At 65.3% G+C, this 57671-nt stretch carries 46 protein-coding genes (2 of these 46 cut by a window edge); 28 read left to right on the top strand and 18 right to left on the bottom strand.

Annotation, left to right across the window (positions count from 1 at the left end):
* Together edd and EAH75_RS14980 are read left to right on the top strand one after the other, a co-directional pair.
* Positions 1-1306 carry the 3' portion of a phosphogluconate dehydratase gene (gene edd, locus EAH75_RS14985; protein WP_140651768.1) on the top strand. It extends 512 nt beyond the left edge of the window, so only the last 1306 of its 1818 coding nucleotides appear in the window; its start codon lies beyond the left edge, outside the window; its stop codon occupies positions 1304-1306.
* Between the two features lie 27 nt (positions 1307-1333).
* Entirely contained in the window at positions 1334-1990 is a 657-nt protein-coding gene (locus EAH75_RS14980) for a bifunctional 4-hydroxy-2-oxoglutarate aldolase/2-dehydro-3-deoxy-phosphogluconate aldolase (protein ID WP_140651766.1), read from the top strand.
* A 20-nt stretch (positions 1991-2010) separates the two neighbouring features.
* On the opposite strand, the gene EAH75_RS14975 is transcribed toward EAH75_RS14980, so the two are convergent.
* Together EAH75_RS14975 and folE are read right to left on the bottom strand one after the other, a co-directional pair.
* Positions 2011-2712 (bottom strand): RNA polymerase sigma factor, encoded by a 702-nt coding sequence (locus tag EAH75_RS14975; protein WP_140806007.1) that lies wholly within the window; start codon positions 2710-2712, stop codon positions 2011-2013.
* A gap of 55 nt (positions 2713-2767) precedes the next feature.
* Positions 2768-3400, bottom strand: coding sequence for a GTP cyclohydrolase I (folE, locus tag EAH75_RS14970; RefSeq protein WP_140806005.1), 633 nt, complete (start codon positions 3398-3400; stop codon positions 2768-2770).
* A 173-nt stretch (positions 3401-3573) separates the two neighbouring features.
* Here folE and EAH75_RS14965 point away from each other — a divergent pair, with 173 nt between their 5' ends.
* Positions 3574-4107, top strand: a complete 534-nt coding sequence (locus tag EAH75_RS14965) for a DUF4142 domain-containing protein (RefSeq protein ID WP_140806003.1) — start codon at positions 3574-3576, stop codon at positions 4105-4107.
* A 19-nt stretch (positions 4108-4126) separates the two neighbouring features.
* Complete coding sequence (locus EAH75_RS14960; protein WP_241668958.1) at positions 4127-4468, top strand: cupredoxin domain-containing protein; 342 nt, start codon at positions 4127-4129, stop codon at positions 4466-4468.
* Between the two features lie 19 nt (positions 4469-4487).
* On the opposite strand, the gene EAH75_RS14955 is transcribed toward EAH75_RS14960, so the two are convergent.
* The 3 genes from EAH75_RS14955 to EAH75_RS14945 all read right to left on the bottom strand — a co-directional run bounded on the left by EAH75_RS14955 (position 4488) and on the right by EAH75_RS14945 (position 8558).
* Positions 4488-5441 (bottom strand): MBL fold metallo-hydrolase, encoded by a 954-nt coding sequence (locus EAH75_RS14955; RefSeq protein WP_140805999.1) that lies wholly within the window; start codon positions 5439-5441, stop codon positions 4488-4490.
* A gap of 240 nt (positions 5442-5681) precedes the next feature.
* Positions 5682-5993 carry an antibiotic biosynthesis monooxygenase family protein gene (locus tag EAH75_RS14950; protein ID WP_205043202.1) on the bottom strand — a complete coding sequence of 104 codons (312 nt, stop codon included), beginning with the start codon at positions 5991-5993 and terminating at the stop codon, positions 5682-5684.
* 120 nt (positions 5994-6113) lie between these two features.
* Complete coding sequence (locus tag EAH75_RS14945; RefSeq protein ID WP_140805997.1) at positions 6114-8558, bottom strand: S9 family peptidase; 2445 nt, start codon at positions 8556-8558, stop codon at positions 6114-6116.
* A 158-nt stretch (positions 8559-8716) separates the two neighbouring features.
* Between EAH75_RS14945 and EAH75_RS14940 the strand changes: the two genes are divergently transcribed.
* The 7 genes from EAH75_RS14940 to EAH75_RS14910 all read left to right on the top strand — a co-directional run bounded on the left by EAH75_RS14940 (position 8717) and on the right by EAH75_RS14910 (position 15154).
* Positions 8717-10876, top strand: coding sequence for a prolyl oligopeptidase family serine peptidase (locus EAH75_RS14940; protein ID WP_140805995.1), 2160 nt, complete (start codon positions 8717-8719; stop codon positions 10874-10876).
* 107 nt (positions 10877-10983) lie between these two features.
* Entirely contained in the window at positions 10984-11754 is a 771-nt protein-coding gene (locus EAH75_RS14935) for an energy transducer TonB (RefSeq protein WP_241668957.1), read from the top strand.
* A 16-nt stretch (positions 11755-11770) separates the two neighbouring features.
* Entirely contained in the window at positions 11771-12433 is a 663-nt protein-coding gene (locus EAH75_RS14930; RefSeq protein ID WP_140651749.1) for an alpha/beta hydrolase, read from the top strand.
* A 31-nt stretch (positions 12434-12464) separates the two neighbouring features.
* Entirely contained in the window at positions 12465-13517 is a 1053-nt protein-coding gene (locus EAH75_RS14925; protein WP_140805993.1) for a sensor histidine kinase, read from the top strand.
* On the top strand, positions 13517-14221 hold the full coding sequence (locus EAH75_RS14920; RefSeq protein ID WP_140806133.1) for a LytR/AlgR family response regulator transcription factor: 705 nt from the start codon (positions 13517-13519) through the stop codon (positions 14219-14221). The genes EAH75_RS14925 and EAH75_RS14920 overlap by 1 nt, the downstream gene beginning before the upstream one ends.
* A gap of 156 nt (positions 14222-14377) precedes the next feature.
* The gene (locus EAH75_RS14915) at positions 14378-14590 is read left to right on the top strand and encodes a DUF2945 domain-containing protein (protein ID WP_140651745.1); all 213 of its coding nucleotides are present in this window, start codon (positions 14378-14380) and stop codon (positions 14588-14590) included.
* Positions 14591-14593: 3 nt separating this feature from the next.
* The gene (locus EAH75_RS14910; RefSeq protein WP_140805991.1) at positions 14594-15154 is read left to right on the top strand and encodes a DUF488 family protein; all 561 of its coding nucleotides are present in this window, start codon (positions 14594-14596) and stop codon (positions 15152-15154) included.
* 240 nt (positions 15155-15394) lie between these two features.
* On the opposite strand, the gene gnd is transcribed toward EAH75_RS14910, so the two are convergent.
* The 3 genes from gnd to EAH75_RS14895 form a co-directional block, all read right to left on the bottom strand.
* Entirely contained in the window at positions 15395-16300 is a 906-nt protein-coding gene (gnd, locus tag EAH75_RS14905; RefSeq protein ID WP_140805989.1) for a phosphogluconate dehydrogenase (NAD(+)-dependent, decarboxylating), read from the bottom strand.
* Between the two features lie 112 nt (positions 16301-16412).
* The gene (locus tag EAH75_RS14900; RefSeq protein ID WP_140805987.1) at positions 16413-17945 is read right to left on the bottom strand and encodes a mercuric reductase; all 1533 of its coding nucleotides are present in this window, start codon (positions 17943-17945) and stop codon (positions 16413-16415) included.
* Entirely contained in the window at positions 17945-19264 is a 1320-nt protein-coding gene (locus EAH75_RS14895) for a glucoamylase family protein (RefSeq protein ID WP_140805985.1), read from the bottom strand. The genes EAH75_RS14900 and EAH75_RS14895 overlap by 1 nt, the downstream gene beginning before the upstream one ends.
* 217 nt (positions 19265-19481) lie before the next feature.
* On the opposite strand from EAH75_RS14895, the gene EAH75_RS14890 reads away from it, so the two are divergent.
* Positions 19482-23351, top strand: a complete 3870-nt coding sequence (locus EAH75_RS14890) for a GH36-type glycosyl hydrolase domain-containing protein (protein ID WP_140805983.1) — start codon at positions 19482-19484, stop codon at positions 23349-23351.
* Positions 23352-23420: 69 nt separating this feature from the next.
* Here the strand turns inward: EAH75_RS14890 and ntrC are convergent, their stop codons facing one another.
* On the bottom strand, positions 23421-24800 hold the full coding sequence (gene ntrC / locus EAH75_RS14885; RefSeq protein WP_140805981.1) for a nitrogen regulation protein NR(I): 1380 nt from the start codon (positions 24798-24800) through the stop codon (positions 23421-23423).
* 125 nt (positions 24801-24925) lie between these two features.
* On the bottom strand, positions 24926-25933 hold the full coding sequence (locus EAH75_RS14880) for a two-component system sensor histidine kinase NtrB (protein ID WP_140651728.1): 1008 nt from the start codon (positions 25931-25933) through the stop codon (positions 24926-24928).
* A 458-nt stretch (positions 25934-26391) separates the two neighbouring features.
* Here EAH75_RS14880 and EAH75_RS14875 point away from each other — a divergent pair, with 458 nt between their 5' ends.
* Together EAH75_RS14875 and EAH75_RS14870 are read left to right on the top strand one after the other, a co-directional pair.
* Entirely contained in the window at positions 26392-28599 is a 2208-nt protein-coding gene (locus tag EAH75_RS14875; protein WP_140805980.1) for a sensor domain-containing diguanylate cyclase, read from the top strand.
* Positions 28600-28736: 137 nt separating this feature from the next.
* Positions 28737-31586 carry a bifunctional diguanylate cyclase/phosphodiesterase gene (locus tag EAH75_RS14870; protein ID WP_241668956.1) on the top strand — a complete coding sequence of 950 codons (2850 nt, stop codon included), beginning with the start codon at positions 28737-28739 and terminating at the stop codon, positions 31584-31586.
* A 53-nt stretch (positions 31587-31639) separates the two neighbouring features.
* Here EAH75_RS14870 and EAH75_RS14865 read toward each other — a convergent pair whose 3' ends face one another.
* The gene (locus EAH75_RS14865; protein WP_140651723.1) at positions 31640-31861 is read right to left on the bottom strand and encodes a hypothetical protein; all 222 of its coding nucleotides are present in this window, start codon (positions 31859-31861) and stop codon (positions 31640-31642) included.
* Between the two features lie 339 nt (positions 31862-32200).
* Between EAH75_RS14865 and EAH75_RS14860 the strand changes: the two genes are divergently transcribed.
* Together EAH75_RS14860 and EAH75_RS14855 are read left to right on the top strand one after the other, a co-directional pair.
* Positions 32201-34405: a DUF1631 family protein gene (locus EAH75_RS14860; RefSeq protein ID WP_140805978.1), complete on the top strand. Its 2205-nt coding sequence runs from the start codon at positions 32201-32203 to the stop codon at positions 34403-34405.
* Positions 34402-34761, top strand: coding sequence for a PilZ domain-containing protein (locus tag EAH75_RS14855; protein WP_140805977.1), 360 nt, complete (start codon positions 34402-34404; stop codon positions 34759-34761). The genes EAH75_RS14860 and EAH75_RS14855 overlap by 4 nt, the downstream gene beginning before the upstream one ends.
* Before the next feature lie 85 nt (positions 34762-34846).
* On the opposite strand, the gene glnA is transcribed toward EAH75_RS14855, so the two are convergent.
* The 4 genes from glnA to EAH75_RS14835 form a co-directional block, all read right to left on the bottom strand.
* Positions 34847-36256 carry a type I glutamate--ammonia ligase gene (glnA, locus tag EAH75_RS14850; RefSeq protein WP_140651717.1) on the bottom strand — a complete coding sequence of 470 codons (1410 nt, stop codon included), beginning with the start codon at positions 36254-36256 and terminating at the stop codon, positions 34847-34849.
* Positions 36257-36461: 205 nt separating this feature from the next.
* Positions 36462-37826, bottom strand: a complete 1365-nt coding sequence (locus EAH75_RS14845) for an ammonium transporter (protein WP_140651714.1) — start codon at positions 37824-37826, stop codon at positions 36462-36464.
* A gap of 20 nt (positions 37827-37846) precedes the next feature.
* Complete coding sequence (locus EAH75_RS14840; protein ID WP_140651712.1) at positions 37847-38185, bottom strand: P-II family nitrogen regulator; 339 nt, start codon at positions 38183-38185, stop codon at positions 37847-37849.
* 55 nt (positions 38186-38240) lie between these two features.
* Positions 38241-38996, bottom strand: coding sequence for a TorF family putative porin (locus EAH75_RS14835; RefSeq protein WP_140651710.1), 756 nt, complete (start codon positions 38994-38996; stop codon positions 38241-38243).
* A gap of 714 nt (positions 38997-39710) precedes the next feature.
* Here EAH75_RS14835 and EAH75_RS14830 point away from each other — a divergent pair.
* Both EAH75_RS14830 and EAH75_RS14825 read left to right on the top strand, forming a co-directional pair.
* Positions 39711-40508 carry an undecaprenyl-diphosphate phosphatase gene (locus tag EAH75_RS14830; RefSeq protein ID WP_140651707.1) on the top strand — a complete coding sequence of 266 codons (798 nt, stop codon included), beginning with the start codon at positions 39711-39713 and terminating at the stop codon, positions 40506-40508.
* 61 nt (positions 40509-40569) lie between these two features.
* A complete protein-coding gene (locus tag EAH75_RS14825; protein ID WP_140805976.1) occupies positions 40570-42174 on the top strand; it encodes a winged helix-turn-helix transcriptional regulator in 1605 nt (534 codons plus the stop codon).
* 21 nt (positions 42175-42195) lie between these two features.
* Here the strand turns inward: EAH75_RS14825 and EAH75_RS14820 are convergent, their stop codons facing one another.
* Both EAH75_RS14820 and EAH75_RS14815 read right to left on the bottom strand, forming a co-directional pair.
* Positions 42196-43320, bottom strand: coding sequence for a serine hydrolase domain-containing protein (locus tag EAH75_RS14820; protein ID WP_140651703.1), 1125 nt, complete (start codon positions 43318-43320; stop codon positions 42196-42198).
* 164 nt (positions 43321-43484) lie between these two features.
* Complete coding sequence (locus EAH75_RS14815; RefSeq protein WP_140651701.1) at positions 43485-44456, bottom strand: LysR family transcriptional regulator; 972 nt, start codon at positions 44454-44456, stop codon at positions 43485-43487.
* A gap of 144 nt (positions 44457-44600) precedes the next feature.
* Here EAH75_RS14815 and EAH75_RS14810 point away from each other — a divergent pair, with 144 nt between their 5' ends.
* From EAH75_RS14810 to EAH75_RS14790, 5 genes are read left to right on the top strand one after another with little or no spacing between them, the layout of a single operon-like run.
* Positions 44601-45851: an efflux RND transporter periplasmic adaptor subunit gene (locus EAH75_RS14810; protein ID WP_240046208.1), complete on the top strand. Its 1251-nt coding sequence runs from the start codon at positions 44601-44603 to the stop codon at positions 45849-45851.
* A 9-nt stretch (positions 45852-45860) separates the two neighbouring features.
* Complete coding sequence (locus EAH75_RS14805; protein ID WP_140651699.1) at positions 45861-49052, top strand: efflux RND transporter permease subunit; 3192 nt, start codon at positions 45861-45863, stop codon at positions 49050-49052.
* Positions 49052-50500, top strand: a complete 1449-nt coding sequence (locus EAH75_RS14800) for an efflux transporter outer membrane subunit (RefSeq protein WP_140651696.1) — start codon at positions 49052-49054, stop codon at positions 50498-50500. The genes EAH75_RS14805 and EAH75_RS14800 overlap by 1 nt, the downstream gene beginning before the upstream one ends.
* Entirely contained in the window at positions 50497-51252 is a 756-nt protein-coding gene (locus EAH75_RS14795; protein WP_140651693.1) for an SDR family oxidoreductase, read from the top strand. The genes EAH75_RS14800 and EAH75_RS14795 overlap by 4 nt, the downstream gene beginning before the upstream one ends.
* Positions 51253-51280: 28 nt before the next feature.
* Positions 51281-51769, top strand: coding sequence for a nuclear transport factor 2 family protein (locus EAH75_RS14790; RefSeq protein ID WP_206666216.1), 489 nt, complete (start codon positions 51281-51283; stop codon positions 51767-51769).
* Between the two features lie 14 nt (positions 51770-51783).
* On the opposite strand, the gene EAH75_RS14785 is transcribed toward EAH75_RS14790, so the two are convergent.
* Positions 51784-52287, bottom strand: a complete 504-nt coding sequence (locus EAH75_RS14785; protein ID WP_240046207.1) for a nuclear transport factor 2 family protein — start codon at positions 52285-52287, stop codon at positions 51784-51786.
* A gap of 351 nt (positions 52288-52638) precedes the next feature.
* On the opposite strand from EAH75_RS14785, the gene EAH75_RS14780 reads away from it, so the two are divergent.
* The 5 genes from EAH75_RS14780 to EAH75_RS14760 form a co-directional block, all read left to right on the top strand.
* Entirely contained in the window at positions 52639-54402 is a 1764-nt protein-coding gene (locus EAH75_RS14780) for a PD40 domain-containing protein (protein WP_161596202.1), read from the top strand.
* Between the two features lie 117 nt (positions 54403-54519).
* Positions 54520-55650 carry a sensor histidine kinase gene (locus tag EAH75_RS14775; RefSeq protein ID WP_140651686.1) on the top strand — a complete coding sequence of 377 codons (1131 nt, stop codon included), beginning with the start codon at positions 54520-54522 and terminating at the stop codon, positions 55648-55650.
* On the top strand, positions 55647-56402 hold the full coding sequence (locus tag EAH75_RS14770; protein ID WP_140651684.1) for a LytR/AlgR family response regulator transcription factor: 756 nt from the start codon (positions 55647-55649) through the stop codon (positions 56400-56402). Before EAH75_RS14775 ends, EAH75_RS14770 begins: the two co-directional genes overlap by 4 nt.
* A gap of 151 nt (positions 56403-56553) precedes the next feature.
* Positions 56554-57378 (top strand): AraC family transcriptional regulator, encoded by an 825-nt coding sequence (locus tag EAH75_RS14765; RefSeq protein WP_140651682.1) that lies wholly within the window; start codon positions 56554-56556, stop codon positions 57376-57378.
* Between the two features lie 46 nt (positions 57379-57424).
* A protein-coding gene (locus tag EAH75_RS14760) for a DMT family transporter (RefSeq protein WP_140651680.1) crosses the window boundary here: on the top strand, positions 57425-57671 show its 5' end (the start). Its footprint extends 725 nt past the window's final position; the window shows 247 of its 972 coding nt (coding positions 1-247); the start codon lies at positions 57425-57427; its stop codon lies off the right edge, out of view.

Below are 57671 nucleotides of genomic sequence, written 5' to 3'. Positions count from 1 at the left end.
CGGCCACCTGCCCGGCGCGTTCGTGCCGAGCGGACCGATGCCCAGCGGCATTCCGAACGAACAGAAGTCAAAGGTGCGCCAGGCGTTTGCCGACGGCAAGGCAAGCAAGGCCGAGTTGCTGGAAGCGGAGGCCGCGTCGTACCACGCCGCCGGCACCTGCACCTTCTACGGCACCGCCAACTCCAACCAGATGTTGATGGAGATCATGGGCCTGCACCTGCCCGGCGCCAGCTTCGAGGCACCGGATACGCCGCTGCGCGACGCGCTGACCGCCGAGGTGGTACGCCGCGTCGCGAAGCACAGCGCACTGGGCGACACCTTCCTGCCGCTCGGCCACATCATCGACGAACGCGCGATCATCAACGGCGTGATCGGCCTGCACGCCACCGGCGGCTCGACCAATCACCTGCTGCATCTGGTGGCGATCGCGCACGCCGCCGGCATCCAGCTGCGCTGGGACGATTTCGACGCGCTCTCCGGCGTGGTCCCGCTGCTGGCGCGCGTGTACCCCAACGGCTACGCCGACGTGAACCAGTTCCACCAGGCCGGCGGCATGGCGTTCCTGATCGACCAGCTGCTCGGCGCCGGCCTGCTGCATGGCGATGTGCAGACCATCTTCGGTACTGGCCTGGACGGCTATGCGCAGATACCGCAGCTGGATGCTGCCGGCGCGCTGCACTGGAAGCCAGTCGACAAGCAGAGCGGCAACCGCGGCGTGCTTCGCGGCATCGACGAACCGTTCCGCGCCGACGGCGGCCTGCGCATGCTCGACGGCAACCTCGGCCGCGCGGTGATCAAGGTGTCGTCGGTACCGGACGACCGCCTGCTGATCGAGGCGCCGGCAATCGTGTTCGACGACCAGGACGAAGTGGCTGGCGCATTCAAGCGCGGCGAGCTCAATCGTGACTTCGTCGCGGTGGTGCGCTTCCAGGGCCCACGCGCGAACGGCATGCCCGAACTGCACAAGCTCACCCCTACCCTGGCGCTGCTGCAGGATCGCGGCCACTGTATCGCGCTGCTCACCGACGGCCGCATGTCCGGCGCATCCGGGCGCGTACCGGCGGCGATCCACGTCACCCCCGAGGCGGTCGCCGGCGGCAACATCGCGAAGATCCGCAATGGCGACATGATCCGCCTCGACGCGGTGAATGGACGTCTGGACGTCCTGATGGAAGTACACGAACTGGACGCCCGCCTGCCGCACACCGCCGACCTGTCCGCCCAGCACAGCGGCATGGGTCGCGAACTGTTCGGCCTGTTCCGGCAGGCCGCTGCCACCGCCGATCTCGGCGCGGGCGTGCTGTGAATCCTTCAACTTTTTCCGGAGCCTGACGTGACCAGCCCCATCGAGCACAAGCAGCAACAGATCGAAACCACGATGCGGCTGGCGCCGGTGATCCCGGTGGTGGTGATCGACGACGCCCGGCATGCGGTGCCGATGGCGCGCGCGCTGGTCGCCGGCGGCATTCCGGCGATCGAGGTGACCTTGCGTACGCCGGCCGCGCTGGAGGCGATCCGTGCGATCGCCGCCGAGGTGGAAGGCGCCATGATCGGCGTCGGCACCGTGCTGACCGCGCGCGACCTTCAGGCCGCACTGCAGGCCGGTGCGCGTTTCGCGGTGTCGCCTGGTATCTCGCCACGCCTGCTCGACGCCGCCGATGATTGCGAACTGCCGCTGTTGCCCGGCGCCGCCACCGCCAGCGAAGCGATGCACCTGCTCGAACGCGGCTATCGTCATCTGAAGTTTTTCCCGGCCGTGCCGGCCGGCGGCCCCAAGTTGCTCGGCGCCTGGGCCAGCCCGCTACCGCAGATCCGCTTCTGCCCCACTGGCGGTATCAGCCTCGCCAGCGCGTCGGACTTCCTCGCGCTGCCGAACGTGCTCTGCGTGGGCGGCTCGTGGCTTACGCCAGCCAACCTGCTCGCCAGCGGCGACTGGGCCGCCATCGAGTTGCTGGCACGCGAAGCGGCTGAATTGCGCCGGCCTGTCTGAGCGGGATTCTCGCAGCGGGCTTACAGCGATTCGACTTGCAGCCGCGCCATCACGGCATCGGTGACGCGCGCGCAGCGCTGACCCATGAACGGAAACGCCTCGCTCATGGTGGCGGCAAGCGTGCCCTGCAATGACGTGCGCAACAGGCGGCGCGCGCGGTGCAGGCGGGTCTTCACCGTCTCCGGCTTGATCGCCAGCAGCTGGGCGGTTTCCTCCACCGTGCATTCCTCGACCTCGCGCATCATGTAGACCGTGCGGAACGCCTCGGGCAGTTCGTCGATGGCGTGTTCGAGCAGGTGGCGGATCTGTGCGCGGGCGGCTGACACGGCCGGGTCCTCGTTACCGAACTTCGACGGAAACTGGATGATCTGATGGGTATCGTCGGGCGCCGCGTCGATCTGCTCCAGCCCGACCATGGCGTGACGCTTGCGCAGCCGCCCGCGCGCCTCGTTCAGCACGATGCTGGTCAGCCAGGTCAGCAGGGTCGAGTCGCCACGGAACGAATCCAGCTTGTGATAGGCGCGCATATACGATTCCTGCAACACGTCTTCCGCTTCCGAATCCTCACCGATCACGCTGCGTGCGATGCGGAACAGCCGCTGGTTGCAGCGCTGCATGATGTGCCGGAACGCTTCGCGCTGGCCGCCACGGACCAGCGCCACCAGCGCGTTGTCGTCCAGCGCGGCGTAATCGACGGATGCAACATGGGCATGGGCAGACATGGTTTTCTCCTTGTACACCTGATCGGATGCCACAGCAGCCTCCGAGGTTCCCGGATCAGCCGGCCAGCATCGCCAGGATCTCCTGCCGCCGCGGCTCCTGCGCAAATTCGCCGAGCAGGCGCCGGGTCAGCATGGGCACGCCGTGCAGGCGCACGCCACGCGAGGACAGACACTCGTGGCTGGCCTGCACGATCACCGCCACGCCGCGCGGCTGCAGCACGTTGGCCAGCGTATCGGCGATTTCCGTCGTCAGCCGCTCCTGGATCTGCAGGCGTCGGCCCAGCGCCTCGACCAGCCGGGCCAGCTTGGAAATACCCACCACGCGCCGGCTGGGCAGGTAGGCGATGTGCACCACGCCGCGGATCGCCGCCATGTGGTGCTCACAGGTCGACTGCAGCGGGATATCGCGCAGCAAGACCAGATCGTCGTAGCCACCAACCTCGCCGAAGGTGCGGCTGAGCACGCGGACCGGATCCTGCCGGTAACCGGCAAACCACTCCTCGTAAGCGCGCACCACCCGCGCCGGCGTGGCCAGCAGGCCTTCGCGCGTGGGCTCGTCGCCGGCCCAGCGGATCAGCGTGCGCACGGCCGCTTCGGCCTTGGCACGGGACGGCCGCGCGGCTGCGCTGGCCGGATCCTGCGCGGCGTTGGCGGTGGATGATGATGGGAGCGGGTCGATGTCGAGCATGCGGGCGGGTTCGTTGGGATACCGGGTGATTCGATGCGCGTGTGCCGATCGAGGTTCCTGGCGCCGGTCCGCCGGCTGGCCGGAACCTGCGCGCCGCTGCTGCATCACATGGTCACCGGCAGGCATCGCGGAGTGCCGCCTGCCCTTCATCCATTCCAAGGAGACCTCGCACCATGAATAAATCCCTGTTGACCCTCGTGCTCGCCCTCGGCGTCGGCGCGGCTGCCAGCGTGCAGGCGCAGACACCTGCCGCGCCCGCCATCAACGACGCGCAGATCGCGCATATCGCCTACACCGCCGGCGTGATCGACATCACCGCCGCCAAGCAGGCGCTGGCGAAATCCCACAACAAAGCCGTGCGTGCATTTGCCGAGGAGATGGCGCGCGACCACGCCGCGGTCAACGACCAGGCGCTGGCGCTGGTCAAGAAGCTCGGCGTGACACCGCAGGACAACGCCACCAGTCAGTCGCTGTCGACCGGTGCCGCCGCCGAGCAGAAGAAGCTCGCGGCACTCAGCGGCAGCGCCTACGACAAGGCCTATGTCGCCAACGAAGTGGCGTACCACAAGACCGTCAACGGCGCGCTGAGCGGCACGCTGATCCCGTCGGCGCAGAACGCCGAACTGAAGTCGCTGCTGGAAACCGGGCTGAAGCTGTTCCAGTCGCACCAGATGCATGCCGAGCATCTCGCGCAGAGCCTGAAGTAAGGCGCCGTCGATGCTCCGCATGATGACTTTGCTGGCCATCGTGCTGGCGCTGGCCGGCGGATTCGCGCCGGCCAGCGCCGCCAGCACGGCGACGCAGCCGGCGACGGCGCAGGCCCATCGCGTGCACGTGATCGTGATCGACAAGATGCAGTACGGGCCGATGCCGACCGGCGTGCGCGCCGGCGACATCATCGAATGGACCAATCACGACATTCTCGAACACAGTGCCACCGCACGCGACGGCCACTTCGACGTCGACCTGAAACCCGGCGCCAGTGGACGCATCACAGCCACCGCCGGCTCACTCGAATTTTTCTGCAAATTCCACCCGACCATGACCGGTACGCTGGTAGTCATGTGACCCATGGAGGGCGGAGGCGTCAGTCGCTTCCGTCCTTCCGGGTTGTGGCCGAGGTACGACCGAAGCGGTGAATCCCGATCTTCTCTCCCACATAGATCACCATCAGGTCCTCGCCCACCACGAGCGGGCCAGGGTAGGACTTCCGTGTCGGTGGAATGAGATCCTGTTTGGCGGCGGTCGGCGGCACGATATGCGAGTACACCGCCAGCCTTGGTTTGGTCCTGGCAAACACCTCGCCCGCCTGCGCTGGCGTCGTGTGGTGTTCGATCACCGATGCAGGCCCGTGGAAGATGGACGGGGCCACGACTTCATGCACGAGCACATCGACGCCTTGGGCATGACGGATGAGATTCGGTGACAGACGCGTGTCGCCCGAGAGCACCACCGAACGCCCGGCGTAATCCACGCGATAGCCGAAGGCGGGCTTGACCGGTCCGTGATCCACCGCGAAGGCCGTGACTTTCACGCCGTCCTGCTCGAACACCACGCCCTCGGCGATATCCGCCACCAGCAGCACGACACCTGCAGGCGTGGCGCGGTCGTCGGACTGTCGTATCCGGATATCGAACGCGTACGCCTGCTCGAGGTGCGCCATCATCTGCCTGGTTCCCGCCGGACCCCATACATGCAATGGACGCTGGCGCCCTGGCCGCACCAGCCAGCCCGTCAACCAGAGATCCGGGAACCCCACCACGTGATCCGAGTGCAGGTGCGTCAGGAACACTCCATCCACATCCCGCCAATGGATGTTGAGCTGGGCAAGACGCTGCAGCGCGCCGCGACCCGCATCGAAGAGCAGCTTGTGCTTGCCCGCCTCGACCAGCGTACTGGGCCCGAACCGCTGCATGCCGGGCGAAGGCGCGCCGGTACCCAGCAGGCTCACCCTGATCTCCTGCGCCGTGGCGGTGGCGCAGAAAAACGCGACGAGAAGGAATGCGATTGCAATCGCCCGGCGGCAGTTCGCGACATGCATGCCTGGCTCCTTTCTTCGCCCCGGCAGGGTGCCCGGATCATGCTACGCGTGATTTTGTCCGCGGGCACCGCCGCCGGTGCCACCTCGCAGGAAAGAACAGGGAGCAGACGACCACAGCTGGCAATGCACGGCCGGTCCGAACGCCCGCTGCATATCGTCACTGGGCACGAACCATGGTCCTTTCCGATGGGTGCCGTTCACCCTGGCGGGACACCACGGTGAACTCCACTCCGTCGACCATCATCTTCCACGTGCGCTGGTCTCGTTGGCCGTGACGGTGTAGTGCTGAACCAGGGGTTCGAACTCCAGGAGATAGTCCTGGTCTTCCGGGTAGTACTTGGCGCGCAACAGCTCGTCGCCCGCGAAGACGCGGATGCAGTCCTCGGATTCCCAATGCGTCACGGTCAGGAAGTGGGTCACGTCGTCCTCGTCCCGACGCAACACGGTGACACTCAGGTTGCCAGGAACCGACCGGTAGTCTGGAATGGCCCGCTGCTCGAGAAAACGTGCATACGCGTCGGCTTTCGAGCGCAAGGTACGTCCGTGCCACATGCGGCAAATCATGATTCCTCCTGATGCTGTCCATGACGCGATTCGGTTTGGGCGGTACAAAAAGCGCCGTGGGCATTGAGAATGCCCACGACTTCCATCGGCAACTTATGCATGACTCGGTCAGTGCGCGGCAGGCGCCGCCTTCACCGGCTTCACGTACGTATTGAACAACTCATCAATCCGCCGATACTCGTCGTGCCACGAATCGGCATGCACGAAGCCGTGGCGCTCCAGCGGGTACAGAGAAATCCAGAAGTCTTTCTTGTGCAGTTCGATGAAGCGTTGGTACAGGCGGATCGAATCCTGGGCCAGCACGTTGTCATCGATCAGGCCGTGCTGGATCAGCAGCGGATCGCGCAGCTGGTCGGCGTACTCGATCGGCGAGCTGGCCGTATAGGCATCCGGATCGAGCTGCGGGTCGTTGAGGATGTTGGCGGTGTACTCGTGGTTGTACAGCGTCCAGTCGCTGACCGGGCGCAGCGCGGCGCCCGCGGCGAACTCGCCTGGCGCACGCAGCAATGCCATCTCGGTCATGAAGCCGCCATAGCTGCCGCCGTAGATACCCACGCGCCGCGGGTCTACATGATGGTTTTTCACCAGCCACGCCTTGCCATCGAGCAGGTCTTCCAGCTCGGGGTGGCCCATCTGACGGTAGATCGCGGTACGCCACGCGCGGCCGTAGCCTTCGGAGGCGCGATAGTCCATGTCCAGCACCACGTAACCCTGCTGCACCAATAAATTGTGGAACATCTGTTCGCGGAAATAGTTCGACCACGACAGCGTGACGTCCTGCAGGTAGCCGGCGCCGTGCACGAAGATCACCGCCGGCTTTGACGCCGTGTCTTCATTCGCCGGACCGTAGTACTTCGCGTAGATGCTGCCGGCGCCGTGGCTGGATTTCACCTCGACGATCTTCGGCGCGATCCAGTCGTGCGCGGTGAACGCCGGTTTCATCGTGCTGGTCAGTTCGCGCGGCGTCCCGCCGGCAGACGGCTGGACGGCCAATCTCGCAAGCACATAGGGCGCGGAATGCAACACCGCGAGCTGCGTGCCGTCGGGCGACAGCTTGAAGTCGTCCATGCCCTGATAATTCGTGATGCGGCTCAGCGTGCCACCATCGACCGGCAGCCGGTAGACGTCATAGCTGTATGGCGTGACCTTGTTCGTGCGCACGTAGAACCACTTGCCGTCGTCGCTGAGTAGCGGGTGGCTGACCTCGAACTTACCGGAGGTCAGTGCCTTCGCCTTGCCCTCCAGTGGCTTGGTATAGAGCTGCGAATAGCCGGTTTCCTCGCTCATGTACCACAGCGTTCGGTTGCCGTTGAGCCAGCCGAAATCGTTGAAGTTCCAGTTGATCCAGGCGTTGTCACTCAGCCGCTGCTGGGGCACCAGCGCGTGTCTGCTGAAATCGACGCTGGCGAGCCAGCGATCCTTGTTGTCGATCGCACGCAGCTGGATCGCCAGCTGGCCGCCGTCGTCGCTCCACACGATGCCGCCGCCACCGCCATCATCGGTGCTGGCGATGATGCGCACGGCACGCAAGTCCGGCGCCTTCAGCGCCTTGGCCTGATCCATCTTGCCGGCTTTCTGCAGGGCCGCGACGGCGCGGGCGCGCAGGTCCTTCAGCGGATCGTCCTTGATGCCGGGCAGCGCGTCCGTGTTCAGCGGGTAGCTGGCGTGATTGACCAGGTCGAGCAGCAGCAGCGACTGTGGCGCCGGTTCCTTGCGCCCTACATAGACGCGCGTCTCCTGCTGCTCGGCATAGCCGGAGTCGGTGACGTAGTGGGTGAGTTCGGGGGCCTTGCCCGATGTATCGCCCTTGGCGGTGGTGACCAGCAGCATCCAGCGGCCGTCCGGCGACAGCTCGGTGTCGATCGGTTCGATCTTGTCGCCGAGCCAGAACGGCGGCGGTGCGCGATCGGCATCGGCCGCCGCCAGTGCCTTGTCCTGCTCGCGCTGCGCCTGCTTGTCGTCCCTGATTTCGCGCAGCGTCTTGAACTGTTCCAGTTGCTGTGCACCCAGCGCATCGGGCTGCTTCGCCTGCGGATCGTCGGCAAACTTCAAGACCGCCGCCGGCGCGGTGACGCCGCTGGCCAGGTCATGGCTGTACCAGTTGTTGCCATCGCGAAACTGCAGCGCGCTGCCATCGGCGGAGAACTGCGGCGAGGATTCGTCCTGCGGCGTGCGGGTGACCTGGCTGCGCCGGCCACTGGCGACATCCACCACGAACACGTCGCCATGCAGGATGAAGGCCGCATGCCGATGTGATCGATCGAACACGGCCGGGCCTTCGGCCTGCGCCATCGCCGCCGCATCCAGCTTCACCCCATGGGCACTGACCGGATCGACCCGGTACAGGTCGCGCACCGGGCTGCCGTCGCGCTTCAGCGAGTAGTACAGGCTGCGTCCGTCCACGCTCCAGTACGGCGACTCCACCGCCTGCCCGATCCAGTCCGGATTGGCCATGACGGCTTCCAGCTCGAGCGCGGCCGAGGTCGGCAACCTGGCGGCCGCCACTGGCAACACGGTGAAGGCCACGAGGGTGGCAAGCAGCAGTCGACGCATGGATTTTCCCCAGGCAAAAAAATCAGCATAGCCGAGCAACGTGGCATGGCGCGGGTCACTGTGCCAAAAGTAAGGTCTGCGTGCGTGATCTGCATGGCTGCACTCGCCGCGCCAGAGCGCTACCCTGCCAGGTCTGTTCTGCTCGTGGAGTTTCCAGCATGCGCATCGCCTTCGTTGTTGCCGCCACGCTGCTCGCCGCCGGTACGCTCGGCGCCACCCAACTGCCGCCGGCGGAACCGCAGGGGCCGCCGCGCGAGGTCGCCCTGATCGGCCAGCCGCGGCCGCTGCCGCCGCCGACACCGCAGCACGCCGATGCCAGCGTGATCCATGGCGTGACCGTAAGAGACCCGTACCGCTGGCTGGAAAACCCCGGCGATCCGACCGTGCAGCGCTGGATCAAGGCGCAGAACGCGTATACCGAAGCCGAGCTGGCTGCGATGCCGCAGGGCAAGTCGCTCACCGCGCGGGTGCAACAGCTGGCAGTCACCTCGACCACGCGTTCCGGTCCGATACTGGCCGGCGGCACGCTGTTCTACATGCAGCAGACGCCGCCGCAGCCGCAGCCGGTACTGATCGCGCAGGCATGGCCGGATGGCGCAGCGAAGACCCTGGTCGATCCGAATGCCGATCACGGCAGCACCGCCATCACCGGCTACTGGCCGTCGCCACGCGGGCGTTATCTCGCCTACGGCACGGCCGAGGGTGGCAGTGAGCTGACCACGATCCACGTGCTCGACGTCGCCACCGGCAAGACGCTGGGCGACACCCTGCCTTGGGCCGGCGGCGGCACCACGCCGCAGGGCGTGGCCTGGGACGCCGATGAAAACGGTGTCAGTTACGTGCGCTTCGCGCCGCCGGTGGCGGGCCAGCCGGTGGAGCAGTTCAACGCCACGCTGGTGCGTCACACGCTGGGTCAGCCCGCTACGGCGGACACCGTGGTGTTCGGCAAGAGCTACTCGAAGGTCGCCGAATACGTGCTGGTGAATGCGCCGGGCACGGCGCAGGCGGCTGTGCTTGCGTACGACGGCGACGGCGGCCCGGCCGAGGTGTTCCTGCGTCACGGCAACACGTTCCAGCGCGTGCTCGGTCGCGCCGCGAACGTGCGCACGGCCGCGTGGGTGTCTGGACGTCTATATGCCGCGTCGTTCCAGGATGCACCGCGCGGCCAGATCGTGGCGATCGGCACGGATGGCAAGCCTGTACCAGTGCTCGCCCAGCGCGACGGCGCGATCCAGCAGATCGCTCCGCTCGGCAACGGCTTTCTGGTGGTGCGCAGCTGGGGCCCGGACTGGTGGGTCGAGCAGTACGACGCCAAGGCGCGGTTCGTGCGCAAATTGCCGCTGCCGGCGCAAGACATCGGCGTGGGCGAGATCGCCTCCGAGTCCGGCCAGGACAAGGCGCTGATCAGCTACAGCGGCTGGACCACCCCGGAACGCTGGGTGGAATACGACGGCAAGCATGGCACGCTGAAAACCGTGTTCGAGGTGAGGCCGGCCGGCGATTATTCCAAGGTCACCGTGCAACGCATCGACGGTACGTCGAAGGACGGCACGAAGATTCCGGTGACGGTGCTGTCGATGGCAGGCACCACGCCGAACGGCACGCGGCCGACCATTCTGTACAGCTACGGCGGTTTCGATATCCCGATCAAGCCCGGCTTCATCGGCGCGAATCTCGCGTGGCTGGAACGCGGCGGCGTACTCGCCTACGCGAACATCCGCGGCGGCAACGAGAATGGTCAGATGTGGCACGCGCAGGGGCAACAGCTGCATAAGCAGAACGTGTTCGACGATTTCCACGCCGCCGCGCTGGCGCTGTTCGACACGCACTGGACCGACCGCACCCACCTGGGCATCCTCGGCGGCAGCAACGGCGGGCTGCTGATGGGTACGCAGATCGTGCAGCATCCGGCCGACTACCGCGCGGTGATGGCCAAGGTCGGCATCCACGACATGCTGCGCCACGAGACTGCGTTCGCCAACGGCCCGTACAACGTCAGTGAATACGGCACGATCAGCGACCCGGCACAGTTCAAGGCCACCCTGGCGTATTCGCCACTGCAGAACGTGCAGCCGCAGACGGCGTATCCGGCTGTGCTGATGACCACCGGCGCGAACGATCCGCGGGTGGCGCCGTGGCAGTCGCGCAAGTTCACCGCCGCGTTGCAGAACGCCACCTCGTTGACGCAGCCGATCCTGCTGCTGACCCGCATGAACGCCGGTCACGGCATCGGCGCGCCGTTCAGCCAGCGCGTCGGCGATACCGCGATCGGGCTGACGTTCTTCGCGCAGGAGCTGGGGCTGGGTACCACGCCGTGAGCGCGACCGCGGCATGCTGGCTACCCCGCATGCCATCGCTGCGGCATGATGGTCGCCCGCGCGGCGCGGGGGCGCCGCCACCTGGTCACTTGATTGAGGGGATCGCCATGAGAAACGTCATGCTTAATGCGACCATGCTTCTGCTGATCTGCTCTTTGACAGCGCAGGCCGCCGAGACGCGCGAACAGATTTACAGAATTGGCGCCGACGTGGATGCACAAGGGCATATCACTGCCACCCAGGTCGACCCAGGCGTACCCATATCGATCGCCCCAGTGCTGGCTTCCGCGGTGAAGCAGTGGCAATTCGTACCAGCTAAACTCAACGGTCGGTCAGTACCGGCGCATACGTTCATCAGTGCCAAGTTGCAGGCGTTGCCGAACGCGAGCGGACAGTACAACCTGCGCATCAGCTTCGCGGGCAACGGTCCCAAATTCGACAGAGCCGGCAGGCAGCCGCCATATCCACGGGATGCAGTGCACAGACGCCAGGCTGCGTTCGTCTTTATCAACGCCACCGTGCAACCGGACGGCCGCCTGGCCGACATGACGGTGAACAGCCAGTTTGCGGAATGGCCGGTGTCGGCGTCATTCAAGGATGCCGCACTGAAGATCGCCAGGACCTGGCATTTCATCCCGGAACAGGTCGACGGTCAGCCTGTTGCGACGCAAGTGCGCATACCGATGAACTTCACTTTGCGCGATCAGATACTCGCTCCTGAGCAAGTCAAAATCCTGCGCGAAGCTGCACGCAAGGAAAGCGCGATGGCGAACGCCGAGGTTGCCCTGCCCACTGTCCCGTTGCCCTCGGAACAGGAAGTTGCCTTGGACAGTCCGCTGCAACCCAACGCCGTCGCCACCATCATCACCGCCCCCTGACCTTGCCGAGCACCGCATGACCCTCCCCGCCGTCGAACACGAAACCGCCGCCAACCCACGCTACAGCATCATCTGGCTGCATGGCCTGGGTGCCGACGGCAATGACTTTGCGCCGATCGTGCCGGAGCTGGTGGACCCGGCGTGGCCGCCGATACGTTTCGTGTTTCCGCATGCGCCGGTACGGCCGGTGACGATCAACAACGGCATGTCGATGCGTGCGTGGTACGACATCGCCGCATTCGATCTCGATGCGCGGCAGGACGAGGCCGGCATGCGCGCGTCGATCGGCGAGGTGGAAACCCTGATCGCCCGCGAGCACAGCCGTGGCGTGCCCAGCGAGCGCATCGTGCTGGCCGGCTTCTCGCAAGGTGGCGCGATCGCGCTGGCCGCCGGTCTGCGCCATCCGGAAAAGCTGGCCGGCATCATCGCGCTGTCGACCTATCTGCCGTTGCACGCTGCGTTCGCCGGCGAACGCAGTGCAGCGAATGCGACCACGCCGATCTTCTGGGGCCACGGCACCGCCGACCCGGTGGTGATCCTGCAGCGCGGTGTCGACTCGCGCGACCTGCTGCTGTCGCAGGGCTATGCGCTGGAATGGCATACCTATCCGATGGCCCATGCGGTCTGCGCCGAGGAGATCGGCGACCTGCGCCACTGGTTGACCCAACGCCTGAGCTAGCCATGCCCGCGCATGCGGCATACTTGTCCGCATGCGCGCATCCACGCCCAGCAGCCGCCCCCGCGGCCACATCGAACGCAGCCCGCTGCCGGATTTCTGCCGGCTGCCGGCGTTGTTCGCCCTGTTCGTGGTCGGCGCATTGACGGTGACGGTGATGTGGCTGGCTCGCGACAACCAGCGCGATTGGCCCGCCTATAGCGTCAGCATGCTGTTCGTGACGTGGCTGGCGCTGGTGATCGCGGTAACCGTGTGCAAGCTGCGCCCGCTGTTGCAACGCCTGCCGGGGCGCACGCCGTATGCGGGCGTGTGGCTGCTGATCGTGCTGATCGTGAGCGTCGCCAGCGCGGTGGCGCGCTGGCTCGATGGCTCGCTGCAGATGAACCTGATCAGCAGCAGCATGCAAGTGTTCGTGCGCGACAACGTGCTGATCGCCGCGCTGCTCGGCGCGGCGATGCTGCGCTACTTCTATGTGCTGGCGCAGTGGCAGGCGCGGCTGGCCGCAGTGACGCGTGCGCAGGTCGAGGCGCTGCAGGCGCGCATCCGTCCGCACTTCCTGTTCAACAGCATGAACACGGTGGCGGCGCTGATCCGGGTCGACCCCGCCGCGGCCGAACGCACGGTGGAGGACTTGTCCGAACTGTTCCGCGCCGCACTGGGCCAGCACGACACCGGCGACGGCACGCTGGGCGAGGAGCTGGCGCTGGTCGAGCGCTACCTGGCGATCGAGCAGTTGCGCCTGGGTGCACGGCTGCATGTGCGGCGCGAACTGGATGATCTGCCGGCCGACTTCCCGCTGCCGCGCCTGCTGCTGCAGCCGCTGGTGGAGAACGCGGTACGCCACGGCATCCAGCCGCTGCGCGAAGGCGGCGAGGTGATCCTGCGCGGCCAGCGTGAGGGCGATGGCGTGCGCATCGAGATCATCAACCCGCTGCCGACCACGCCGCCCGAACGCGGCAACGGCCACGGCCTGGACAGCGTGCGCCAGCGCATCGCGTATCGCTACGGACCGCTGGCGAAAGTTCAGGCCGGGCCACATGACGACCGCTTCGTGGTGCTGCTGCAGCTGCCGGGAACCTTCGCGTGATGCGCGCCCTGATCGTCGACGACGAGCCGCTGGCGCGCGCGCGCCTGGCTGCGCTGCTGGGCGACTGCGACGGCGTGGAAATCGTCGGCAGCGTCGCCGACGGCGAAGCCGCGCTGGGCGCACTCCGTGAACTGCAGCCGGACGTGCTGCTGCTGGACATCAACATGCCCGGCCTCAGCGGCACCGCCGTGGCCCAGCGACTGGCCGGGCGCACGCGACCGCAAGTGATCTTCTGCACCGCCTACGAAGCGCACGCGCTGCAGGCGTTTGAGCTTGGCGCGGTCGACTACCTGCTCAAGCCGGTGCGGCTGGAACGCCTGCGCGATGCGCTGCAACGCGCGCAACGCCGCCTCGCCGACGCACCGCGCGAGCCGACCGCATACCTGCACGGCCGGATGCGCGGCGAACAGGTGCGCATCGCGCTGGACGAAGTGATCTGCCTGCTCGCCGACGAGAAATACGTCGTCGTGCAACACCGCCGCGGCGAGCTGCTGATCGAGGAATCGCTGCGCCAGCTGGAAGATGCCCACCCCGACCAGCTGATCCGCCTGCACCGCAACTGCCTGGCGCCACCGGCGCGACTGCTCGGCATCAAGACCCTCGCCGACGGCCGCGTGCTGGCACGGCTCGACGGCACCGAGCTCAGCCCGGAAATCAGCCGGCGCAATTTGCCGGCGGTTAGGAAGCTGTTGCGGCTGGGATGACGCGGCCACGTGCACCGACCAGCTCTCGGGGTCGAAGACGCAGCGCAATCCGGTCCGACAGATCCCACTTGAGATCAAGCGAACACGCCCTTTCCACGCGCACCCAACATGCAGGCTGTTTCAATGGTCGTTGGATCTGCCATTGCTGGAGCAGTCATGAGCCATCCCTTCAAAGTCGGCGATCACGTGCGCTGGAATTCCGAAGCCGGTCACGTGAGCGGCAAGATCATCAAGGTGCATACGCGCGACACCGACTACAAGGGCCACACGCACCGCTGCAGCGAGGCCGATCCGCAGTACGAGATCCAAAGCGACAAGACCGATCACGTCGCGATGCACAAGGGCGCGGCGCTGCACAAGATCGACTGAGCGATGCCATCCGGGAACACTGCTGCCGGTGCGCAGACGATCTGGACGATCGGCCACTCGACCCGCACGCTGGAAGAGTTTCTCGGCCTGCTGGACGAATGCCGCATCGAGTCCATCGCCGACGTGCGACGCTTTCCCGGCTCGCGTCGCTATCCGCATTTCGCCAGCGAGGCGCTGGCCGATACCCTGCCCGCGTACGGCGTTGCGTATCAGTGGCTGCCCGAGCTGGGCGGGCGGCGCAAGGTGCAGCCCGATTCGCCAAACACGGCGTGGCGCAATGCCTCATTCCAGGGTTATGCCGACCACCTGGCCAGCCCGGAATTTGCCGCCGGACTGGAAAGGCTGCTGCGGCTCGCCTCGGCTCGACGCACTGCGCTGATGTGCGCCGAGGCCGTATGGTGGCGCTGCCACCGCTCACTGATTGCCGATGTGCTGAAGCTGCGTGGGATCGAGGTGATCCACATCGTCGATGCGACTCATACGACCGTTCACCCGTATACGTCGCCGGCACGCATCGTGGATGGACGGTTGAGCTATGCGCTACCGCAAGGCGATCTGCTGTAGATCAGGTGAGCGCATGCAAACCCCGGCCGATGCGATGGGTCTTTGCTCCAGTTCCTGCTTCGGTTTTTCTGAATAGTGCGGGCCAGGATGGTGCGCTGCTCTACCCGGCCCCTGTGCGGCGGTGAGTTGGGAATGGCAGGCCGCGCAGAATGCGATTCCGGCCTTCGCCGGAATGACGCCGTTGTGTGTTTCCGAGGCCCCCGGAAATCAATCTTGCAAAAGTCAAAGCGCAGCGCCTTCCTACTCCTTCTTGATCGCGTGCCCGCCAAACTCGTTGCGCAGCGACGACAGCAGCTTGTCGGCAAACGAATCGTCGTCGCGCGAGCGGAAGCGCTCCATCAGCGACAGGGTGATCACCGGCGCGGATACATTGAGCTCCATCGCCGCGTCGACGGTCCAGCGGCCTTCGCCGGAATCGACCACGTACGGTGCGACGCCTTCCATGTTCGGATTCTTGCCCAGCGCATCGGTGGCCAGGTCGAGCAGCCACGAGCGCACCACGCTGCCGTAGCGCCAGATCTCGCCGACCTGGTGCAGGTCGAGGCCGAAATCCACTTTGTGCTTGAGGATCGAGAAGCCTTCGGCGTAGGCCTGCATCATTCCGTATTCGATGCCGTTGTGGACCATCTTGGTGAAGTGACCCGAACCGACCGGGCCGACACGGCCCCAGCCCTGATCCTTCGCCGGCGCCAGCGTTTCGAAGATCGGCCGCAACGCCTCGACGACCTGCCCGTCGCCGCCGATCATCATGCTGTAGCCCTCTTTCAGACCCCACACGCCGCCGCTGGTGCCGCAGTCGACGTAACCCAGGCCGTGTTCGGCGTAAAGCTTCGCGCGGCGCAAGGTGTCCTTGTAGTTGGAGTTGCCGCCGTCGATCACGATGTCGCCCTTGGCCAGCAGCGGCAGCAGTGCGTCGACGGTGTCGTCGGTGATCTTGCCGGACGGCACCATCATCCACAGCACGCGCGGCGTGGGCAGCGCCCCGACCAGCGCGGCCAGCGAATCGACTGCACCGGCACCAGCGACCTGTACCGCCTTGCGCGCCTCCGCGCTGGGGTCGAAGCCGGTGATCTTGTGGCCGCCCTGCTGCAGGCGTTCCACCATGTTGGCGCCCATCTTGCCGAGGCCGATCATGCCGAGTTCCATAAGGTTTCCTTGCGTGAGGTGGGGAGGAAAATCGTGGTTGCCGATCCCACTCATTGTAGGTGGGTGGCGATAAGTCGACGTGAGGCGGCGTGTGTGCGGCCACGCGGCCTGCTCAGCGGGCCAGCCAGCGCCGCAACCGCGCGCGCAACCGCGGGGTCAGCCGCGTGCGGTTGTACGCATCGGCGGCGCGGCGGATCGCCTCGGCCTGCGTGGGGTAGGCATGGATCACCCGCGCCAGCGTGCGCAGACCCACGCCCGCCACCATCGCCAGGGTGATCTCGTTGATCATGTCGCCGGCGTGACGGGTGACGATGGTGGCGCCCAGGATGCAGTCGCTGCGCTCGCGCACGTGGATCTTCACGAAGCCGCCCTGCTCGCTGTCGGTCACCGCGCGATCGATCTCGTGCATCGGCACGGTGAAGGTTTTCACCGGAATGTCCTGCCGGTTCGCCTCGCGCACGTACAGGCCGACGTGGGCGATTTCCGGGTCGGTATAGGTGCACCACGGAACCACCAGCTTGCTCAGCCGGTCGCGCCCGCCGAACAGCGCGTTCTGCAGCGCGTTCTGCAGCGCGATGTGCGCCGAGGCGGTGGCCGTATCGGTGTATTGCTGTTCGAGGCAGACGTCGCCGGCGGCGTAAATGCGTGGGTTGCTGGTACACAGGAAATCGTCGACGCGGATGCCGGTGCCAGGCGCGTAGTCGACGCCGGCCGCTTCCAGCAGTAACCCTTCCACATTCGGCACGCGACCCACGCCGGCGAGGATCGCGTCGACCGCGATGGTGCTGTGATAGTCGTCGCTGACCAGATCGACCAGCTTGTGTCCGTTCTCCATCCGCACGTTGATGACCTGGGTGTTGAGCCGCACCTCGATGCCGTCGCGGGCGAACGCGTCGGACAGGATCTGCGCCGCGTCGCGTTCCTCGCGCGGCAGAAACAGCGGCACATCCTGCACGATGGTGGTTTGCGCACCGAGCCGGCAGAACGCCTGTGCCAGCTCGCAGCCGAGCGGGCCGCCGCCGATCACCAGCAGGCGGCGCGGCAGTTCGGTCAGGTTGAACACGTTGGCATTGGTCAGGTAGCCCGCTTCGCGCAAGCCGGGAGTCGGCGGCACCTGTGGCCGCGCACCAGTAGCGATGATGGCCTTGCCGAAGCACAGCCGGACGCCGTTGACGGTGAGGCTGTCGGCACCGGTGAACTGCGCGTTGCCGAAGAACACGTCCACGCCGTCGGCGGCCAGCCTGCGCACCGAGTCGCCGCCGCTGAGGTGGCTGCGGACGTGCCGCACCCGCTCCATCGCGGCGGCAAAGTCGACCTGGATATCCCCGGGCACGCGCGCGCCGTAGCGTGCGGCATCGCGCATGTCGGCATACGCCCGGGCGGTGCGGATGAGGGTCTTGGACGGCACGCAGCCAGTGTTGAGGCAGGTACCACCGATCAGATGTCGCTCCACCAGCGCCACCCGCACGCCGAGCGCGGCGGCCGCCTCGGCCGCCACCAGGCCAGCCGACCCGGCGCCGACGATCAGCAATTGATAGCGCGCGGCCGGGGTAGGGTTGTTCCACGCCTGCGGATGCACATGAGCCAGCCGCTCGTGCTCGTAGGCGTCTTGCGGGGTGGTGATGGATGCGTCGAAGTTCGGCATCAGCGTGCTCCGTGATGGGTCGGCTGCAGCAGCCAGCCGCCGCGGAATCCGGCGCGGCGCAGGCCGTCGACGAGATAGGGACAGCCACGCATCAGCTGCCAGATCAAGCCGCTGCGGTGGTTCTCGATCATCATCAGCACGATGCCCTGATCCAGGCCATAGTGGCCGGCGGAGACCCACGCCGCGCCGTCGGCCATCGCCAGCGACGGGTTGAACGCGCTGGCGAGTCGGCCGTCGGTGAGGATCTGCGGATAGCGCAACAGCATGCTGTGAATGCCTTCCAGCGCAATCTCCGGCGCGAACGGCAGCGACGCCAGCACCGCCGGCGCCGACAAGGTGCCGTCGTCCGGCCCGTACGGTACGCCACGTGCCGCATAGCCGAACAGGCGGCGCGTTTCGTTGGCCACGTCCTGCTGCTCGTCGCTGGGTCCGTCGCAGGCCGACAGCCCCCAGCCGTTCTCGTCGTAACCGGCGAAGCCGTACGGGTTGAGCCGCGCATACTCGCGCTGGATCAGCACCGCGCGCCGGCTGTTCTCGAAATAGTCCGAGCACTTCTCACGCATGAAAGCATCGCGGATGCCGCGAAAGTCGATCCACGCATGCGAGAAGTGATGCACGAACAGCGGCCCGGCATACAGGAAATCGCCGTCATAGAGGTTTTCCCATTGGTACGTGGCCGTCCATGCGTGGTAGCCGTGGCCGCTGATCGGATGGGTCGGCGAACCCATCGCCAGCGCGTACAGCACGATCGCCTCGCTGTAGCCTTCCCAGCCGTAATGCAGGAAGCCGCATTCGGGTTTCCAGCCCTGCCGGATGGTGTCGCCGCCGTCCTGCGCCCAGCACCAGTCGACCCGCCGGTACAGTGCGTCGGCGATATGGCGCAGTTCGATCTCGTCGGGGGTGTCGTCGCCGAAGTAGCTCGCCGCGGCGAGCACGCCGGCGATCAGCAGCGCGGTGTCGATCATCGACAGCTCCGACTGCCACACGCGGGCGCCGCTGTGGATGTCCAGAAAGTGGTAGTAGAAACCCTTGTAGCCGGTGGCCTGCGGCGTGCCGCTCTGGTCGCTGTCGCGGAAAAAGCGCAGTGCGGCGAGGCTGTGGCGCAACGCGTCGGCGCGGCTCATCCAGCCACGCGCCACCCCCACCGGATAGGACGACAGCGCAAAACCGACCACCGCGATGCTGACCGGCGAGTTCGCACGCGAGGTATCGGGCACCAGTCCGTCGTGCGGGTCGACCAGCTGCGCGAAATAGCCGAACGCCGAGCGCTGCATGTCATCCAGCCAGGTCTCGTCCATGGGCGTTGCGCTGTCGGTCATGCAGTAATCCCGATTGCCACGGTGCAGTGGGGTCGTGGGGACGCACAAGTGCGTCGATTCGAATCCCAGCTTGCTCCGTCGCGCGTGAAATTAACGGAGCGTAGCCGCGCCCTTCATGTCGCATCGCCTTTCATCGACAAGTTGCGCATGGGTCGAAGGCACGCTCGCCGGGCACACCGCAACTTCCTTCGACCACCCAGCGGAACCTGCGACGCCGATGCCCATGCCCGTCCACGCCACAACCACGATGCAGCTGCTGTCCAACGGACATTATTCGGTGATGCTGGAAGGCAGCGGCTCCGGCTTCAGCCGCTGGCGCGACCTCGCCGTCACCCGCTGGCGCGAGGATCCCACGGTCGACGGTTGGGGCAGCTACCTGCTGCTGCGCGACGAGGACAGCGGCGCGCTGTGGTCGGCCAGCCAGCAGCCATATGGCCACCGCACGCCGGACGATGCGGTCGACTTCAGCAACGGCCGCGCCCGTTTCAGCCGCCGTCACCACAGCGTGCACAGCGTGCTGGACATCGCCGTGGCCAGTACTACCGACACCGAACTGCGCCGGCTCACCCTGAGCAATCACGGCGACCGCACGCGCACGCTGTCGCTGACCACGTATGCCGAATTGGTGCTCGGCCCGATCGGCGCGGACAACGCGCATCCGGCATTCTCCAAGATGTTCGTGCAGACCGAATGGGATGCGCCGAACGCCATGCTGCTGGCCACCCGCCGCCGCCGCGACGGCAGCGAGCCGGCGGTATGGGCCGCGCATGCCTTGCGCGTGCACGGGCAATCCGTCAATGCCGACGCCGAATACGAAACCGATCGCGGTCGTTTTCTCGGTCGCGGCCGTACCTTGCGCGACGCGCTGGCGATGCAGCACGGCGCCACGCTGTCGCGCAGCAGCGGCTGCGTGCTCGATCCGGTCTTCAGCCTGCGCCAGTCGATCACCCTCGCCCCGGACACCAGCATCACGCTGTTGCTGTGGACGCAGCTGGCCGATACACGCGACGGCGCGCTGGCCCTCGCCGCCCAGCTGGACGACCCGGCCGCAGCCGATCGGCTGTTTGCCGACGCAGTGAAGCGCGCCGAGGCCGAACAGCAGCGCCTCGGCATCGACGCTGCGCAGGACGCCCGCTTCGCGCACTGGATGAGCGCGCTGATCAGCAGCGACGGCAGCCAGCGCGCGGCGCCCGATGCCCTCGCGCGCGGTCGCGGCGGCCCACCCACGCTGTGGCCGGCTGGTATTTCCGGCGACCGCCCGATCGTGCTGCTGCGCCTGGGCGACCGCGCCGAACTGGCCCGTGTGCAGGAGCTGCTGCGCGCGCAGAATTACTGGCGCAGCCAGCGGCTGGCGGTCGATGTGGTGCTGCTGAACACGGCCGATGGCACCGCCGGCGATGCCTTGCACGCGGCGCTGGCGCCGCTGGTCAGCGCGCAGCAGGCGCAACTGAAAGCCGATGGGCATCTGCCCAGGACGGAACTGTTCGCGTTGCGCGAACAGGCGATCAGCGATGACTTGCGCGACGGCCTGCTGACTGCCGCGCGCGTGCTGCTCGACCCTGCCGCTGCGGCGCAAACCGCCATCGCCCCAGCCGCCGCGCCGCTCACCCTGACGGCAACGATGCCTGCCAGCACGCCGGCTTCCGTCGCGGCCATCACCGCGGCCGACCCGCTGGAATTCGCCAACGGCTACGGCGGCTTCGCCGACGCCGGCCGCGCCTACGAAATCCATCTCGACGACAGCCGCCGCCCACCGGCGCCCTGGGTGAACGTGATCGCGAACCCGGTGTTCGGCTTCATCGTATCGGCCGAGGGCGGCGGCTATGCGTGGTCGCTGAACAGCCAGCAGAATCCGCTGACGCCGTGGCCGAACGATCCGGTCAGCGACATCCCGCACGAGGTGCTGTACCTGCGCGACGAGGATACCGGCGTACTGTGGAGCGCCACCGCGTTGCCGATACGCATGACTGGCGCGAACTACGCGACCACTCACGGCAAAGGCTGGAGCCGCTTCACCAACGACGCCAACGGCATCGAGCTGGAGCTGGTCCAGTGCGTGCCCATCAGCGACTCGCTCAAGCTGTCGCGCCTGCGCCTGCGCAATCGCTCCAGTCGCCCGCGCCGGCTGTCGCTCACCGGCTACGTCGATTGGGCGCTGGGTGCGAACGGCACCATGCCAGCGCCGTTCGTGATCACCGCGCGCGATGAGATGACCGGCGCGTTGTTCGCGCGCAATCGCTGGCGTCCCGATTTCGGCGAGCGCGTCGCCTTCATCGACCTGGCTGGCGCGCAGCATTCGATGAGCGGTGATCGCGCCGCGTTCCTTGGCCCGCTCGGCACCGTCGCACACCCCGCTGGGTTACGCGACAACGCCCCCCTGAACGGACAGCTTGGCGCCGGGCTGGATCCGTGCGGCGCGTTGCAGACGCGCATCGCATTGCCGCCGAACACGCAGATCGACATCGTCTTCATGCTCGGCGATGCCGCCGACGAAGCGGCGGCGCAAGCCTTGATCCGCCAGTACCGCGCCACCGACCTCGACGCCGTGCTGGCCGAGGTCGCCGCGCAATGGAACGACATGCTGGACACCGTGCAGGTGCATACGCCGGACCGGGCGATGGACATCCTGCTCAACGACTGGCTGCTGTACCAGGTCACCAGTTGCCGGCTGTGGGCGCGCACTGCGTACTACCAGGCCAGTGGCGCATACGGATTCCGCGATCAGCTGCAGGACGTGATGGCGTTGTGCGTGAGTCGCCCCGACCTCGCCCGCGAACATCTGCTGCGTGCTGCCGGCCGGCAATTCGTGGAAGGCGACGTGCAGCACTGGTGGCTGCCGCCGGGCGGCCAGGGCATCCGCACGAGGATCAGCGACGATCGCAACTGGCTGGTCTATGTGGCGATGCACTACGTACGCGTGACCGGCGATGCCGGGGTGCTGGCTGAGGTGCTGCCGTTTCTCGCCGGCCCGTCGATTCCCGACGGCGCCACCGATGCGTTCTTTCAGCCGTCCATCTCCGGGAAGCAGGCCAGCGTCTACGAACATTGCGCCCGTGCGCTGGACGCCAGCCTCACCCGCGGCGCGCACGGCTTGCCGCTGATCGGCACCGGCGACTGGAACGACGGCATGAATGCGGTCGGCGCCCAGGGTCGCGGCGAGAGCAGCTGGCTAGGCTGGTTTTTGCTCAGCACGATCGACACCTTGGCGCCGTTCGCCGGGCAGCGCGGCGAGACCGAACGCATGCAGCACTGGCGCAATTACGCCGATGACCTGCGCGGCGCACTGGAGCGAGCCTGGGACGGTGAGTGGTATCGCCGCGGCTATTACGACGACGGCGCGCCGCTCGGTTCACACGAGAGCGACGAATGCCGCATCGATACGATCGCGCAGTCGTGGAGCGTGATGGCCGGCGCCACCGATCCGCTGCATGCCGCGCAGGCCATGGCCTCGGTCGATCGCCTGCTGGTCGATCACCCGAACGCGATCGCGTGCCTGTTCACCCCGCCGTTCGACCACGCCAGGGAGAACCCCGGCTATATCAAGGGCTATCCGCCGGGCGTGCGCGAGAACGGCGGCCAGTACACGCACGGCGCGACCTGGTCGATCTTCGCCTGGGCGGAGCTCGGCGACGGCGACCGCGCAGGCGGACTGTTCGACCTGCTCAACCCGATCCATCACAGCGCCAACGCGGCGGCCGTGGAACGCTACAAGGTCGAACCCTACGTCGCCTGTGCGGACGTCTATTCAGTTGCACCGCACGTCGGCCGCGGCGGCTGGACCTGGTACACCGGTTCCGCCGCGTGGCTGTATCGCGCCGGGCTGGAGGCGGTGCTCGGCTTCCAGCTGCGGGGCGACAGCATGCGTGTCGACCCGTGCATTCCGAAGGACTGGCCAGGTTTTCAGCTCACCTATCGACATCGCGGCAAGCAGCATGTCACCTGTCACGAGGTCAGCGTGGAGAACCCGCACCGGGTTTGTCGCGGCGTGGCGCGAATAGAAATGGACGGCCAAATGCTGGATGCCGCCGCAGCGGTGGTGCTGTTGGACGATGGCGGCGCGCACCAACTGCGCATCACGCTCGGCTGAAACCCACAGGAATCGGAGGGTTGCGTAGGGGCTTCACGCAAGGCGAACAAGTGTTGCGTGCAGGCAGCGTCAGTTCTTCCGCGTGCGCGACGCGCCCAGCTTGCGGGTGAGCGTGTTGCGCCCCACGCCGAGCGCCTGCGCGGCGTTCTGTCTATGCCCCTCGCTGGCCTGCATTGCGGCCTGCAGCAGCGTCTGGTCGAGCGCCGCGCGGGCGCGCGCGTGGATGTCTGCCTCGCCGCCGGCAAGCGCGGCCACCGCCCACTCGCGCAGCACGTCGGTCCATTCGCCACCGCCGGGTGCACTCGCGCCGGCACCCAGATCCGCCGGCAGGATCTCGCTGCCCGGCGCGATCACCGCCAGCCGACGGCACAGGTTTTCCAGCTCGCGCACGTTGCCCGGGTAGTCGCGCTGCGCGACCAGTTTCAGTGCCGCACGCGAAAAGCGTTTCGGCGGCAGCTTCAGTTCCTGCGCGGTGGCGGCGAGAAAATGTTGCGCCAATAACGGGATGTCGCTGCGCCGCGTACGCAATGGCGGCAGTTCGATGCGCACCACGTCGAGCCGATGCATCAGGTCGGCGCGGAACTGCCCGGCGGCGACGCGCACCGTTAGGTCCTGATGGGTGGCGGCGACGATGCGCACGTTGCCGCGGATCAACTCGCGCCCGCCGACGCGGTAGAACTCGCCGCCGGCAAGCACGCGAAGCAAGCGGGTCTGCAGCGCCAGCGGCATGTCGCCGATCTCGTCGAGGAACAGCGTGCCGCCTTCGGCCTGCTCGAAACGGCCGGCGACACGTCGCGTCGCACCGGTGAACGCGCCGGCTTCGTGGCCGAACAGTTCGCTTTCCAGCAATTCGCTGGGGATCGCGGCCGTGTTCAATGCCACGAACGGTTTCTCATGGCGCGCGCTTTCCTCGTGCAGCGCGCGCGCCACCAGTTCCTTGCCGGTGCCGGTTTCGCCGGTGATCAAGACATTGAGATCGCTGGCGGCGACGCGGCCGATCAGGCGGAACACCTCGCGCATCGGTGCACTTTCGCCGAGCAGTGCATGGTTCGCCACGGTGACATGGTTGCCGGCCACGGTCGGCGACGCGACGCTGGCCAGCGCGCGCTGCACGCTCGCCACCGCGTGATCGAGATCGAACGGCTTGGCCAGATAGTCAACCGCGCCCGCGCGATACGCCGCGGCGGTAGTGGCGACATCGGTGTAGGCACTCATCACGATCACCGGACCGATGCCCCGCGCCTGCAATTCGCCGAGCAGACCCAGCCCGTCCTCGCCCGGCATGCGCACGTCGGTGAGCAGCAGGGCGGGACGCGTTTCATGCAATGCCGCGCGCACGCTCGCCACCTCGCCGAACTCGCGCACGGTCAGGCCGGCATCGCGCAGGGCTTCGGCAAGCACGAAACGCACGCCACGGTCGTCGTCGACGATCCAGATTTCTTCAGTCATGCGCCACTCCCGCGAAACCTTCTTTATGCGGGAGCGGCCTTACCCGCGATGTTCTTCGATAACGTTGACCGAAAGCATCGTGACTGAAGTCGCTCCCACCATGTTCCGCACAGCCGACGTCTTGATCAGTCATGCGCCCTCTCCAGTGGCAGATACAGCGAGAACACCGTGTCGCCCGGGCGGCTCGTGCAGCGCAGCTCGCCGCCATGCCCGTGCGCGATCTCGCGCGACAGCGCCAGGCCCAGACCGCTGCCGTCGGCGCGGCCGGACACCAGCGGCTGGAACAACGTGTCACGCAAGGCTGACGGCACGCCGATGCCGTCGTCGATCACATCCACCCGCAGCGCCATGCGCAGCACCCGTTCGCCCAGGCGCACGCCGTGCTCGACCCGAGTTCGCAGAGTCAGCGTGCACGCGTGGGCTTCCAGGGCGTTGCGCGCGAGATTGAGCAGCACCTGCTGCAACCGGTCCGCATCGCCGAGCAGGTCCGGCACGCTGGGGTCGTAGTCATGCCGCAGCTGCGGCGGCGAAGGTTCGGCCTGCAGCAGATCGGTGAGCCGCTCCAGCAATTGATGGATGTTCACCGGACCAAGCCGCACCGCACCGTCGTGATGCAGCAGCCGATTCGCCAGCGTGCCGAGTCGATCCGCCTCATCGATGATCAGGCCCGCCAGTGATCGCAGGTCCTCGTTGTCGACCCGCCGCTGCAGTAGCTGCGCGGCGCCACGCAGGCCGGCCAGCGGATTTTTCACCTCGTGCGCGAAACCACGCAGGGTGGCCGACAACGGCGAACTGTTCGCCAGCGGTTCGGCCAGTGCATGCACTTCCAGCAGCAGGCCGTCCTCGAACGGCTGCAGCGCGATGTCCACCGTGATTTCGCGGCCACCGGCCGCCACCAGCGACACCCCGCGCCATTGCGCGGACCGCTGTTCCGCCAGCAGCCTGCCGGCCTGTGCCAGCGCGTCGGGATCCCCAAGCAACAGACCGAGCGGCTGACCGACAGCGCTACGCAACCCCAGCTCCAGCCAATCGGCCAGCGCCGGATTGATCCAGCTCAGGCGCAGCTGCGCATCGACCAGGGCCAACCCGGTCGCCATCTGCTCCGCCCTTGCGCGCCAGCCAGTCTCGTTCATTGCACCATGATGGACAATGGATCGAATTGGTGCAAATCACACGGCCCACGATGCGACTGGCGACAGCCGTTTTCGAACTTTGGTCACCCAACCCAGTGCCCTAGCTTTGATTCCCTTGCCAAGGCGCACGGACTGTGGAGTTCTGTCCAAGTTTGTTCTTAATGGCCTTGCTGCATGCCGAGATCAGCCTGCGGCGCCCATGTGCAAACTCCAAAACATTGCAGTGGCAACCGTCGGCACGAAGGTAATTTGTGATGTTCATCACAGCAAACGACAACCAATAGGATGACTGGACTTGGCTGGAACAGGCATTGCTTGCCTCTTGTCTCAAGGAAAAGTCACGAAGCGGGAGCCGACTGTCATTTACATATGCGGTTGGGCTTGCTGAGCGAACGGACCACGCGCTGAGGACATTTCCGGGTCGTTTCCACGCACTGCAAACTCCTGGAGGGAGAGCCATGCGCCGCCTGCTTCCGTCCATATCGCTCGCTGTTCTGCTGCGAGCCGCCGCCATCGCCGTTCTGGTATTCGCTTCCTGTGTCTATTCGCTGGCCTTGGCGCGCTCAACTGGCAGCGCACCTTCTCTGTGGATAGCCAATGGCATCCTCGTGGGCGGCCTTCTCCGATTGCCAAAGCGCGACTGGTGGCCTTATCTGCTTTTCGGTTTCGCGGGGACGGTCGGGGCTCAGCTCGTGCTTCACATCTCTCCGCTCGTGGCCTTGGAACTTGCTGCGACCGATACGCTTGAGATTTTGATTGTCAGCGGTGCCATACGGCGGCAGTTTCCTGAAATCCCCCGCGACGTGTCGTATCCGAACCTGAGCCGCGTGGCCCTCGCGAGCACGCTTGTGGCGTGCGTTCCGTCCGCGTTGCTCGCCGGACTCACGATCCATATCGCACAAGGAACCCCGCTGCTTGCCTACGCGGAAACCTGGTACCGCGCCCATGTGTTTGGGATAGTGATTGTCGCCACGCTTACATGGGTGGCTTTCATCAAGAAGTGGAGGATCTTTGGAGCACCGGGCAAGCGGTGGCCGTTCGTTCGCGATATGGCACTGCTCGCCGGCACGACCTTCGCCGTGTTTGCGCAGTCGCGATATCCACTGCTGTTCCTGATCTACGCACCGCTGCTCCTGGCGGTATTCCGGCATCGCTTCGCCGGCTTGGTAGTGGGCATAGCGTTGATCGCAGCCATCACCAACATCGCGACGGCGTTGGGGTCGGGACCCTTCAATCTCATCCTCGACGGGTCGCGCACCGAACACGCCCTGCTGGCTCAGGTGTTCCTGGGCATGGTCTGCCTGATCTCCGTGCCACTGGCCTTGATTCTCGCCGAGCGCCGGCATCTGGAAGCCAAGGTACGAGAGAGCGAACTGCGCTATCGAATCCTCGCCGACTATGCCGGCGATCTGGTGATGCGCATCCGGCCTGACGGTCAGCGGCGCTATGTATCGCCCTCGATCAAAGACCTGCTCGGCTGGAGCGTCGAGGACTTCTCGGTACCGCGTCCCGACCTCATCCACCCCGATGATCGCGAGCGCGTCGCCCAGGCCGTCGCGGAGCTTCATCGAGCAGGTGGCTCGACCATGACCACCTACCGTATTCGCCACAAGGACAGCCATTACGTCTGGTTTGAAGCCCTGGCGCGGCTGGTTCCAAGCCCGGACGGGGATGGCGTGATGGAAATCATCTACACCGGGCGGGACGTCACGCAGAGGGTGACGGCGGAGCAGGCCCTGGCCGACAGCGAACGGCGGCTGCGCACGATTACCGATAACGTACCGGCGGTTATCGCCCATGTGGATGCTTCCGAGCGCTACACCTTCATCAATGCCTACGTTGAGCAGGTCTCGGGCGATGATCCGCGGGAGATGATCGGGAAAACCATGCACGAGGTTCGCGGTGAGCAGATCTATGGCGACCTTAAAGGGCACATTGCGACCGCCTTGGGTGGCGGAACGGCCATGTTTGAGTACGAAGCGGACTACAAGGGCCGGCACCTGTGCTTCCAGACGAACTTCGTGCCCGATCGGGACCCGGAAGGGTGCGTGCGCGGTTTCTACGCGCTGACCACCGATATCACCCATATCAAGGATGTGGAGCAGGAACTGTCCCGGCTGGCGCGCTTCGATACCTTGACGGGGCTTGCCAACCGCCGCCATTTCGATGAGCGCATCGCCATGCTGCTGTTGCAGAAGTACCGGCAGCGGTCGCCGCTTCTGCTCATGATGATCGATGTGGATCACTTCAAGCGTATCAACGATTCGTGGGGTCACGGTGTCGGCGATGAAGTGCTCAAGGCCGTCGGCCAACGCATTCAGGCCTGCCTTCGCAAGAACGATCTGGTGGCCCGCCTCGGCGGCGACGAATTCGTTGCGCTCATTGAGGATGTCGAGTCTTCGTCTATCGCCGAAGAACTAGCCCGCAAGATCCAGGCAGCCATGAAGCGGGAGATCGCCGTGGGTGCCGTTCGGGTAAAGATGACCTTGAGCATCGGTGTGGCGTTTTGCCAAAGCGTCGCTTCGGCCGATGCCTTCATGCACATCGCTGACACCGCGCTCTACGAAGCGAAAGCCGACGGGCGCAATACCTTTCGCATGGCGATGCACGAGCCGGGGTTTTCGCAGGAACCCGTGCTTGCCTCGAACGGCGTTAGCTTTCGGTGAGGGCGCAACGCTTCGTGCAATTACATTCACGTCGCACCAGGTAATAACTTCCTATGCCGCCTACGGATCTTCACGTGAAGAATAGCCACCCGCAGGTTTCTCATCCCGCGCCGATGGCAACGGGAGAGCAAGCATGCTTGCGTCGACTGATCGAGGCGTCAACGCCGGTCGAAGTGAGTGAGGTGATCCTGGATCTGGCCAGCTCATTGCCCGGCTGCGAGACAGCCGCCTTGCTGTGGGGCGGCGAAGGCGAGATGCATTCCTGCGGCGCGGATGCAACGCCCGATGAAACGGCGTGGGCTCAAGGCGCGCTTTCCGGCGACGGGTTTTGTCTGGGCGGCCGTGGCCGGGTGGCCTGGCGACCGTTGCCGCATGAGCGCGCGATCTTGTTGCTGCATTTTTCCGCTGAGGTCGGGCAGTCCTTGCGAGGGACGCTGGAGCGCCATTTCGCGATCGCCGGTCGCCGTCTGCAGCAAGTGCTGGAGCTGGCGAGCCTGCAGGACTCGCACAAGCAGCTGAAACGTTCGGAGGATCTGCAGCGCGCGCTGTTCGCGATCGCCGACCTGGCCGGCTCTGATCTGGACATGCCGGAACTCCTGCGGGGCATCCACGAGATCGTCAGCACACTGATGTATGGCGAGAACTTCTTCATCGTTCGGCACGACCCCGAGCGCGGCGTGATGCGCTTCCTCTATTACGTCGATGTCGAAGACAAGCAAGGCCCCAACACCACCAAGGAAGAGCCGCTGGACAATCGGCGGCACACGCTGACCTGGCACCTCCTGAGCGGAGGCAAACCGTTGATGGGCAGCAATGAGCAGTTACTCAAACAGGTGAACGGGCCACTCCTGGTGGCCGGCCCGGACAGTACCGATTGGCTCGGCGTGCCGATGCTTCGCAACGGCCAGGTACATGGCGCCCTGGTGGTTCAGAGCTATCGCGAAGGCACGGTGTATACCCTCGAAGACCGCGCCTTGCTGGAATTTGTCGGCAGCCACATCCTCACTGCGCTGGAGCGCAAACAGACCAAGGACGAGCTGGAACAGCGTGTGCGCCGGCGCACGCAGCAGCTGGATGAAGCCAATCGCGACCTGCAGCAGGAGGTACTGGAGCGCCAGCGTGCCGAGCAATTGCAGGCCGCGTTGTTTCAGCTGGCCCAGCTTGCCACCGCCGATATTAGCGAGAGCGAGTTCTACGAGCGGGTTCACGTCCTGGTCGGTGCCCTGCTCAATGCGGAGAATTTCTTCATCGCGTTGCTCTCGGAAGATCATCGCACACTGGATTTCCCCTATTACGTGGACGCCGGCGAACGATGCACCTTGTCGCGCCCTCTGGGTGGGGGCCTAAGCGAATATGTCATGCGGAAAGCCCATCCGTTCCTCGGGCAGGCCTCCGATATAGAGGCGCTCATTCAACGGGGTGAGGTTGTGCAACACACCATCGGCAAGCCTTCGTCATGCTGGCTGGGCGTCCCGCTGATGGTCAATGGCGAAGTGATGGGCCTGGTCGCGGTGCATAGCTATGCCGAGGAAAACGTCTACAGCACGACTGACCAGGAGCTGCTCAGCTTCGCCGCGCTGCAGATCGCCAACAGCATCTATCGCCGCCGCTCCGACATGTCTCTGCATCGGGCCAATGTCCAGCTCGAGCAACGCGTTGAAGAACGTACGCACGAGTTGCTGCAGCAGATTCGCCAGCGTGAACATATCCAGCAGCAGTTGAAGCATCAGGTGATGCACGATCCGTTGACTGGCCTGCCGAATCGGGGGTTTCTACGCGATCGTCTCGACCGCGCGCTGACATTGTTGCAGCGCGAACCGAATCGGCGTTGCGCCTTGCTCTATCTGGATGTTGATCGCTTCAAGGTGATCAACGACAGCCTCGGCCATCTGGCCGGCGACGCGTTTCTCAAGGAAATTGCCCGTCGACTGCTCAACTGCGTTCGTGATCCGGACGTGGTGGCGCGTTTGTCTGGCGATGAGTTTGCGATCCTGCTGGAGGATGTGAAGATTCCGGGCACCGCGGTGAACGTGGCGGAGCGCATACTGAAATGTCTCGGCGAACCGCTGAAACTGGCCGGCAAGGAACTGGAGCCATCGGCCAGCATCGGCATCGCGGTGGCTGACAGCCGCTACAGTATGGCCGACGAGGTCCTGCGCGATGCCGACATCGCGCTGTATCGGGCGAAAGAAGCCGGCCGCAAGCGTTTTGAAATGTTCGACGAGGCCCTGGCCAAGAATGTCGTCGACGTGCTCACGCTGGAGGCCGAATTGCGCCATGCGCTGCAGCACGATGAATTCGAGCCGTATTTCCAGCCGATCTGCCAACTCGATTCCAGCCACGTGGTGGGCTATGAGGCACTGATCCGCTGGAACCACCCGCAGCGCGGCCTGCTGAAGCCCGACGAGTTCATCAAGATTGCCGAAGACAGCGGGCTGATCGAGGCGATCGACTGGCGCATGTTCGAACTCAGTTGCCGTCTGCTCCGGCAACACGCCCGCAAGGACGTTTTCATGACGCTCAATGTTTCGGCGCGGCATTTACGCCATCTCGATTTCGATACGCGCCTGATCCGGCTTCTCAAACACTGCGATTTGCCGACTACGCGCCTGATTATCGAGGTCACCGAAGGCGCGCTGCTGGACAATGCCGAGCGCGTGCGCTCCACGCTTGAACAGCTGCGCCTTGCCGGCATAGGCGCCGCGCTCGACGATTTCGGTACGGGCTACTCGTCGCTCAGTTATCTGCACTCTTTGCCGCTGCGCATGTTGAAGATCGACCAGGTCTTCGTGCAGGAACTGGATAAAGACAGCAATACCAGCAGCATCAGGGTTGTGGAAGCGATCCTGGCACTCGCGCGCGCGCTCGACATCCAGGTCATCGCCGAAGGCATCGAAACCGACGCACAGCACGACATTCTGTTGGCGATGGGTTGCGAAATGGGCCAGGGCTATCTGCTTGGCCACCCTGCGCCTATTCGGGATTGACTGTTTTATCGTCAAGGAAATCGCCGAATGGAACGCATTTTTACGTGACTGCTTTATTCGTAAGTTTGCGTGAGCAGCACCGGATCCGCCGCATCGGTCCGGCTTGTCTTGACGTAAGTATCGAAGTATTTCAATACCCGATCCGGCACCGAACTCGACAGGCGCACGACAGTCAGTGCATATATGCGGGAGGCAGCGGCCGTTGCATTGCCGGGCCCGGCGCAAGTTTGCCGCGTTTCGGCCGCTATAACCGGTGTAGCAGCCGTGATCGCCATGTTTCCTGCGGTCGCAGCACTGCAGGTGGGCTCGACAACGGAACCGGAGAAGTTATCTGGCCGCTTTCCGCCCGAGCCGGTAACGGAACGAGCAATAGGGTGCACAGACACCAGGCAACTTCGGCCATCAAGGAAATGCTCATGTCATGTCCCCCTGAGGGATTTTCAATTCAAATGATTTGAACCGTGACATGGTTAGGCTCTGCTCAACCGCACGCGCATTGATAACTGCATCACGATTCTGATGTGAGATCCATGTGAAAGCGCAGTATTAAACCGCCGACAGAATTTGTTAGATCGGCATAGACTGAAATCATCGAGTCATTGACAGAGAATCTGATGAATGATGAACAGACAGATTCGCAGGAATTAAAGAGCGCCAATTCCGTCGGTTATTCCCAAGCGCGCTGGCCGGCGCGAACACAGCGTCTGCTCGATGAACTGCGCGTGCTCTGCGGCAATTGGCTGCATGAGCCGCTGAGGCGCTGTCTCGATCATTTCGACATGCGTTTGCACAGGCAAAGCGAGCAAACCCGCAGCCATCTCGATCAGCAGCATTACCTGACCACACGCCAGCATTTGTTTATCGAGCGGAAGGCGTTCGACGAGCGTTTCATTGCAAGCATCGACCGGGCGTTCGATCAGTTCGGGATGCCCGCGGCGAAGTCAACCGGGGTTGTCCCGCTGACGCTGACACTGAGCCTGCTCGATCCGTCGGCACACGAACTGGCTGCCGCGCTCGATCAGCTGGTCTCGCGCAGCGAGGCTCGCGGTGGCCCGCAACTCCTCGAACTGGGCTACCGTCTGGCGGTTCTGATCGGAGCACCACCGCTGGAAAGCAACGCGCTGCCGATCGGGCCGCAGGCGATGGCCGGGGCATTTCGAGAGGCCAGCCGCACGCTCGGGCTACCCAGCGCGCACGAACTATTGCTGTTGCAGAGCCTGGAGAGCAGCCTGATCGAGGGACTTACCCCATTGTATGAACTGATCAATGCCCATTTGCTCGCCGACGGCATCCTTCCACGCCTTCGCCCTTTCACGTTGCCGCGTGCCTCGGCGCGCCGCGAGCGTGCCAAGGAGGAGAAGCCGCCACGATTCGCCGCATCGGCCGCCGCGGCCGATACTCCTCGCGGGCCTTCGACGATACCGGACCGTCGACCGGAGACATCCGCCCCGCCACAAGCCAAGCGTGACGAGAACTCGTCCGCACCGGGCACGTCGGTTACCGGCGAGGAGTTGCAAGTTGCTCTTGCGGCACTGCAGGAGCATCTTTTCCAGGTAGATGAGCGAACCCGCTTCGACTTGAACCAACCTCACCGCCTGCGCCAGGAACTGCTTATCCAGCTCAACGTGGGACGCCCGGCCCAGGCTGCGCGCGTCAGCCTGTCCGCTACGCAGGACAATACCGTGGAACTGATCGTGCGACTGTTCGGGCAAATCGCACAGCAGCTGCCGCAGTCCAATGACGTGCAATCGTTGCTCTGCGACTTGCAGTTGCCGATGCTGCGCGTGGCGCTGATGGATCATGGATTTTTCGAGCAACATGAACACCCTGCCCGCAAGGTGCTTGGCAAGGTTGCCGAGATCGCCCGCGACTGGCTGGACGATACCAGCGGCGTGATCGACTGTGGTTTGCGCCTCGAACTGGGCCGACTGATCGAGCGTGCCGGCCGCGAAGCGCCCAGTGCCGCTCTTTACCTGTCGCTGCAGCATGACCTCGAACAACGCCTCGCTGAGCTGGAGCACAGGACACAATTGGCCGAACGGCGCCAGGTGGATGCAATGCAGGGCCTGGAGCGCCTGGAGCAGGCCCGGCACCGTTCCGCGGAACTGCTCACCCAGCGTTTCGCCGGCTCGTCGCAACAACGCTTGCTGGCGCGGCTCGATCGCGCCTGGTCCGACGTACTGGCGTTGACTCTGCTTCGCCATGGCGAACTCAGCCAGGTCTTCGGTACCCGACTGGCGATCGCCGATCAGCTGCTGGGCCGTCTGCCGATCGGCAACCGCAACAAGCTGCAGGACGAAGTAGAGGCTGGTCTGCGACAAATAGGCATGCAGGATGATGAAGTCGCGCAGGCGGCCCGGCGCATGATTGACGCGAATCGAAATGAAACCGCAAGCAATTCCCTCGGCACCGGTGATCCCGGCGTGCGTTCAAGGCGACGGGAAACCCCGGTCCAGAAGAATGCCGAGATCACCCGTGCTGTCGCCAGTTCGGCTGGTGCCGCTGAAGTCGCGCCGAGTACCGAAGTGCTGCGCATCCACCGGCATCTTCGGACATTGGCCATAGGAACATGGTTCAAGTTCATCGATCCCTCCGGTGGCCCTCATAGCCGACGCAGACTGGTGTGGTATTCGGCCTTGACCGGACACAGCCTGTTCGTTACTCGCAACGGTCAGCGTGCAGAGGAGCTGGGTGAGCTGCAGCTGGCTCACGAGATCGCCTGTGGCCGAGCACGCGAGATGGCGTCGGATCATGAGGATGTGCTTGATCACGCGTGGCGCGCCGTTACCCGGGAAATCCCCTTGAGTCGCATCTCATGAATCGTGCCGATCACGACCATCAGCGGGAGGAGCGCAGGGCACGACGCAAATCGGTCGATGTCGTGACGGAGGTCACCGACGTCATCACCGGGCTGACCATGGGCCAGATCGGCAACCTGTCAGGCACCGGCATGCTGTTGATCGGCCCGATGGCACCGCGCAGCGAGGCGATCTATCAGTTGCGTCTGCCGCTGACGGACACCAGTGGTTCTTCGCACCACATCGAAGTGGGCGTGCAGGAACAGTGGCACGAACATGCCGCATCGGCCGACCAGTTCTGGGCCGGCTACCGCATCATTGCCATCACCGAAGAGAGCGAAGTAAAACTGCAAGCGTGGCTGGCACTCCCTGCATAAGGTCGCCGTGCGCACCGAGCTTGTCGCGTGGACGCCAACAACAACGGGCGCTGCAGCGCCCGTTGTTTTCAATCCCTCGCCGCGATCAGAGCGAGTAATACATCTGGAACTCCAGCGGATGCGTGCTGGCGCGGTACTTGGTGACTTCCTTCATCTTCACTTCGATGTAGGCATCGATGAAGTCGTCGGTAAACACGCCGCCGGCTTTCAGGAAGTCGCGATCCTTGTCCAGCGCTTCCAGTGCGGCGTCGAGGCTGGAGCAGACTTGCGGGATGTTCTTCTCTTCTTCCGGCGGCAGGTCGTACAGGTCCTTGTCGGCCGGCGCGCCCGGGTCGATCTTGTTGATGATGCCGTCGAGGCCGGCCATCATCAGCGCGGTGAACACCAGGTAGCCGGAGTTCATCGGATCGGGGAAGCGCACCTCGATGCGACGGCCCTTCGGGCTGGCCACGTACGGGATGCGGCAGCTCGCCGAGCGGTTGCGCGCCGAGTAGGCCAGCATCACCGGCGCCTCGAAGCCCGGCACCAGGCGCTTGTAGCTGTTGGTGGTGGAGTTGGCGAACGCGTTGATTGCGCGGGCATGCTTGAAGATGCCGCCGATGTACCACAGCGCGGTCTGCGACAGGCCGCCGTACAGATCGCCGGCGAACAGGTTCTCGCCGTTCTTGGCCAGCGACTGGTGCACGTGCATACCCGAGCCGTTGTCGCCGACCAGCGGTTTGGGCATGAAGGTGGCGGTCTTGCCGTTCTGGTGCGCCACGTTCTTGATGACGTACTTCATCGTCATCAGCTCGTCGGCCTTCTTCACCAGCGTGTTGAAGCGCACGCCGATCTCGCACTGGCCGGCGTTCGCCACTTCGTGGTGATGCACCTCGACCTTCTGCCCCAGCGACTCCAGCACCTTGCACATGTCGGCGCGCAGATCGCCGAGCGAGTCGACCGGGCTGACCGGAAAGTAGCCACCCTTGACGCCGGGACGGTGGCCGGTGTTGCTGCCTTCGTACTTGTAGCGCGACGACCACGCCGCTTCCTCGGAACCGATCTCGTAGAAAACGCGGCCCGGATCGTTCTGCCAGCGCACCGAGTCGAAGATGAAGAATTCCGGCTCCGGCCCGAAGAACGCGGTGTCGGCGATACCGGTGGATTTCAGGAACGCCTCGCCGCGCTTGGCGATCGAGCGCGGGTCGCGGCCGTAGGCCTGCATCGTGCTCGGCTCCAGCACATCGCAATGCAGGATCAGCTGCACGTGCGCGCTGAACGGGTCGAGGTGCGCGGTATCCGGGTCGGGCAGCAGCACCATGTCCGACTCGTTGATGCCCTTCCAGCCGGTGATCGAGGAACCGTCGAACATCTTGCCGTCCTCGAACGTCGACTCGTCGATCGCATGGGCCGGAAAGGTGACGTGGTGATGCACGCCGAGCATGTCGGCGAAGCGGAAGTCGACGAATTCGACCTCATGTTCCTGGATCAGGTCGAGCACTTTCTGGGCGGACATGGGGAACCTCGGAGATGGATGACGGAACACTCTTCAGCAATACCCATGCCATGAAGTGAAAGCCTGCAAAGACAATCACTTGCAGCAAACAGGGGCCGCCGGAAGGGATGATATGCATCATACACGGGCAAAGTCGCTTGCTGTTTGCACCATTCTGCAGCAGCAAAAGTCGGCACCCGCACCCTCCGCGCAGCTACCGCCAATCTCAAGCCTCGTAAGCGGCTTCGCCATGGCTGGTGATATCCAGACCTTGATGTTCGCTCTCCTCGCCGACCCGCAGGCCGCCGAATACGGCTCGCACAATCAGGTAGGCGATCAGCGACACCACGCCACTCCATACCAGCGTGACGCCGACACCCAGCGCCTGGATCCCCAACTGGTGGACGATGGAGAAATCCGCCGCGCCCGTGCCGCCCAGGCCAGGTGCGGTGAAGACACCCGTCAGCAGCGCACCGGCGATGCCGCCCACACCGTGAACGCCAAACACGTCCAGCGCGTCATCCGCTTTCAGCAATTTCTTCAATCCACTCACGCCCCATACGCAGACCAGGCTGGCCACCGCGCCGATGACCAGGGAACCCATCGGCCCGACCGTGCCGCAGGCCGGAGTAATGGCCACCAGACCCGCCACCGCACCGGACGCACCACCAAGCATCGATGGCTTGCCCTTGAACACCCGCTCGATCAGCAACCAGGCCAGCACCGCCGCGGCCGTGGCCACCAGGGTGTTGATGAAGGCCAGCGCTGCGCCGGCATTCGACTCCAGGTTGGAGCCGGCATTGAAGCCGAACCAGCCCACCCACAGCAGCGAGGCACCAATCATGGTGAAAGTCAGGTTGTGCGGTTTCATCGCTTCGCGGCCCATGCCCAGGCGCGGGCCGAGCAAGTAGGCACCCACGAGGCCGGCGATGCCCGCATTGATGTGCACCACGGTGCCACCGGCAAAGTCGAGCGCGCCACGAGTCAGCATGAAGCCACCCGGACCCCACACCATGTGCGCAATCGGGATGTAGGCGAAGGTGAACCACAAGGCGGTGAACAGCAGCACCGCGCCGAACTTCATCCGTTCGGCCAGCGAACCGACGATCAGGGTGCCGGTGATGCCGGCGAAGGTCGCCTGGAACACGATGAAGACGAACTCAGGCAACTTCACCGTCGCCGTAAAGGTGTCGGCCAGCGACGTGGTGCCGACTCCTTTCAGGAACAGCTTGCTGGCGTCTCCCACGAACGGGTTGCCGGGATCGAACGCGAACGTGTAGCCGTAGATCACCCACAGCACCACGATCATCGAGAACACGGTCAGCACCTGCATCAGCACGGAAAGTATGTTCTTGGAGCGGACCAGACCGCCATAGAACAAGGCCACGCCCGGCACCGTCATCATCAGCACGAGCAGGGTCGAGGTCAGCATCCACGCCACATCGCCCTTGTCCACCACCACCGGCGCGGCCGCTGCAGCTGCCGCCTGGGCGTATGCCGTCGGAGTCAGCAGAACCAGGCAAAACAATAGGATGGACGGTAGCCAGGCCGGCAGGCCACGCGCGTGGCGAAACAACAGGAAGTCTTTCATGGGAACCTCGCAGGGCTGGGTTAGAGGGCGTCGGCGTCGAGCTCGCCGGTACGGATGCGGATCACCTGATCAATCGTGCTGATGAAGATCTTTCCGTCACCCACGCTGCCGGTCTTGGCCGCTTGCTGGACGGCCTCCAGTACGCCGTCGAGCAGGCCGTCGTCGACCACCACCTCCAGTTTCAGCTTGGGCAGGAAGTCGACGACGTATTCCGCGCCGCGGTACAGCTCGGTATGTCCCTTCTGCCGCCCAAAGCCGCGTACCTCGCTGACCGTGATGCCGCTGACCCCCGCACCGGTCAGTGCATCACGCACCTCGTCGAGCTTGTAGGGCCGGATGATGCAACTGATCAATTTCATGCACGTCTCCCGGTTGCGGCCGCGGCGACATCCGCCACGGCCGGTGGATGTATGTTCAGAACGATTTGCTGAGAGTGAGGATGCCGGTGGCGCGGCCGAGGTAATGCCCGTAGGCGTTGGTGTAACCGCTGCGCGCCGCGTTGGTGTCGTAATAGCCCAGTGCGACCGAATAGCCCTTGGCGAAGGCCCGGGTCACGCCGACCTTCCAGTCGCTGTAGGAGTAGCCCGGTGTATTCGCCACGTCCTGGTGGCCCACGTGCGAGTTGAAGGTCCAGCCGGGGCTGAACTCCCTGTTCCAGGAAAGATCGACGTAGGCGCTGTGCTTGCTGTCGGCGAAGCCGAACAGGTTGGTGAACGCGTGCGAGTACTTCAGCGTGATGCCTTTCCAGCCAAGCGACGCGTAGGCCTCGGTGGTATGGGGCCGGGTGAATCCCGCCGGATACGTGCCGGGGTAGAAGTACTCGTAGAGCCCGACGTCATAGCTCCAGTCGGCACCCAGACTGCCGCGGAAGCCGGTATAGAAATCGAGCTCCACGCTGCTCGATATCGGCGCGGCACTGGTCGAGGCATCGGACAGCCAGCTGACGTTGCTGCCCCAGGCACCGATGTACCAGCCGCTGGCGTGGTCGTATTCGATGCCGGGCTGCACCGCCGGCTTGCGGTTGGTCTGCGAGAGCCCGCGGAACAGGTAGTCGTTGACCACCGCCACACCGCCCGTCACCTGGCTGGCCGGGGCATCCTGCGCCGATGCCTGCATCGTAGGCGCCGACAATACCGCGCTCGCAAGGATCCACTGCATACATCGCTTCATCGACTGCTCCTCCGCTGGGTATGGACGCAAATCCGAATGGACGTATGGACGTCCGCAAGATTTGTTCGCGCTCACGATCGCCGAAGCGATCTGCCGGGCGACGCAACTCGACGATCGAATTCCGGGCGCAGCACCGCCCGTCCCGGGCAAATCGACGGCCAGGGGAGATACGCGCTATAGCTGGGAGCAGGCCGATCGCGATAGCGACCGGCAGCGTGGCATTCGGGCACCCTTGCCGGCGCCTGCGGCAGGATGGTTTGCGGGAATGATGCAAGACGGGTACATGGCGCTCAGGCGCACAAGCCACGGTTCTGCGATCCCCCGATCACCTTGCCTGGAGGGCGCGGCGGGCGCGTCGATGACGCTGCCGCTTTCCGCGTTCCAAACTCTTCCTGCGACTTGATCCTGCCTCAAGCATTGCTGCATTGCAATAGAATGACGTGCGCCTCGTTATTGCAAGTCGTTATAAGGGGCGCCGCATCGAGAATGGCTGCAGCCATCGATCGCAACCATGCGGACCGGGGAGCGCGATGGCGCCACATGAATCGGCGAACATCTGGCCGCGGGCAAATTTTCCGCAACGCACCGTCGATCGATCCCGTGATCGGAAGTGCCTTTGCGGTGATCGCCCGGTGCTCCGCGCGCATGCCAACCACGTAAGCTAGGCGCCCTTGTCCGCGGCCGCTGCGCCGCTCCATCGAAGGCGCATCCCCTGTGATCGATCTGCTCCATGTCATCCTGCTCGGCATCATCGAAGGCATCACTGAATTTCTGCCGATCTCCAGCACCGGCCACCTGTTGATCGCCGAGAAGCTGGGCCTGGGTCATCGTTCGGATCTGTTCAACATCGGCATTCAGGCGGGCGCCATCCTGGCGGTGACGCTGATCTACTGGAAGCGCATCTGGCAGCTGTTCACGCAGTGGCGCGAGCCGGCCAACCGCGACTACCTGCTGAAGCTTATGGTGGCGTTCGCGATCACCGCGGTGCTCGGTTTCGTCGCAGTGAAGATGGGCTTCAGGCTGCCCGAAACGGTGACGCCGATTGCCTGGGCTCTGGTGATCGGCGGCTTGTGGATGATTGCTGCCGAACAGCTGGCCGCGCGCCAGCCCGATCGCAACGAGGTGACCTGGAAGGTGGCGATCCTGGTCGGCATCGCGCAGATGATCGCCGGTCTGTTCCCGGGCACTTCGCGCTCGGCCGCGACGATCTTTGCGGCCATGCTGGCCGGCACCAGCAATCGCGCCGCGGCCACCGAGTTCGCCTTCCTGGTCGGCATCCCGACCATGTACGCGGCGACCGGCTATGAGTTGCTGAAGGTGGTGAAGGGCGGCGGCGCCGCGCACGAAGACTGGACCGCCTTGGTGGTGGGCTTCGTGGTCTCGGCGGTGATGGCGTTCGTCGCGGTGAAGTGGTTGCTCGGCTATATCCGTACGCACCGCTTCACGCCGTTCGCGATCTACCGCATCGTGCTCGGCATCGCGCTGCTGCTGCTGATTCCGGCAGGCGCCTGAGCGCTCGGAGGCAATCCATGAAAGGATGGTTGCCCCCGACCACGCCAGCAACGTTCTGCATATGAATCAGCCGTCACGCTATCGACTGCTCGATCTGCAGATCGACCTTGCGCGCCAGCAGGTGAGCCGTGATGCCGCCTTGCTGGACGTGCAGGGACTGAGCTTCCGGCTGCTCGCCTGCCTGTTGCGCCACGGCCATGCCGTGGTGGACTTTGACCAGTTGATCGCGCAGGTGTGGGCGCCGGCTGTGGTCAACGAGGAAACCGTCACCCAGCGCGTCAAGCTGTTGCGCCAGGTGCTGGGTGATGACGGGCGTCGGCCGCGTTATATCCGTTCGGTGCGTGGACGCGGCTATCAGCTATGTGAGCCACCGCAACTTCTGGATGAGTCGTCGCCGGGTGATGCGCCACAGGTCGCACCCGACGCATGGCGATGGCGACGCCGTTATCTGCCTACGGCGCTGGCAGCACTGCTGCTTCTGCTCGGCATCTGCGGCGCATGGTGGCTGCACAAGCCCGTGATGCCGGTCGTGGCGGCACCATCGGCGAGTCAGGAATTGCTGCAACGTGCCGCCTACTACGCCAGCATCGGCCAGCGCGACAACAACGAACGGGCGATCGGGCTGTATCGGCAGGTACTCGCGTCAGCACCGCATAACCAGGCCGCACAGATCGGCCTCAGCCGTGCCCACAGTGCCCGTGTCTGCCTGTACAACTTTCCCTACGAAGATACGATGACCGCGCAGAAACTGGCCGAGTCGGTGTTGCAAGCCGCGCCGGGCAGCGCACCGGCATGGTCGGCGCTAGCCTATGCGCACGACTGCCGTGGTGAGTTGCAGGCTGCGCTCGATGCTTACCAACGCGCCTATTCACTTGACCCCGACGACGATCGCAGTCGCACCTCGGCCGCCTATCTGTCTCAGGAGCAAGGGCGATTGAGCGATGCGCTGCACGCCAATCTCGACATCCGCGGCAATCCTGAAAAGCTCCATTTCCGCGAGGTGCAGATTGCCCGCGAACTGGACCTGCTCGGTTTCAGCGAAGCTGCCGAGCAGCGCTTTCGACGCAGCTTTCAGCTCAATCCCGATAACGTGTTTTCCAATATCGCGTGGCCGCAGCACTTGTTTCTGCAAGGTCGTTACGCCGAGGCGCAAGTCGCACTGGATCAGGCATTGACGCGGTATACGCCGCATGTGGATCTGTACCTTCTCGCCGGTCAACTGGCACTGCTGCGCGGTGATCGCAACGCCGCAAGCGAAAATTTCCGCAAGGCCGTGCAGTTACGCCCGCAGATGAGTTTGCCCACGACACTGGCTGGCCTCTACAACAACACGCCACCAACATCGCAGTGGCTTGATCGGCGCATCGAGGCCATACGGGTGCAGCTGAACGCGGGCGCTGGCTATCCGGCGGATCGTCTTGAACTGGCGATGCTGCAGCTCGCCCGCCATGACCGGCAGGCCGCACTGGCGACGATCACCGATGCTGTGAAAGCCGGCTATAGCGACCGCGCCTATCTGCAGACCACGCCGCTGTTGCAGCCACTTGCCAGTGAGCCTGCCTACGCGTCGGCGATCGACACGATCAGCCGCCGAGTCGCCGAACAGCGCCAACAGGTGCTGGCCGCCGACTGGCGGCCAGCCGAACTGCGTGGCTCGACTTTCTGAACCGCATCCTGCCGACTTGCCTCAAGGCAGCGCCTTGAGGATGTAGTCGCGGAAGATCTCTTGTGACTGCGGATGCGCGTAACGCTGGTTGTAGGCGGTGCTGGTGATCACCGCCACCAACCCCTGCGCCGGCATCATGAAAACGTAGTTGCCGCCATTGCCCGACATCGCCCACACCGGCTGCTCGACGCCCTTGAGCGGGAAGCGGAAACGCCACCAGAAATAGCCGTAGTCGGCATCGTCACGGGCTTGTGCATGCTGCGTCAGCATGGCCTGGATCCACGTTTTCGAAATGACCTGCTTCCCCTGCCAGCGGCCGCCGTCCAGCGCCAGCTCACCGAGCTTGGCCAGATCGCGGCTGCGGTAGCGGGTTCCGCCGCCACCCATGCCGATGCCGAGCGGCGAGCTGTTCCAGTGCACCTGGGTAATACCCAGTGGGTGCTCCAGCGTCTCAGCAGCGAAATCTGCCAGTGGCTTGCGCGTGGCCTGCTCCACTACCGCTCCGGCGACAAAGGCGCCCGCGGTGCAGTAGGAGAATGCCCGCCCATAGGGGCTGTCCTTCGGCTTGTCCATCCACGGTGCAAAACCCTTGATCGGCAGATCCAGCGCGAATTGCAGCCAATCCTCGCTGACGTACATGCGCTCTTCGTTGCCGCTGGAGAATTCGTTTTCGTCGTTGCACTCCCACAGCGAGCTCATTGTCAGCAGGTCCTCCAGCGTGATCGCCCGCTTGCGTTTGTCGGGATGCTGCACCGGCTGCTTGTCCGGGAAAAAGTCGTAGACTCGCGCCTGCACGTTCGAAATCAATCCACGATCGATCGCCGCACCGACCAGCAGCGCGGTGACGCTCTTGCTGGCCGAACGGATGTCGTTGAGCCGATCGAGCCCGCCACCGTTGAAATAGTTTTCGTACACCAGCTTTCCGTTCTGCACCACGACGACGCTGGTGATGCCTTTGTAGCCGCCATCGGCAAGCTTGCCCTCCAGCGCGGCAAACCGGGACAGGTCCCAGTGCATGGCATGGGCATCAGCCACCGCCCAGCCGTCGTCGCGATGCACGGGCGGTTGATAAGCCGTGGCGGCTAGCGGCAGTACAAAGCCTGCCAGCAGACCGAACAGCAAACTACGTGGAAGAAGGGAAGGCATGCGTCGTTCTCCGTGACATCAATGGGAGAACCATCGGAACCCAGGACCAAATGAAGCGCCTGAAAAACGGATGAAGAATTCTGAAGGCGCAGCACAGCTGGGCGCAGCGCACCTCCGGATGACCTTGTAGAGCCCGCCGTGCGAGGCAATCGGCAGGCAATGGCTCAGGCGATTGCAGCCAGCCGCTCGCCACGCTCGGCCTTCTCGGCCTTGATCCGCGCCGTGATCCGGCACTGCGGTTCGCTGGTGCGCTGGAACAGCTCGTTGACCCACTCGATGAATGCCTGCACGCGCGCCGACAGATGGCGCTTCTGCGGGTAGACGATCCACACCGGCGAGCCGGTGGAAATCGTATCGGTCATCACGATCTCCAGCTGGCCCTTGGCCAGCGCGCTGGCGGCCAGGCAGTGCGCGATCTGGATGATGCCCAGCCCGGCCACCGCCGCCTGGATCACCGATTCACCGTCGTTGATCAACATGTGCGCGTCGATATCCAGCGCGACGCGTCCGCTCGGCGTGTCGAACTGCCACTGGTACGGCTTGCCCGTGTTCGGGTAGACGTAGTTGATCGCGCGGTGCTGCTTCAGGTCCTCGATGCTGCGCGGCGCCCCGTGCTTGCGCAGGTATTCCGGCGAGGCGCACAGCACGTTGTTGAAGTAGCCGAGCTTGCGCGCGATCAGGTTGGAATCGGCCAGCTCGCCCATGCGGATGGCGCAGTCGTAGCCCTCTTCATTGAGGTCGAAGTGGTAGTCGCACATCGCCAGTTCGAGCCGGATGTCCGGATAGCGCTGTTCGAACTCGGCCAGATTCGGAATCAGCGCGGCGCGGCCGATCGCCGAGTGGGCCGCCACCCGCAACTTGCCGACCGGACGGCTGCGCGCATGCCCCATGGCCTCGGTTGCCTCGGCCAAGTCCGCAAGGATCTCCTTGCAACGTGCATGAAACGAGGCTCCATCGTCGGTCAAACGCAATGATCGCGTCGAACGAAACAGCAGCCGTGCGCCGAGCTGGGTTTCCAGCCGAGCCACCGCGCGGCTGACGCCGGATGGGGTCATCCCCAACTGCGTGGCTGCGGCGGCGAAACTCTTGGCCTCGACCACCCGGACGAAGGTCGAAATTGCTGAAAAGTCTTCCATAGCCTGGATTCCCGACCGATTCGTGATTGCGAGTCATGAGTGTAATGCGCAAGAAACGGATTTTCTATACCGCGAAGTACACCTATTCTCTCGACCCTTCGCCGGACGACCTGCGTCCGGCTACCAAGGTTCTGGGAGCGCGACATGAAAAAACAATGGATGCTGGCCCCTTTGATTGCCGCCGGTGTGCTGGGCAGTTGGGTCCTGCTGCACGGTAACAACAGCCAGGCGCAGACCCCGGCCGGTGCGCCGCCCGAGGTTACCGTGGCGCAGGCGCTGACCCGCAAGGTCAGCGACAGCGCCGAATTCACCGGTCGGCTGGAAGCGGTCAACACGGTGCAGGTGCAGCCGCGAGTCGGCGGCTTCGTCGAATCGGTGCATTTCCAGGAAGGCGCGCTCGTACACAAGGGCAACGTGCTGTTCCAGCTCGACGCCCGTCCGTACCAGGCCGAAGTCGACCGGCTCAGCGCCAATCAGGCGCAGGCCAAGGCTGAGCTGAGCCTGGCCGAAACCAATCAGCGCCGCGCCGCGATGCTGCTGGCCCAGCATGCGATCGCGCAGCAGGAAGCCGACCGCCAGAGCACCACGGCACAAAGCGCACGCGCCCAGCTCGCCGCCAGCACGGCCGCGCTGGCCGCCGCACGATTGAATCTGGATTTCACCCAGGTGCGCTCGCCGATCGAGGGCCGCGTCAGCAATGCCCGCGTCACGCCCGGCAACCTGGTCACCAGCAGCGACGTGCTGACCAGCGTGGTCTCGGTCAACCCGGTCTACGTCTACTTCGACGTGGACGAGCAGACCTGGCTCAAGCTCGATCATCTGCGCAGCGCTGCGGCCAAGGCCGGACGCAGTGCCCGGATCGAGGCCGCAATGGGGCTGGCCGACGAATCGGGCCATCCGCATGAGGGTCGTCTGGACTTCGTCGACAACCAGCTGCACACCGGCTCCGGCACGATGCGCCTGCGCGCGGTGTTCGACAACGCCGATGGGCTGTACACGCCCGGCCTGTATGCCCGCGTGCAGTTGCAGAGTGGCCAGGCACGACCGCGCCTGCTGGTGGACGACCGCGCGATCGGCACCGACCTCGGCAACCAGTTCGTCTATGTGGTCGACAAGGCGCACAAGGTGGAATACCGCAAGGTCAGCACCGGCGCGCTGTTCCATGGGCTGCGGATCATCGACAGTGGCCTGGACGCCAACGACGTGGTGATCGTCAACGGCCTGCAGCGCGTGCGTCCCGGTGCCGAGGTCAACCCGCAAAAGGTGGCCATGCAATACCGGCTCGATGCCAGCGACAAGGCCCTGGTCGATGCCGACCCGGCCGTGCCCATTTCGAACAACAACGCGCAGACCGCGCTGGCCACCACGGCCGCCGGCAAACGCGCGCAGGACTGAGTCCGACCCATGAAGAACATCGCCCAATTTTTCGTCAACCGGCCGATCATGGCCGCCGTGCTGTCGCTGCTGTTCGTGATCACCGGCTCGATCGCGGTGTTCAAGCTGCCGATCAGCGAATACCCGGAAGTGGTGCCACCGACCGTGGTGGTGCGCGCCGCCTATCCCGGCGCCAACCCCAAGGTGATCGGCGAAACCGTCGCCACGCCGCTGGAAGAACAGATCAACGGCGTCGAGGGCATGCTGTACACCTCCTCGCAGGCGACCAGCGATGGCGCGCTCACTCTCACGGTGACGTTCGCGCTGGGCACCGATCTGAATACCGCCCAGGTCGACGTACAGAACCGCGTGGCGCAGGCCTTGCCCAAGCTGCCGGAGGAAGTGCAGCGGCTCGGCGTGACCACGCAGAAGAGCTCGCCCGACCTCACCATGGTCGTGCATCTCACCTCGCCGGATCAGCGCTACGACATGCTGTACCTGTCGAACTACGCGCGCCTGCACGTGAAGGATGTGCTGGGCCGGCTCGACGGCGTCGGCGACGTGCAGATCTTCGGCGCCGGCGAATACTCGATGCGCGTGTGGCTCGATCCGCAGAAACTGGCGCAGCGTTCGCTCACCACCGGTGACGTGATCAACGCGATCCGCGAGCAGAACGTGCAGGTCGCCGCCGGTGCGCTGAACGCGCCGCCCGGCCCGACCAACTCGGCGTTCCAGCTCAACATCAACACCCGCGGCCGGCTGATCAGCGAGAACGACTTCCGCAACATCATCGTGCGCACCGACACCAACGGCGGCGTCACCCATCTGAGCGACGTCGCCAAGGTCGACCTGGGCTCGAACAACTACGCGCTGCGCAGCCTGCTCGACAACAAGCCGGCGGTGGCGCTGCCGATCTTCGCGCGGCCCGGCTCGAACGCGATCCAGATCTCCGACGAAGTGCGCACCACCATGGCGCAGCTGAAGAAGGAGTTCCCGCAGGGCGTCGACTACTCGATCGTGTACGACCCGACCGTGTTCGTGCGCGGCTCGATCGAGGCGGTGGCGCACACGCTGCTGGAAGCGATCCTGCTGGTGGTGCTGGTGGTGATCCTGTTCCTGCAGACCTGGCGTGCCTCGATCATTCCGCTGGTGGCGGTGCCGGTGTCGCTGATCGGCACGTTCGCGGTGATGTACCTGGCCGGCTTCTCGCTCAACGCACTGTCGCTGTTCGGACTGGTGCTGGCGATCGGTATCGTGGTCGATGACGCGATCGTGGTGGTGGAAAACGTCGAGCGCCACATCGAGCTTGGCCAGTCGCCGAAAGAAGCCACGCGCAAGGCGATGCACGAAGTCACCGGCCCGATCGTGGCCACCGCGCTGGTGCTGTGCGCGGTGTTCATCCCGACCGCGTTCGTCAGCGGCCTCACCGGCCAGTTCTATCGCCAGTTCGCGCTGACCATCGCGATCTCCACGGTGATCTCCGCGTTCAACTCGCTGACCCTGAGCCCGGCGCTGGCCGCCGTGCTGTTGAAGCCGCATGACGCGCCGAAGGACCGCCTGACCCGCGGCATCGATCGCGCGTTCGGCTGGCTGTTCCGTCCGTTCAACCGCCTGTTCCATCGCGGTTCGGAGCGCTACGTGGGCGGCGTGAAGCGCATCGTCGGCAAAGGCAAGCTGGCACTGGTGGTATACGCCGGCCTGATCGCGCTGACCTGGTTCGGCTTCTCGCACGTGCCGACCGGTTTCGTGCCGGGGCAGGACAAGCAGTACCTAGTGGCATTCGCGCAGCTGCCTGACGCGGCCTCGCTCGATCGTTCCGAAGACGTGATCCAGCGCATGGGCGCGATCGCGCTTAAGCAGCCGGGCGTCGAGCATGCGGTCGCGTTTCCCGGCCTGTCGATCAATGGCTTCACCAACTCGACCAACTCCGGCATCGTGTTCGTCACGTTGAAGCCGTTCGAGGAACGCCGCAGCGCGGATCTTTCGGCCGGCGCGATCGCCGGCGCGCTGAACCAGAAGTTCGCCTCGATCCAGGACGCGTACATCGCGGTATTCCCGCCGCCGCCGGTGATGGGCCTGGGCACGATCGGCGGCTTCCGCCTGCAGCTGGAGGATCGCAGCGACCGCGGTTTCGACGAGCTGTACAAGCAGACCCAGAACCTGATCGCGGCGAGCCGCAAGGATCCGGCACTCGCCGGGCTGTTCTCCAGCTTCCAGGTCAGCGTGCCGCAGGTGGATGCCGATGTGGATCGCGAGAAGGCCAAGGTCGTCGGCGTGAATCTGGCTGATGTTTACCAGACCATGCAGGCCTATATGGGCTCGCTCTACGTCAACGACTTCAACCGTTTCGGCCGCACCTACCAGGTCAACGTCTCGGCCGACCCGGCGTTCCGCCATACGCCGCAGGACATCCTCGCGCTGAAGACGCGCAACGCGCAGGGCCAGATGGTGCCGCTGGGTTCGTTCGTCACCGTCAAGCAGGGTGCCGGCCCGGATCGGGTGCAGCACTACAACGGCTACCCGACCGCCGAGATCAATGGCGGCCCGGCGCCCGGCTTCAGTTCCGGCCAGGCCCAGGCAGCGATGGAAAAACTGGCGAAGGACAACCTGCCGAACGGCATCAGCTTCGAGTGGACCGAACTGACCTACCAGCAGATCCTCGCCGGCAATACCGCGATCCTGGTGTTCCCGCTGTGCGTGCTGCTGGTGTTCCTGGTGCTGTCGTCGCTGTACGAGAGCTGGTCGCTGCCGCTGGCGGTGATCCTGATCGTGCCGATGGTGCTGCTGTCCGCGATTGCCGGCGTGTGGCTGAGCGGTGGCGACAACAACATCTTCACCCAGATCGGATTGATCGTGCTGGTCGGACTGGCGTGCAAGAACGCGATCCTGATCGTCGAGTTCGCCCGCGAACGCCAGCATGAAGGCATGAGTCGGCACGAGGCGGTGCTGGAAGCGGCGAAGCTGCGCTTGCGGCCGATCCTGATGACCTCGTTCGCCTTCATCATGGGCGTGGTGCCGCTGGTCACCTCGCACGGCGCGGGCGCCGAGATGCGCCATGCGATGGGCGTGGCGGTGTTCTCCGGCATGCTCGGCGTGACCATCTTCGGGCTGATCTACACACCGCTGTTCTACGTACTGATTCGCGCCCTGGTCGAGCGTCGCGAAGCGCGCGCGGCCGAACGCGCCGCCGCGCATGGATTGCCGGCGCTGGAGAACCACTGATGAAAACCTTGCTCAAGATCGCCGCGCTCAGCGCGGCCCTGATCCTCGCCGGCTGTGCCAGCGTGGGCCCGAACTACCACGCCGCGAAGATTGCCGCGCCGCAATTGCAGGGGCTGGATGCGGCGCAGGAAAACAACACGCAGTTCCAGGCCGCGTGGTGGAAGCAGTTCAACGACCCCACGCTGGATGCGTTGATCCAGCGTGCGGCGGCCAACAACCTCGACCTGCGCATCGCGGTGGCGCGACTGCACGAATCGCGGGCGCTGCTCAGCGGCGCCAAGTCCGATCAGCTGCCGACGATCGACACCAACGTGAACTACACGCGCAGCCGCGGCCAGCAGCCGGGCTTCGGCGCGCAGCGGCAGACGGTGACCACCTATCAGGCCGGTTTCGATGCGTCGTGGGAGCTGGATCTGTTCGGCGGTGTGCGTCGTTCGGTCGAGGCATCCGGCGCCGACCTCGGCGCCAGCGAGGCGGCGCTGCACAACGCGCAAGTCAGCCTGCTGGCCGAAGTCGCGCGCAACTATTTCGAATTGCGCGGCAGCCAGCTGCGGCTGGACATCGCCCGGCGCGACATCGACAGCCAGCAGCAGACCGTGCACCTGACCGACGTGCGCCAGCAACTCGGTTCCGGTTCCGAGCAGGATGTGGCCAGCGCGAAAGCCCGCCTGAGTGCGGTGCAGGCGCAACTGCCGCTGCTGCAGACCCAGGCCAGTGCCAGTGAATTCCGGCTCGCGGTGCTGCTCGGCGAACGGCCCGGCGAACTCGACATCGACGTCTCGCCGAAGAGCTTCACGCCGATCGCGGCGAGCCTGCCGATCGGCGACGCCGGCGATGTGCTGGCTCGCCGTCCGGACGTCCAGATGGCCGAACGCGAATACGCTGCCGCCAACGCGCGCATCGGCGTGGCCAAGGCGGATTTCTTCCCGCACATCACGCTGGGCGGCTTCCTCGGTTTCCTGGCCGGACGCAGCAACGATTTCGGCAGTCCGGCCACCCGCGCCTGGTCGTTGGCGCCGAGCATCAGCTGGCCCGGCCTCAACGTGCAGCGCGTGCGCGCCAACCTGCACGCCAGTGAGGCACGCGCCGATGCGGCGCAGGCGAACTACCAGCAGTCCGTGCTGCTGGCGATCGAGGACATCGACAACGCGGTCACCGGCTTCAACCAGCAGCGCGTGCGCGTCGATCACCTGATCGAACAGGGCACGCAGAGCAAGCGCGCCGCCGACCTGGCCCGCGTGCGTTACCAGGAGGGCGCCACCAGCTTCCTCGAACTGCTCGATGCCGAACGCACCCAGCTCGCTGCCGAAGACGACCTGGCCCAGGCCGAGGCGGCGATCAACACGCGTGCCGTAGCGCTGTACAAGGCGCTCGGTGGTGGCTGGCAGGCCTGCGGCGACGAGCATTGCAGCGCCATCGCCAAGGCTGACCCCAGCAACGCGCCATGAGCCGGCCGGCCCGACGCGTGCCGACCGCGGCAACTGCGCCGGCGATCACGCCGGTCTATCGCGTGGCGCTGGTCAGCGGTGCCAACCGCGGCCTCGGCTTCGAGGTGGCGCGCCAGCTCAGCGAGCGCGGCATGACCGTGCTGCTTGGCGCGCGTGATCTCGACAAGGGCCTGCGTGCGGCACGCAAACTCGCCGGTGCACTTGGCGAGGTGATCGCGGTGCAGCTCGACGTCACGCAGCAGGATCAGGTCGACACGCTGGCGCGCTGGATCGAGATCACCTACGGCCGGCTCGACGTGCTGGTCAACAATGCCGGCGCTTTCTACGACCCCGCCGCGAATCCGTCCGGCACCGCGATCGCGCCGGTGCGCGACGCGATGGAGACGCACCTGTTCGGCAGCTGGCGGCTGTGCAGCGCGCTGCTGCCGCTGATGCGACGGCACCGCTACGGCCGCATCGTCAACGTCTCCAGCGGCTGCGGCGCAAGCACCACCGACAGCGCCAGCTGCCCGGCCTATCGCGTCTCCAAGTCGGCGCTGAACACCTACACCCGCGCGCTGGCCAGCGAACTCGACGGCAGCGGCATCGTGGTCAACGCGGTATGCCCCGGCTGGGTCGCCACCGACATGGGCGGTCCCGGCGGGCGCCCGGTGAGCGAAGGCGCGGCCGGCATCGTGTGGGCCGCCTGCCTGCCGGAACAGATCGCCAGCACCGGCGGATTCTTCCGCGATGGCCAGCGCATCGCCTGGTGATTGCATCCGATCTGGAGCAGCAGTACTCGTGAGCACACTCGATCATCCGCCTCGCCTGTCTGTCAGTGCGGACGAACAAGTCGCCATCGTCGACGCGCTGTATCGTTTCGGCGCCGGCCAGGACCTGCGCGACCGCGCGCTGTTCGAGTCGGCCTTCGCCGAACACGCCACCCTCGATTTCACCGCGCCGGCGTGGCGGCTGGGCGCCGCCATCCCGGTGTTCGAGGGCCGCCAGACAATCGCCGACACCATCTTCGCGGCGATCGGCGGACTCGACACTACCCACACCGTGACCAATCCGCGCGTGACCGCTTTCGACGGCAAGCACGCCACCTTGTTCGCACTGGTCGAGGCACAGCATTTGCCGCGCCACGACCACTCGCGTCACCTGCTGCTCAAGCACATCTACACCACCGAACTGTCGCGCCAGGGAGCGCAGTGGCAGATCGAACGCATGCAGATCGATATGGTGTGGTTCAGCGGCGATCCCGCCGTGCTGTTCCCCAAGCCGGGCTGATCAGCCCGGACCGATCAGCGCTTGCTGACTTCGCTGTGCTGCGAGTACAGCGCGTGCCAGCGGCCGTCAACGTAGACGAAGATATCGGACGAACGCACGTCGCTGGCCGCGCCTTTCGCCGGGTCGTAGAACGACAGGATCGCGGTGTCGCCGTGGATTACCACGGCCTTGCCCGAGGGATGCGTCTTGAGCCACGCCTCGACCTTGCGGCGCTCCTCGTCGGAACCGCGATTCTTCGCCGCGTGCGCCATGATCGCGGCCTTCGGGTGCACCACGCCATCGGCACCAACCGAGCGGTATTCCGGCAGCAGCATTTCGTCGAGCCACGCCGTGTCGCCGTCGAGTTCCGCCTCCAGCCAGTGCTGGTCGACCGCGATCACCGCCGCCTCGCTGCGGGCGGATTCATCGATGCCGGCGGCCCTCGCGGCCGAGGTCCCCGCGATCACCGCTTCGGCGCCCAGCACCAGCACGGCGAGGCAGGCCATGCCCATCGGGAAGAGACTTTGCTTGCTGCGCATGCTGCTGTCCTGGTTCGTGGCGGGATCGCCGCCGGACGAGCGTGCCTCGCCGGCCGGCTATCCGCACCGCTTCGGTGACGAGCGCCCGCAACGTGGTGACCAGCGGTTGGATGGGACTGTTCAGCGGCGACAGCTGGCAGCCCGCGCCGACGAGCGTCCCTGCGACCGGCCTTCGAGGACGCGGTGGCCGGCCGCCTGCATCGGCCAGTGCACCGTTCGTCATTGCCGCGGCGCCGGTGGTCACAGGAGCGGCGACGCAGGTGACGGCCCGTGCCAGCCTGCATGGATCGTCCACGTCCATGGCGCCGCTCCTCGATCGACGCACGGGCCACGCCACCAGGGAGAAGCTGCATGAAATTGTCGACTGCACTGGGCGTTCTGCTCGTCGTTGGATCGTCGGCCCACGCGGCCACGACCGCCGGCGCGACCGCAACGATCTTCGCGCCGGGAGAGATTGCCGGTACCACCGACGACGGCGCGGCGGCATTCACTCCGGATGGCGCGACGGTGTATTTCATGCGCGGCACCGACAGCTTCACGCTGATGGAATCGCATCGTGATCGCGGTCACTGGTCGACACCCAAGGCTGCTCCGTTCTCCGGGCACTGGCGCGATCTCGATCCGGCGATGGCACCGGACGGCTCGTTCCTGCTGTTCGTCTCCAACCGCCCGGTGCTGCCCGGCGGCAAGCCGATCGATGAGGTTCACGCGGGCAAGCGCCGCGCCGGCGAGGGCATGAACCTGTGGCGGGTGAACCGGCAGGGCAACGGCTGGAGCGCACCGGTGCGCCTGCCGGACGTGGTCAACAGCTGCTCGACAACTTTCGCCCCCAGCATCGCGGCGGACGGCAGCATCTACTTCATCGGCTGCAGCGCGGCGGACACGCAATTCCATCTGCTGCGTTCGGTCTACCGCGACGGCGTGTACCACCCGCCCTACATCGTGAAGCTGGGCGATGCCGATGCGCAGATCCGCGATCCGGCGATTGCACCGGACCGCTCGTTCATGGTCTTCAGCACCAAGCACGATGCGCAGCAACCCTATCGGCTCGCCATCGCGTTCCACACGCCCACCGGCTGGAGCACCCCGCGCGATCTCGGCGACAGCGTGAACGGCGGCAAGCACAGCATGGGCGCCCAGCTGGGTGCCGATCACCGCACCCTGTATTTCTACAGCGATCGTCGCCTGCCGGCGTCGGATCCGGATGCTGCCGCGGCGTGGAACAACGGTGCCGATCACATCTGGCAGGTGTCGCTGGCACCGTGGCTGGATGCGCCATCCGGGACGGCCCCCGCGGCTTCCCGCCTGCCCTCGGCGGAGCTGCCATGGGGAGCGGGCAACGATGCGTCGCCTGCGTTCACGCCGGACGGCCGGACGGTGGTGTTCGCGCGCGGGCAAGGGCCGACGCGGCGGATCTACCTTGCGCATCGACGGGCGGGGATCTGGTCGACACCGGAACGTGCGCCGTTCTCGGCGCAGTGGATGGACCTGGAACCGGCGATGGCGCCCGATGGCTCGTATCTGGTCTTCATTTCGAACCGGCCCGCCACGGCCGGCGGCAAGGCACTGGACGGCTACTTCGGCGGCAAGCCGCAACCCGGGCGCGGCGGCAATCTGTGGCGCGTGAACCGCGCGGGCGATGGCTGGAGCGCACCGGTACGGCTTCCCGATATCGTCAACGCCAGCCCGGCGACTTATTCGCCGGCAGTGGCGGCGGATGGCAGCCTGTATTTCATGAAACCCGATCCGCAGAGCCATCATCTGCGGATCTACGTCAGCCAGTTTGCTGGCGGGCAGTTCCAGCCACCGGTGCGGCTGCCGTTGCCCTCGAACGACGGCGTGGCCGCCGATGTCGACCCGGCGATCGCGCCGGATAGATCCTTCATCGTGTTCAGTTCGAATCGCAGGCCCGCCGCAGCGGACACCAACGATCTGTTCGTGGCCTTCGCCACACCCGCGGGCTGGGGCCAACCGATCCATCTCGGGCCGTCCGGCGAGGAGGCGCGTCTGGATCCGGACCTGTCCACGGTGTATTTCACGGCAGCGGACAACCGCATCCACCACCTGTCGATCGCGCCCTGGCTGGCGGAACACGTGACGACCAGACCCCGATGAAGTAGCACGATGTGCCTGCTGCCGAAACGGCAACGCTGCGCTGAATCCGGGCTCACGTTCCGCACGACACCACTTGCCGCCTATCCGCCGGACGCACGGCTTGGGCATACTGCGCGGATGAATAGAGCGCCAGCGGTGCGCATCGCCAGCGAGAATCCCGTGCCGGACTACATCACCTCGCGAGGATCAAAGACCTGGGGCCTGGCGTTCGCTTTCTGGACGCTGCTGGCGCTGTCTTACGCGCTGAGCTCGGGGCTATCCGCGCTCAGCGAAGGGCACGACCCGTCGTGGCTGCGCGGGCTCACCTGGAACGCCGCCGACTTCTATCTGTGGATGGTGCTGGCACCGGCCATCGGCTGGCTGGGCCGGCGCAGCGCCGGTCGCAGCTGGCCACGCTTCCTGCTCCTGCATGCGCCCGCCAGCCTCGGCATGGCGCTGGCGCAGACGGTGCTGCAGCTGCTGATCTTCTGGACCGTGAGCGGTCCGGGCAAGATGCCGGTGACGTCGTTCGGCGGCTTCGTCCATATGGAATTCGCCTACAAGTTCCAGCAGGCGCTGGTGATCTACTGGGTGATTCTGGCGGTGCTGCGCGGGATGGAATCACGCCGGCACCTGCGCGACGAGCGGTTGCGCCGCACCCAGCTGGAAACGCAGCTGGCGCAATCGCAACTGCAGGCGCTGCGCATGCAGCTGCAGCCGCACTTCCTGTTCAACACGCTCAACGCGATCTCGGCGCTGGCGCTGGCCGATCCGCTGCAGGCGCGGCTGATGATCGCGCGGCTCAGCGACTTCCTGCGCCTCACCCTGGAAGAACGCCACGCGCCGCAAGTACCGCTGTCACGGGAGCTGGAATTCCTCACCTGCTATCTCGACATCCAGCAGGTGCGTTTCCAGGATCGCTTGAGCACCCGGCTGGACGTGGCCGACGACACCCTCGATGCGGCGGTGCCCAACCTGATCCTGCAGCCGCTGGTGGAGAACGCGCTGCGCCACGGTCTGCAGGACAAACCCGGCGCCGGCATCCTGCGCGTTTCCATCCGGCGCGACGGCGACCAGCTGCAGTTGCGCGTGGACGACGACGGCCTCGGCCTGCCGCCGGCCGGCACGCTGGAAGGCATCGGCTTGGGCAATACCCGTTCGCGCCTGCGCATGCTGTTCGGCGACGCGGCGGGGCTCGAACTCAGCGCGATCCCCGGCGGCGGCACCCGCGCCGAGGTGCGCCTGCCCTACACCGAGCACGCCGCATGAACACGCCGCGCCTGCGCACCGTGCTGGTCGACGATGAAGTGCTGGCGCGCCTCGCGCTGCGCCAGGCGCTGGCCACGCACGCCGAAGTGGAGATCGTCGGCGAATGCGGCAACGCCGCCGAGGCGATGCAGGCCGTACGCGCGCTGCAGCCGGACCTGCTGTTCCTCGACATCCAGATGCCCGGCATGGACGGCTTCGAACTGCTGCACGAACTCGCCCCCGACCGCCTGCCGCTGGTGGTGTTCACCACCGCGTTCGCCGAACACGCGCTGCGCGCGTTCGATGCGATGGCGCTGGACTACGTGCTCAAGCCGATCGACCAGGCCCGCTTCGACCAGGCCATGGCACGCGTGAATCGCCACTGGCTCGGCCTCCACGCCGGCACTGGCGATGCATCCGCACCGACGCCCGCCGATGGCTACGTGCAACGCCTCAGCGTGCGTCACGGCGAACACATCCGCGTGCTCCCCGTCGACGACATCGACTGGATCCGCGCCGACGGCAACTACCTGCACATCCACATCGGCCCGACGCGCTACCTGCACCGCGACACCTTGCGTCACCTGCTGGCGCAGCTCGACCCCGCGCGCTTCCTGCGCATCCACCGCGGTACACTCGTGAACCTCGCGCGCATCCGCGAAGTGCATCCGTTGTTCAAGGGGGGTGCGGAAGTCGTGCTGCACGACGGCACGCGGCTGGATCTCAGTCGGCGCTTCCGCGCGGGTGCGCGTAGCGTGCTGGGCCTGCCCTGAAGGCCTCTGCGCACATCCGTTGAGTCGCCTGCGCCAAAACGAATGCATCGGAAAGTGATCGGCAATGTGTTGCGTCGGTCGGTTGAGTCCGCCACCCAAACTGGACCTTCTCGCAAAGCGTTGAACCTGATGCGCATGCCATCATTTGTCCATGCATGGCGTACCTCACCTTTTTGATCACCCCGCAGATACCGCCGAATTCCGCCGTCCTGCGCACCGCGCCGGGGTTGAGCTATATCGCGCGCACATTGTGCGCCACGCTTTCGTGCCGCACGTACATGATGGCTTTGGCTTGGGCGCCATCGAATCCGGCGTGGAGCGCTTCCGCTACCGCGGTGCGGACCATCTGGCTCCACCCGATTCGCTAGTGCTGATGAATCCGGATGAGTTGCACACCGGCCGCGCCGAAACGGCGAGCGGCTGGCGCTACCGTATGGTTTATATCCAGCAGGCTGCGGTAGATGAGATCACCGGCGAGCACGGTTGGTGGTTTGGCGACGCCGTGCAGGCAGATGCCGTGGGCGCGCGGCAGATTACCGTGTTGCTCAATGCGCTGTGGCAGGCGCGCGAGCCGCTTGCCTTTGACAGCTTGCTGCTGCAGTTACTTAGCGAATTCCGCCGTTACGCTCGTGTATCCCGCACGGCACAGCGTGAGGCACCATCGCGGTTTGCGTTAGTGATCGAATATCTCCGTGCGCACTTGGCCGAGCATGTCACGCTGGATGATCTTGCCAAGGTGGCGGGACTCAGCCCCTTCCATTTTTTGCGCCAGTTCCAGGCGCGCCATTACGCCACGCCACAGCAGATGTTGATGGCTTTTCGCCTCTCCGCTGCCAAACGCTTGCTCGCCGCCGGCGAAGCACCGGCCCAGGTTGCTGCGGCCACCGGGCTGGCCGACCAGGCTCATCTGACCCGCGCCTTTGCGCGCCGCTACGGAGTTACACCTGCGCGTTACCAGCGCGGGCTGCAGCGATAGCAATCTCGTACAAGACCATCCGATCGCGTAGCCCGATGCTGCACGCATGTGGACAGGAACGTTCTACGCACTCTGCGCCGGCCTGATGTGGGGCTTGGCTTTCGTCGGGCCTCTGCTGGTGCCCGAATATCCGGCCGCATTGCAGTCGGTCGGCCGCTATCTGGCTTTTGGCTTGATTGCGCTGCCGCTTGCCTGGCTGGATCGCCATGCGCTGCGCCAGCTCAGTCGCGTCGATTGGACGGAGGCACTGAAGCTCACAGCCGTCGGCAACTTGCTTTATTACGTGTGTCTGG

This window comes from Rhodanobacter glycinis, from assembly GCF_006438785.1.
Classification (GTDB): Bacteria; Pseudomonadota; Gammaproteobacteria; order Xanthomonadales; family Rhodanobacteraceae; genus Rhodanobacter; species Rhodanobacter glycinis_A.
This window is presented reverse-complemented; position numbering and strand designations above follow the sequence as displayed.

Excerpts from the sequence above, each read along its gene's own strand:
- EAH75_RS14775 (WP_140651686.1), top strand. The coding sequence starts at position 54,520 with ATGAATAGAGCGCCAGCGGTGCGCATCGCCAGCGAGAATCCCGTGCCG.
- EAH75_RS14965 (WP_140806003.1), top strand. The coding sequence starts at position 3,574 with ATGAATAAATCCCTGTTGACCCTCGTGCTCGCCCTCGGCGTCGGCGCG.
- EAH75_RS14955 (WP_140805999.1), bottom strand. The coding sequence starts at position 5,441 with ATGCATGTCGCGAACTGCCGCCGGGCGATTGCAATCGCATTCCTTCTC.
- EAH75_RS14840 (WP_140651712.1), bottom strand. The coding sequence starts at position 38,185 with ATGAAATTGATCAGTTGCATCATCCGGCCCTACAAGCTCGACGAGGTG.
- EAH75_RS14930 (WP_140651749.1), top strand. The coding sequence starts at position 11,771 with ATGACCCTCCCCGCCGTCGAACACGAAACCGCCGCCAACCCACGCTAC.
- EAH75_RS14910 (WP_140805991.1), top strand. The coding sequence starts at position 14,594 with ATGCCATCCGGGAACACTGCTGCCGGTGCGCAGACGATCTGGACGATC.
- glnA (WP_140651717.1), bottom strand. The coding sequence starts at position 36,256 with ATGTCCGCCCAGAAAGTGCTCGACCTGATCCAGGAACATGAGGTCGAA.
- EAH75_RS14945 (WP_140805997.1), bottom strand. The coding sequence starts at position 8,558 with ATGCGTCGACTGCTGCTTGCCACCCTCGTGGCCTTCACCGTGTTGCCA.
- EAH75_RS14960 (WP_241668958.1), top strand. The coding sequence starts at position 4,127 with ATGATGACTTTGCTGGCCATCGTGCTGGCGCTGGCCGGCGGATTCGCG.
- EAH75_RS14845 (WP_140651714.1), bottom strand. The coding sequence starts at position 37,826 with ATGAAAGACTTCCTGTTGTTTCGCCACGCGCGTGGCCTGCCGGCCTGG.
- EAH75_RS14810 (WP_240046208.1), top strand. The coding sequence starts at position 44,601 with ATGAAAAAACAATGGATGCTGGCCCCTTTGATTGCCGCCGGTGTGCTG.
- EAH75_RS14925 (WP_140805993.1), top strand. The coding sequence starts at position 12,465 with ATGCGCGCATCCACGCCCAGCAGCCGCCCCCGCGGCCACATCGAACGC.
- EAH75_RS14950 (WP_205043202.1), bottom strand. The coding sequence starts at position 5,993 with ATGTGGCACGGACGTACCTTGCGCTCGAAAGCCGACGCGTATGCACGT.
- EAH75_RS14920 (WP_140806133.1), top strand. The coding sequence starts at position 13,517 with ATGCGCGCCCTGATCGTCGACGACGAGCCGCTGGCGCGCGCGCGCCTG.
- EAH75_RS14915 (WP_140651745.1), top strand. The coding sequence starts at position 14,378 with ATGAGCCATCCCTTCAAAGTCGGCGATCACGTGCGCTGGAATTCCGAA.
- EAH75_RS14785 (WP_240046207.1), bottom strand. The coding sequence starts at position 52,287 with ATGCGCAGCAAGCAAAGTCTCTTCCCGATGGGCATGGCCTGCCTCGCC.
- EAH75_RS14875 (WP_140805980.1), top strand. The coding sequence starts at position 26,392 with ATGCGCCGCCTGCTTCCGTCCATATCGCTCGCTGTTCTGCTGCGAGCC.
- EAH75_RS14935 (WP_241668957.1), top strand. The coding sequence starts at position 10,984 with ATGAGAAACGTCATGCTTAATGCGACCATGCTTCTGCTGATCTGCTCT.
- EAH75_RS14855 (WP_140805977.1), top strand. The coding sequence starts at position 34,402 with ATGAATCGTGCCGATCACGACCATCAGCGGGAGGAGCGCAGGGCACGA.
- EAH75_RS14780 (WP_161596202.1), top strand. The coding sequence starts at position 52,639 with ATGAAATTGTCGACTGCACTGGGCGTTCTGCTCGTCGTTGGATCGTCG.
- EAH75_RS14890 (WP_140805983.1), top strand. The coding sequence starts at position 19,482 with ATGCCCATGCCCGTCCACGCCACAACCACGATGCAGCTGCTGTCCAAC.
- EAH75_RS14800 (WP_140651696.1), top strand. The coding sequence starts at position 49,052 with ATGAAAACCTTGCTCAAGATCGCCGCGCTCAGCGCGGCCCTGATCCTC.
- EAH75_RS14795 (WP_140651693.1), top strand. The coding sequence starts at position 50,497 with ATGAGCCGGCCGGCCCGACGCGTGCCGACCGCGGCAACTGCGCCGGCG.
- EAH75_RS14820 (WP_140651703.1), bottom strand. The coding sequence starts at position 43,320 with ATGCCTTCCCTTCTTCCACGTAGTTTGCTGTTCGGTCTGCTGGCAGGC.
- EAH75_RS14895 (WP_140805985.1), bottom strand. The coding sequence starts at position 19,264 with ATGACCGACAGCGCAACGCCCATGGACGAGACCTGGCTGGATGACATG.
- EAH75_RS14835 (WP_140651710.1), bottom strand. The coding sequence starts at position 38,996 with ATGAAGCGATGTATGCAGTGGATCCTTGCGAGCGCGGTATTGTCGGCG.
- EAH75_RS14805 (WP_140651699.1), top strand. The coding sequence starts at position 45,861 with ATGAAGAACATCGCCCAATTTTTCGTCAACCGGCCGATCATGGCCGCC.
- EAH75_RS14940 (WP_140805995.1), top strand. The coding sequence starts at position 8,717 with ATGCGCATCGCCTTCGTTGTTGCCGCCACGCTGCTCGCCGCCGGTACG.
- EAH75_RS14860 (WP_140805978.1), top strand. The coding sequence starts at position 32,201 with ATGAATGATGAACAGACAGATTCGCAGGAATTAAAGAGCGCCAATTCC.
- EAH75_RS14865 (WP_140651723.1), bottom strand. The coding sequence starts at position 31,861 with ATGGCGATCACGGCTGCTACACCGGTTATAGCGGCCGAAACGCGGCAA.
- ntrC (WP_140805981.1), bottom strand. The coding sequence starts at position 24,800 with ATGACTGAAGAAATCTGGATCGTCGACGACGACCGTGGCGTGCGTTTC.
- EAH75_RS14900 (WP_140805987.1), bottom strand. The coding sequence starts at position 17,945 with ATGCCGAACTTCGACGCATCCATCACCACCCCGCAAGACGCCTACGAG.
- folE (WP_140806005.1), bottom strand. The coding sequence starts at position 3,400 with ATGCTCGACATCGACCCGCTCCCATCATCATCCACCGCCAACGCCGCG.
- EAH75_RS14770 (WP_140651684.1), top strand. The coding sequence starts at position 55,647 with ATGAACACGCCGCGCCTGCGCACCGTGCTGGTCGACGATGAAGTGCTG.
- EAH75_RS14880 (WP_140651728.1), bottom strand. The coding sequence starts at position 25,933 with ATGAACGAGACTGGCTGGCGCGCAAGGGCGGAGCAGATGGCGACCGGG.
- EAH75_RS14825 (WP_140805976.1), top strand. The coding sequence starts at position 40,570 with ATGAATCAGCCGTCACGCTATCGACTGCTCGATCTGCAGATCGACCTT.
- EAH75_RS14765 (WP_140651682.1), top strand. The coding sequence starts at position 56,554 with ATGCATGGCGTACCTCACCTTTTTGATCACCCCGCAGATACCGCCGAA.
- gnd (WP_140805989.1), bottom strand. The coding sequence starts at position 16,300 with ATGGAACTCGGCATGATCGGCCTCGGCAAGATGGGCGCCAACATGGTG.
- EAH75_RS14975 (WP_140806007.1), bottom strand. The coding sequence starts at position 2,712 with ATGTCTGCCCATGCCCATGTTGCATCCGTCGATTACGCCGCGCTGGAC.
- EAH75_RS14815 (WP_140651701.1), bottom strand. The coding sequence starts at position 44,456 with ATGGAAGACTTTTCAGCAATTTCGACCTTCGTCCGGGTGGTCGAGGCC.